The sequence below is a fragment of the Vibrio wakamikoensis genome, from assembly GCF_050337275.1.
Lineage (GTDB): Bacteria > Pseudomonadota > Gammaproteobacteria > Enterobacterales > Vibrionaceae > Vibrio > Vibrio chaetopteri.
Window position 1 is genome coordinate 57,672 of sequence record NZ_JAKJST010000026.1, and the last position, 57,671, is coordinate 115,342.

Here is a 57,671-nt window from a genome sequence, read left to right on the forward strand (position 1 = left end):
ACAAGATTGCGATTAAAAATCAAGCTCACGCTATGACGTGGCATGAGCTTTGTGAGCAAATTCAATCACTCGGCCAGTGCTTAGTTGAACAAGATTTAGCACCTGGTGATGTCGTATGTCTTGTTGGCAGAGCTGAGCAGAGCTTGGTACTTCGATATCTTGCCTGCCTCGCTCACGGCGTTATTCCTGCCTTGCTCAATGACCAACCCAAGTCTCAGCTTATCGCTAAATTTGATACCTTGTATCGCACTGATGAGCCGGCGAATGTCTGGGGTAACTGTCAATGGGATGAGTTAACGGCTCAGCGTGATGAGCATGAGCATGAGCTTTATCGCATCGAAAGATCCGATGATGACAGCTCTAAAGCGAACTCACAGCTAACAAATGCCATTGAGATGACCGAACCCGTTGTCTCGATTGTTTTTACCTCTGGCTCTACGGGGCTACCTAAAGCTGTCGCTCACAGTGCATCTAATCATCTCGCATCGGCAGCGGGCTTATTGCAGCGCTTTCGCTTTACCGCTGATGACTCTTGGCTGCTTAGTCTACCTATGTTTCATGTCTCTGGGCTTGCCATAGTTTGGCGCTGGCTAACTGTGGGGGCAACGCTCAACATTGCTTCTGGAAACTTTGCCGCAGATATTGCGAATGTCACTCATGCATCGCTCGTTGCCACTCAGCTCAAGCGAATCATCGATAATCAATGGCCAACCTCGCTAGAACGCGTGTTGCTTGGTGGCAGTCAGATTGCGCAGACATTAGTGGAAAGCGCAGAGGCTCGTGGGATTGAGTCTTGGATGGGCTATGGCATGACAGAAACCGCATCAACGGTGACAGCAAAGCGTGTCGATGCGATTGCTTCTTCAGGTACATTGTTGCCACACCGAGCATTAAAAGTGGAGAACGAGCGTATCTATGTTGCAGGTGACACTCTCGCTCGTGGCTATTTTGTGCAAGGAAAGATTAGCCCGCTTGCGCTGGAGTCTGGCTGGTTTGATACCAAAGATCTTGGCTGCTGGAATACACAACGAGAGCTGTGCGTCATCGGCCGCGCTGACAACCTGTTTATTTCCGGTGGTGAAAATGTTCACTGTGAAGAGGTCGAAGCAGCGCTGAATAGTTTGAGCTTTATCAGTCAAGCAATAGTAGTGCCTGTTGAGGATGAAGAGTTTGGTGCGCGGTGTGTGGCTTTGGTGCAGGCAAAGAGTCAACCTGAGCTTAGCAAAATGCGTGATTTACTCACCCCTCTGCTGGCTAAATTCAAACACCCAATTGGCTACTTCTTAATGCCAAATCAACTGACCTCGTCAGGGATCAAAGTCGCTCGTCGAGACGTCAAGCAGTGGCTCGCTGCTTCTCAGTCGGATTTTATTGTTATTTCATAGTCCAAATCGGCATTGTTCATTCCAAGCAAGGCTCACCATAATATCCACTATTGAATTGGCTAAGCGAGACGGAAGGGAATGAACAAGCTATTAATGATTGCGATAGGATTGCAGATAGGTCTTGCATTAACCTCTGAGGGATTGTCGCAAGCGCTTGCAGAGTTAACTGCTTTTTTGCTCACAGCGATCCTTTACTTAAACCACAAGAAATCAAAGTCTGCTTCGAACAAGAATGCTCTATCGCCTTCCACTGATATAAACAACATCAGTACCTAATTAACAGCCTGCTTAAGCGAACAAAAGCCAGCTAAGAGACGTTATCGAAATTAGTAGCCACATCGTGATCCCAAATAACATAGGCTTACTGCCCGCTTGTTTGAGCCTTTCGATGGATATGCTGGTTCCAATCAAGAATAGACACACCACCAACAACTTTTTCGATACATCGAAAATGCCGTTATACGCCCATTCAAATTGAGGTAAGTAGTCACTAACCAAAATGGCGCCGCAGTAAAAGAAGATAAAGTAAGGGATCGTTAGCTTGCTGTTTTTGTTGCGAAACAGCATCGCACTCACTAGCGCAACAGGAATTATCCATAACGCTCTGGCAAGTTTCAATGTCGTTGCTGTGGTAAGTGCTTGCTCACCATACGCAGATGCCGCGCCCACGACCGATGAGGTATCGTGGATGGCGATGGCAGCCCATGTACCAAAGGTATGCTGATCGATTGATAACGCATGGCCAATAACCGGAAAGACAAACAGCGCAAGCGAGTTCAATACAAATACGGTCGCGAGCGCAATGGCAATACTTTCGTCATCGGCATCAATAGCAGGGGCAACCGCGGCAATGGCACTGCCACCGCAAATCGCAGTACCTGACGAGATCAAATAGCCAGTGTGTTTATCCAATCCCATTTGCCTTGCTAGAGCCCAACCAATCACCAGCGTACCAATGATGGTGGCGATAATAAGGCCGATACCGTCACTGGTTGCTTGCAGAGCTTGGTCAAGGTGGATACCAAAACCCAAACCAACAATCGAGTAAGCAAGTAACTTTTTGGTGTATTTGGCGATAGGAATATCGTGCGGCACTAAGCTAAAAGTGGTGAGAAGAAAGCCAAAAATCAGCGCCATTGGTGAGCTTACCCAAGGGGTCAAACAAGCAATAATCCCGAGGAAGAACAGAGGGTAAGAGCGTAGTTGGGATATCATCAAAATCCTTACAAACAGCAAAAGCGCTAGCTAATAGCAGTTGAAATGCCAATCAATAGTTAGCGAAGTGTAGCGAGAGTTTAAGGTAAGTAAAACTAAATAAAATTTAACGGGCGTTCAGTAAAACTAAACGCCCGTTAAATAGGTTAATAGTATTGCTCCGGCTAGCGGTAGTCACCACGCAGTTCAGACACTTTCTCGAACATGGTTTGGCTTGATGCTTCTTCGGGAAGTACGGGCGTGCCCGCTTCTAGCTCCAGTTTCGCTCTAAATCGAGTTGGTAGTCCTTTACATGCACGTCCTTTGTGACGACTGAAGTAGCTTCCCCACAAACCCTTAAGCGCCATCGGGATGACAGGAACTGGCGAGCGCTTTAGCACAATATCAATACCGCGCATAAACTCATTCATCTCACCATCGGCAGTCAAACGGCCTTCAGGGAAGATACAAACAATTTCGCCAGCCGCGAGTGCTTGCTCAATCTCCACAAAGGCGCGGCGAATCGTGCCTTTGCGTTTGGCTGAAATTGGGATCACGCCTGCACGTTTTAGGAAGCGACGCACTGGTTTGAAGTTTGCGTAGTCCTCTTCCATAACAAAGCGGATTAAGCGCGGACTTGCCGCACTCATGACCAACGCATCCATGTAACTCACATGATTACAGACAATCAGCGCGCCGCCTTTCTCTGGAAGGTGATGCAGGTTTTTGTGGCTGATGCGATACATGATGTTCGTAAGAATCCAAATCAGAAAACGCACTACGAAGACTGGTGCTTGCAAAAACAGGTAAGTAGCCATCAAAAAGTTAAGTGCTGAAAGCAGGATAAACAGCTCAACAATAGAAAGTCCCAGCACTGAAAGGCCAACAATACCCAGTACTGCACTACCAACCATAAATAAAGAGTTGTAGATATTGAGAGCGGCAATGACACGGGCGCGCTCTGTCGGTTTCGCCTGCTGCTGCATTAACGCATACAAAGGAACGATAAACAGACCACCGGAGGCACCAAGAGCAAGCAGATAGCCGAACACGAGCCACAGTGCTGTGTGCGAAACAAACTCGCTAAACGATGCAAACTGCGGAAGCTCTTCGGGTACGGCAAACGCCATCAATGCACCAAAGATAGTGATACCAATGCTACCAATTGGCACAATGCCGACATCAATACGGTTTTTCGACATTTTGTCACAGAGCATAGAGCCAAGGGCAATACCGACAGAGAATAACGCCAATAGGAAAGAGACTGCGGCCTCATTGCCCATCAAATGGATCTTAGTGAAGTTCGGGAATTGCGTTAAGTAAGCCGCGCCCAAAAACCAAAACCAGCTAATCGCCATGATGCATTGGAACACCACTCGATCTTGGTGAGCGATCTTGAGCGTTTCTTTGGTTTGCTTAACTGGTTGCCAGCGGAATTTAAGATCTGGATCCGCCGCGGGTGCATTGGGGATTGAACGACTCGATATATAGCCAGCCAATGCGAACACAATCACACTGGCTGCCGCCACATATTTAGCGCTCTCAGAGGAGGCAATAATGCCCGCACCCAAAGTACCCAATAGAATCGCGAGAAAAGTCCCTGTTTCTACCAACGCGTTGCCCGATAGGAGTTCGTTTGGTTTGAGTTGCTGTGGCAGTAGCGCGTATTTTACCGGGCCAAAAAAAGCAGACTGGGTACCCATCAAAAATAGCAACAGTAGCAGAATGCCATAGCTTTCGGTGACAAAACCAATGGCGCCAAGGCACATGATACCAATCTCCGCTAGCTTAACTTTGCGGATGAACCACGACTTCTCGTATTTGTCAGCCAGGACACCTGCGGAAGCAGAGAACAAGAAGAAAGGCAGAATAAACAACCCTGCAGCAAGGTTGATGAACAAGTTGCTCGAAATAGGTAGTACTTGTGGGCCAGCGAACGCAACAAAAAGGAGTAGAACGTTTTTAAAAATGTTGTCGTTGAATGCGCCGAAAAACTGAGTAACAAAGTAGGGCATAAAGCGTCTTTCGGTAAGTAAAGACGCAGTTTTGGTGTTAGGCATTACCTTTCCTTTTAATTACCAGCTTTTGAGGTAATTTGAGATGAGATCTTTGATGAGCACACTGCCATCAATAGGTTCTGAGGTGAAAAATTTGTCATCGACACTGAGTAGCGTGATACCGTGCACGCCAGCCCAAAGTACACGACTAGCCTTCATGACGTCAGTCGGTAAACGTTCTGGGCGAAGCTCAGACAATAAATGCTCCAACATACCAGTCATACCGTCGATGCGCTGCGACTGCCACTCTGGAAGTTGGTCACCATTCATGTTGTGCTCAAATATTAATTGCCAACGATACGGGTACTTCTTTGCAAAATCATGATAGCAAATAGCCAGCGCATACAAGGCTTGCTCAGCGTTGTCCGTTCTTTCGATGACTAGTTTCGATTCTTGGGACAACTCGTCTACGGTGCGAGCAACGGCATGAAGTAACAGTAAATTGTAACTGCCGAAAATATTCACCAAGGTGCTAGGAACATACCCTATAAGCGTGGCTATCTTGCGAAGACTCAGCGAGTGATAGGAGTTCTCGTTGAGGTAATCCCTGACAGTAGTCAGCGTCAGGTCGATAAGTTCTTCCCGGGTATGATCGTTTCTGCGGGCCATTGTGATGGATTCTTAATTGAACACGGTTCGTTATTTTAGTGTTGAGACAGGTTAGCGTCAACAAATGAAGCCAGTGATTGCAAGGTTGCAACGCACTTTTGAGATAGTTGTCGGTATCACAGTGTGTTCTTGAAACAATGTCATTGTTGGTGTGTATACCGTAACAAACGTGCAATATTCTGAAACAAGTCCGAGCATCTAAAGCGTTTCTTTAATGCTAAGCTCAGTATATGATGCGTAGTAAGTCGTAATAGGACTTACGATGTAATGTGACAATAACGAAAGGTTGAGAATGAAACGTTTATTTTCTTTCGTCGCACTGCTAGTACTGGCAGTGGCGGTGAATCCGGTAGCCGAAGCAAAGAAATTCGGTGGCGGTAAATCATTTGGTAAGAGCTTTAAAACGGCTCCGGCTCCAAAGCAGCAACAACAAAATACCAATAACATCAGTCGCCAAGATCAGAATAAAGCTGGAAGCAGCAAGAAAGGTCTGATGGGCGGTATTTTAGGTGGTTTGCTTGCTGGTGGCCTTTTAGCTGCCTTCTTTGGTGGTGCTTTCGAAGGCATCAACTTCATGGATATCTTGATTTTTGGTTTGATTGCTTTTGTGATCTTCAAACTGATGCGCGGTATGCTGGGGGCAAAGCAGGGTAGTATGAATCAGCAGAGGCAGCAGCCGGCGTTTGGCGGTCACTCTCGTCAACAGTTCGAGCAGCCTTCAAACTTCCAGAACTTTGAACAGCCAGCATCAACGGCTTCAACAGGTGGCTTTGGTGCAGCTGGACACAGCGAAGTGCCTCATAACTACCCACCGGGCTTTGATCAAGCTGCATTCCTAAATGGTGCTCGCGAGCACTACCGTATTCTTCAAGGTGCGTGGAATCATAACGAACTACACACGATCGAAGAGTATGTATCAGCAAGCTTGCTGCAAGATCTTATCAGCGAACGCGCTAAGCTTGAAGGCGAGCAGCACACTGACGTGATGTATGTTGACGCTGAGGTTGTTCGTGCCGATTACGACGCCAACAAAGCACAGTTGAGTCTTCAATTCTCTGGTCGTTACCGCGATACAGTTGAAAACATCGAAGAAGACATCGAAGATATCTGGCACCTTGAGCGTGATTTGACCCAGCCAAATGCGCCATGGCTAATCGTTGGTATTCAAGGTTAAGGCTTTGCTGTTATGGCGGCAGGTTATAATGGGCCGCATATTTGGTATGTGCCAACAGAAAAGTTTCGTCATCCCTGCGAAGGCAGGGATCTACTCATAGCGCACACCAAGCCTTAACCTAGATTCCTGCCTGCGTAGGCGCACGGCCAGTGGAATGACGAATGATACAAAAGGCGAGTTACGATTAAAAAACTGCAGAGTAAAATCTGCAGTTTTTTTACATTTGAATCGCCGCAATCTGGCGTTTTTCCTCTATAATCCTGCCTTTGCTATCAACCCCATTATTCCCAATCATGCGAACCTTATTTGCTCAAACTACATTGTTGCTGACATGCAGTGCAGCTACCTCTCTTTCGTTGGCTGACGATCATATTGTGCCCCTTGTTGAGCACACTCCAAACCCAACCACAGAGAAGCTTGATCGCTTTTTAGGTGTGTTTGGTGCGGAGTCGGAATACGATGCAGATAAAGGTCTCAACTCAAGTTATATTCCTGCGGTGTTTTACAAGCCAGAGCAAGGCTTGGGGCTTGGACTCTTGTATGTGGGGTTATATGGTGACCCGAGTGATGGTGCTGGTCAGCCTTCTTCTATGGTGATCAACCCGTATGCGTCATCGAATGGCTCTATGGGTATTACGTTCAGTAATAAGCACTTTTACAATGGCGGTGATAACCGCGTTTACACCGATATTAAAGTGTTTGATGACGCAGCGGTTTATTATGGTCAGGGCTACGAAAACGGGCAGCAAGACGGCAATAAGGTTGATTTCAAAGAGCAAGTGATCGATGTAAAACCAACGTGGCTGACTCGAGTTTCTGGTGACTACTTCTTGGGCTTGGGTGCCAATGTGAAATCGGTGCGCCCTCACGATAAGACGTTTGAAAATCAAAACCTTGATACCATTGCTAATGAGCTCACCGATAACACCAGCTATGGTGTGTTTGTCTCTAACGTGTTTGATACCCGAGATAACGTAACCAACGCGACTAAAGGTACCTTATTGCAAGCCGATTTGGGTTTGTATCACGATGCCACTAACTCAGAGAACTTTGGTAAGTATTCGCTTAAGGCTTCTCAATATCACTCGTTGGCGCCGGTGCCGGGATTATTTGCATGGCAAGTGCAAGCTAACTTAACCTCAGGCAACGTCCCTTGGAATCAACTGCCAGATCTTGGCGGTGCAGATGCGATGCGAGGCTATATCCTTGGTCGCTATCGTGATAACCAAATGATGATGGGACAGGTAGAATACCGTTTACCAGTGTACTGGCGAGTCGGTGTCGTTTTCTGGGGCGCGGCGGGTACGGTATCAGAAAATGTATCCGGGCTGTGGGATAAAACGTTAGCGAGTGCTGGTACTGGCTTTCGATTCAAAATCAAAGACAAGGTCAATGTGCGCGCGGATATCGGTTACGGTGAGCATGGTGGCACCTTCTACTTCCACGTCAATGAAGTGTTCTAGTTTGCTCTCATCAAACCTCAAATACTAAAAAGCCTCCATTCGGAGGCTTTTTTCATTCAGCTAGAACAAAATTACTCTTGCTCTTGACCCGATTGAATCGCAGTAAGTGCAACTGTGTAAACGATGTCGTCTACTAGCGCGCCACGAGATAGGTCGTTAACTGGCTTGCGCATACCTTGCAGCATTGGACCGATAGACACTAGATCTGCCGAGCGCTGTACCGCTTTGTATGTTGTGTTACCCGTGTTTAGATCTGGGAATACAAATACTGTCGCTTTACCAGCGACTGGAGAGTTAGGTGCTTTAGAAGCTGCTACGTTCTCCATGATTGCCGCATCGTACTGTAGAGGACCGTCGATGATGAGATCAGGACGCTTCTCTTGAGCCAGTTTCGTTGCTTCACGTACTTTATCTACGTCAGCACCTTTACCAGACTCACCAGTCGAGTAAGAGATCATTGCAACGCGAGGTTCGATACCGAATGCTGCAGCAGAATCTGCAGATTGGATAGCGATTTCAGCAAGTTGCTCAGCTGTTGGATCTGGGTTGATCGCACAGTCACCGTATACCAATACTTGATCAGGCAGAAGCATGAAGAAGATTGACGATACGATAGACGTACCAGGAGCAGTCTTGATGATTTGGAACGGAGGAACGATAGTGTTCGCTGTTGTGTGAACAGCGCCAGATACTAGGCCGTCAACTTCGTTCGCTTCAAGCATCATAGTGCCTAGGTATACAGAATCTTGTAGCTTCTCACGAGCCACAACTTCAGTCATACCTTTCGCGCCACGCAGTTCAACCAAGCGAGCAACGTAGTCTTCACGTACAGCATCAGAATCGATGATAGTTACGCCAGCACCTAGCTCAACGCCTTGCTGTGCTGCAACACGTTTGATCTCTTCTGGGTTACCAAGAAGTACACATTCCGCGATACCGCGCTCAGCACAGATAGCCGCAGCTTTAACTGTACGTGGCTCGTCACCTTCAGGAAGAACAATACGCTTGCCAGCACGGCGAGCAAGTTCAGTTAGCTGGTAACGGAATGCTGGTGGACTTAGCTTACGAGTACCAACAGTACCCTCTAGTAGAGAGTCGATCCAAGGGCCGTCAATATGACCAGCCACGTGCTCGTTTACGAACTCGATACGCTCTTTATCATCTGCAGGAACTTCTAAGCTGAAGCTCTGTAGGTTCAGAGAAGTCTGCCAAGTGTTACCTTGTGCTTTAAAGATTGGAAGACCAGTCTCAAGCGCAGGCTTGATAAGGTCAGCAATCTCAGCAGGAACGTCGTAGCCGCCTGTTAGTAGGATAGCGCCGATTTCCACACCGTTCATTGCTGCTAGCGCCGCTGCAACGATTACGTCTGGTCGGTCAGCAGAAGTCACAAGTAGAGAGCCTGGTTTGAAGTGCTCAATCATGTTTGGCAGTGAACGTGCACAGAACGTAATGCTCTTGACACGACGTTTTGCGATGTCACCTTCGTTGATGATTTCAGCGTTTAGGTGCTCAGCCATGTCGACTGCACGTGTTGCGATCAAGTCGATCTTCCAAGGCACACAACCTAGAACACGAATTGGGCTAGTGTTGAAGATTTGCATCACTTCAAGGTTAGCTTGCTGCGCTGTGTCTGCATCGTCGAAGATTTCAGAAAGATCTGGACGTGTACGACCTGCTTCATCAACCGGTGCATTTAGCTTGTTGATGATAACACCAGAGATCTTCTTGTTCTTGGTGCCGCCATAGTTAGAACATGCAACTTCGATACGCTCTTTAAGCTGGCTCGGGTTGTCTGTACCTGGAGTCGCAACGAATACGATTTCAGCGCCAAGTGTCTTCGCGATTTCTTCGTTGATTGCGTTTGCAAACGGGTGCTTACGAGTTGGTACAAGACCTTCGATAAGTGTTACGTCCGCATCTTTGTTGATTTGGTTGTAGCGCTCAACGATTGTTTCTAGAAGCACGTCTAGCTTCTCGTTACCAATCAGGGCTTCTGCTTCTGACATAGGAAGTGGTTGACCCACTTTCATGTCGCTGCTGTTACCTACGATAGAAGAAGTTAGATCTGGCTGATCGCCACCGTGGCGAGGTTGAGCAACAGGTTTGTAGAACGATACGTTTACACCCTTACGCTCCATTGCACGCAGGACACCCATGCTAACACTGGTAAGACCGACACCAGCGCTAGTAGGTACAAGCATAATAGTACGGGACATTCTTTGAGTACCTCAAACTATATATATGGGGGAAGAAACTCAGTGATTCGATGAGTTGCAAACAAGCGCAAGCAAGTGTTTCACTGAGCCCTATAAGAAAACTGGCTAACCTAGGTTAGCCAGTTTGAACATTAAAGACCTGCTAGGCGTGCAGTGTCTTCAGCGATGACTAGCTCTTCGTTAGTAGAGATAACCATTGCCGGGATACGGCTGCTTGCTGCAGTGATAGTACCTTCGCCGCCGAAACGAGCTTTAAGGTTAGCTTCACCGTCAACTTCGATGCCGAATACGCCTAGACGGTTTAGAACCATTTCACGGATTGGTGCAGAGTTTTCACCGATACCACCAGTGAACACGATAGCATCTAGACGACCGTCAAGAGACGCAGTGTAGCCAGCTACGTATTTCGCTAGGCGGTGGCAGAACACGTCCATTGCACGTGTTGCTTCTTCTTTCTCACCGTAGTTGTCTTCAACGAAACGGCAGTCAGAAGTCACTTCAGTTAGACCCAGAAGGCCAGACTCTTTAGTTAGCATGTTGTTGATTTGCTCAACAGAGTAACCTAGTGCGTCGTGCAGGTGGAAGATGATCGCAGGATCGATGTCACCACAACGAGTACCCATTACAAGACCTTCAAGAGGAGTTAGACCCATTGAAGTATCTACAGATTCACCGTTTTTGATAGCACAAACAGAAGCACCGTTGCCTAGGTGGCAGTTGATGATGTTCAGTTCGTTAGCTGGCTTACCAAGTAGCTCAGCTGCTTCACGTGCGATGAATAGGTGAGAAGTACCGTGCATGCCGTAGCGACGGATGCCGTGCTCTTTGTACAGGTTGTACGGTAGAGCGTATAGGTAAGACTCTTGAGGCATAGTTTGGTGGAACGCAGTGTCAAATACCGCTACGTTCTTAAGCTCTGGGAAGTTGTGCTTCGCCGCTTCGATGCCGATGATGTGAGCAGGGTTGTGAAGAGGTGCAAATGTTGCAGAGTCTTCGATACCTTTAAGTACATCGTCTGTGATTAGCGCAGAAGATGTGAATTGCTCGCCACCGTGAACGATACGGTGACCGATAGCGCCTAGGTTTGCTTTTAGCTCAGGCTTAGAAGCAAGGATAGTCTCTACCATGAACGCTAATGCTTCTTCGTGAGCAGCGCCGTTACCTAGTTGAGCTTCGTGTTTACCATCAAGTTTCCACTTGATACGAGCTTCTGGAAGGTGAAGACATTCTGCAAGACCTGTTAGGTGCTCATCACCGTTTTCTGCATCAACGATGGCGAACTTAAGAGAAGAACTGCCGCAGTTTAAAACTAAAACCAGCTTAGACATTAGAGGTTACCTGTATTTTATCTGATCGGGGATCAAGGATGTAAACGTATCTCAAGACTGAGAGGCAGCAAAAAATGCCTATCACTCTTGGTCATAAAATCATCAATTGCCGTATAATAATATGCGATTTTTCCAAGAAAACCACATTAGCGTCCTTGCGACGGTCATCTCGACGGTTGCCTATTTTGTAAATAAAGACAACAATGAGATTGAGGATTCGCAAAGAATAACGATAATGGCAGAAGATAACAAAATAAATTTGAAAGAATCTTAACTTCCGTCAATATTTTGCTGATTTAGTTGAATAGTTCAACTTTTTTTTAGTGAGGTTAGCTATGAGCGAGAGAGCAAGTCTGACTCAGAGTTTAAAAAATGGTCAAAAGTACATGGAACTTTGGCCGATGCGTAAGGAGCTAACGCCCCTGTTTCCAGAGCAGCGCATCATTAAAGCGACGCGATTTGGCATTAAAGTGATGCCTGCGGTTGCAGCCATTAGTGTGTTAACGCAAATGGCCTTTAACAACGCTCATGCGTTGCCACAGTCGATTGTGATTGCGTTGTTTGCGATTAGTATGCCTCTACAGGGGATGTGGTGGTTGGGAAATCGCTACAACACACAGTTGCCTCCAGCTTTGGCGTCTTGGTACCGTGAGCTGCACCAAAAGATTATTGAATCGGGCGGTGCGATGGAACCAGCAAAAGCGAAACCTAAATACAAAGAGCTTGCCATTACGTTGAACCGTGCTTTTAGGCAGCTTGACAGAAGCGACTTCGATCGCTGGTTTTAGTAACAATTGATTAATATGTAAACACAAGCCCCGCTCGCAAACGAGTGGGGCTTGTTCGTTTTAGCAACGATGGTCGTGCAGTTGTAACACCTTTGTATAGAGTGTTGGCTTAATGTTGTCACTACTATCGCGGTCATTTAGCCGTTATTGGACTGTCGTTATTGGAACTGGCGACTAATCCTATAAATCGCGCCACTATCAGTGCTAAACCATACGTGACCGGCCGAATCGGTGGTGATATCTCGTACTCTCTCTCCAAGCTCTTCGTAGTAGCGTCTTTCTTCTAATACTTGGCCTGCTTCGTTGATATCTAGGATGTTGATGTGCGTGAGTTTCAGCGCTCCTATTAGCAAGATGCCATTGAGCCTTGGAAACTCCTCGCCCTCATACAAATGCAGCGACCCTGGTGCAATGGAAGGAATGTAAACTTTGCTTGGTGGTTCAATGCCTTCTTTTTCTTGCGCCTCTCCAGCATTGATGGGCCCCCAATACTCTTTACCGTGTGAAGTAATTGGCCAGCCATAGTTAAGACCCGCTTTAACTAAGTTGAGCTCATCACCGCCTCTTGGGCCGTGCTCTATCGTCCACAATTGAGCTCGTTTGCTATCAAACACCAACCCTTGTGGATTGCGGTGGCCGTAAGAGTATATCTCTGGAGCAAAATCTTGGTTGTCGACAAACGGATTGTCTTTTGGAATTGATCCATCTTGATTGAGGCGAACGATGCTACCGGCGTGGTTATCGGTCTGCTGAGCATTATCCCTGTCACCTGCATCACCTATGGTCATATAGACCAAACCTTCCTCATCAAAAGCGATTCGGCTGCCAAAGTGGCGACCAGAGGTGACCGGCACATTACTGGTGAATAGATCTTGCCAGTTTGTGAGTTTGTTGCCATTGAGAGTCGCTTTCGCAAGAGTGGGGGCTCCCCCTTTATCGACAGGTTTCGCGTAGGTGAAATAATAAACGTTGGCTTCGGATGGGCTTGGGTGAATGTCCATCAGGCCACCTTGGCCAGAGGCATAAATCGCAGGTAGCCCACTTATCGATGTTTGCTTGCTACTTTTTGTATCGACAAGCAGCATTTGACCTTCCCTTAACGTCACCAATAGTTCCGAGTCACCTACAGTCAGAATTGACCAAGGAACCCCATTCACTGTGGTCACTTTTTCTAACTGACTGCCTTCAAACTCTCGGGCTATCGAGGGCATTGCCAATAGAAAAATCAGAGGTAAAAGAAGTAATGGACGCATGCTAAAAGTTCCCTCGCGACTGGGTGTGAACAACTCGTTGACGATTACGCTATCTGTATGAATATAGACATCTTTCACAGAATTGCATTCACAAAGCTTCACTTTTGTCAAAAATGGATTACGCTGATTTTTGAGTAAATATTAGTCGCATGTATCGCTGTATGTACGCATTTGTTTAAATGTTGGTTGCGAAAGCACATGGATAGCACGTTTATCTAATGTGAATGTTAATAATACCTTTCAATTTGGTTGTCTTGCTGGTAGAAGTAGCAGGGAGTCAAAAAATAATTCACGAAGTGTAAATTAAATAATACACACTCATTCCCCATTAGTGAGTAGAGTGCCTCTGCTCATTCTGGGTTGCTTAATCAAGGAGTTAAGATGAAAGCAAGCAAGATCATTGTCACTGCAGCATTAACAGGTGTGGCGTTGCTGTCTTCAGCCAGCATCATGGCAAAAACAGCAAAAGTCGCGGTATCGCAAATTGTTGAACACCCTGCGCTCGATGCGACACGCCAAGGTTTGGTCGACGGTCTTAAAGAAAAAGGCTACGAGCAAGGTAAAAACCTCGAGTTTGATTATAAAACTGCGCAAGGTAACCCAGCGATTGCAGTGCAAATTGCTCGCCAATACGTGGGTGAGCGCCCAGACGTGTTAGTGGGTATCGCGACACCAACAGCTCAAGCATTGGTTTCTGCGACACGTGATATTCCAGTAGTGTTTACCGCCGTTACTGATCCTGTGGGTGCGAAACTGGTGAAAAAGCTTGAACAGCCAGGTAAGAACGTGACAGGTCTATCGGATCTATCACCCGTCGATCAGCACGTTGAGCTTATCCAAGAGATCATGCCAAATGTGAAGAGCATTGGTGTGGTTTACAACCCAGGCGAAGCGAACGCAGTGAGCTTAATGAAGCTATTGAAAGAGAGCACAGACAAACGTGGTATTGAGCTAGTGGAAGCTACAGCGCTTAAAAGTGCCGATGTCCAAACCGCGACTCAAGCTATTTCAGCGAAATCAGACATCATCTACGCGCTTATCGATAACACGGTAGCGAGTGCTATCGAAGGCATGATTGTATCGGCTAACCAAGCGAAGACGCCGGTTTTTGGTGCGGCAACGTCGTATGTTGAGCGTGGCGCTGTGGCGAGTCTTGGTTTTGATTACTACCAAATCGGCGTGCAGACAGCAGACTACGTAGCGCAAATTCTTGAAGGTACTGAGCCAGGTAAAATCGATGTCAAAGTGGCAAAAGGTTCGGATTTGGTGATCAACGCAACGGCTGCGAAAAAATTGGGTCTTTCTATCCCTCAAACGGTGATGGATCGAGCAACAAGCGTTAAGTAAGTCTTGCATTGAGATGAAGCTGGATCTTCGGATCCAGCTTTTTTGTTAAGTCTTCTTTTTTAAACAGCAGTTGTTAAACAGCAGTGGAGTAGTTATGTCTGCTTTTGCATTTTTTGGAGCTCTTGAAATTGGTCTTATTTACGGACTGGTTGCACTGGGTGTCTATCTTACTTTTCGCGTTCTCGACTTTCCTGATCTGAGTGTTGATGGCAGCTTTCCTATGGGAGCCGCTGTGGCAGCTACCGCGATTGTTGCCGGTATTAACCCTTGGGTAGCAACAGGGATGGCGATTATTGCCGGAGCTGCAACGGGCTGGGTGACCGCCTTTCTTGCAGTGCGCTGCGGTATCCTTCACTTGCTTGCGTCTATCCTCACGATGATTGCGGCATTCTCGATCAATATTCGTATCATGGGTCGACCAAACATGGCCTTGCTTGGCGAAGACACCATTTTGACTCCGTTCGAAATGATGGGTGATGCCATATATGTTCGCCCGCTGGTGGTTGGCGTGTTAGTGCTGATTTCAGCTTGGTTTGTGGTACGACTGCTGAACAGCGACTTTGGTTTGGGTCTTCGTGCCACAGGCGTAAATGCACGCATGGTTAAGGCTCAAGGGGCAAGTACCTCATTTTACACCTATTTCTGCTTAGCACTATCAAACGGCTTTGTCGGCTTTGCTGGTGCACTTTTCGCACAAACCAACAGTTTCGCTGATGTCACATCCGGCGTGGGTACTATTGTTGTGGGTCTGGCTGCGGTCATTTTAGGTCAAACGCTTATTCCTGGTCGTAAGATTTGGGTTGCTGTAACTGCAGTCATTGTTGGCTCTGTTCTGTATCGTTTGGCCGTCGCCTTTGCCTTGAGTTCGGGCATGTTTGGCCTGCAAGCATCCGACCTAAACTTGGTCACCGCCGTGCTGGTGGCAGCTGCGCTGATTGCGCCAAAGATAAAAGGAAACCTAAAAGCAAAAAAGGTCGTAAAGCCTGCTAAGAGTAAAGCGGTCTCTCAACCAGGCAACACGGGGAATGCAGCATGATTCGACTAGAAGATATTCAAGTTACCTTTAATCCAGGGACGGTTTTGGAAAATCGTGCACTGAAAGGGGTGAACCTAGAGGTGCCAGAGCACCAGTTTTTGACGGTCATTGGCTCTAACGGTGCTGGTAAATCAACCTTGCTAGGTGCGGTTACGGGTGAAACGCCGATGGTCGGTGGGCGTGTTCTCATTGATGATATGGATGTGACTCGCCAAACCGTCGATCAACGTGCTAATCAATGTGCACGAGTGTTTCAAGATCCTTTAGCCGGTACTTGTGGTGATCTCTCTATCGAAGAGAACATGGCACTGGCCTACATGCGTGGCAAAAAGCGTGGCTGGAGCTTGTCGCTGTCGAGTAAACGTCGCAAGCTGTTCCAAGAGCGCATCAGCATTCTAGGACTTGGACTTGAAGACAGGCTCGGGGACAACATTGGATTGCTATCTGGTGGTCAGCGTCAGGCGGTAAGCCTAGTTATGGCAACATTGTCAGACAGTAAGTTGCTGCTATTGGATGAACACACTGCGGCACTCGATCCACGCATGGCGGCGTTCGTTATTGATCTCACCAAAAAGGTTATTCAAGAGTTTAACCTCACGGTAATGATGGTGACGCACTCAATGAAAGATGCACTCGCTTGTGGCGATCGAACCGTGATGCTGCACCAAGGCGAAATTGTCCTCGATGTAGAAGGCGATCAGCGTGCCAATATGCAAGTGCCAGACTTATTGGAAATGTTCTCCAAAGTACGTGGTGAAGAGCTCGCTGACGACAGTTTGTTGCTCAGCTAATCATCATTGTTTAAAGGTCTCAGCCTCCCGAGCTAAGCCTACAATCTGTGATCCCTCTTCAATTTGAAGGGGGATTTTTTCTTCAGCCGATTCTTCTACAATTATCCTACCTCGTTCCCTATAACAGAAGAATCATAATGAATCAGCCATTTTTATATCATCCGCAAACCCAAGATGGGTTAGTGCGAGAAGGTGATAAACTCACTATTCGTCTATTTGCTGAGCAAGATAAATTTGAGTCAATAAAGCTTCGTCATGAGCCGGACAATGAAGAATATCTAGTCGAGCTTAGTAAAGTTGGTACCAAAGGTCAGCTAGACATCTGGCAAGCAGCATTGCCTCTGAGTGCCGATAAAGATGTGACTTACTATGTGTTTAAGGCACTGACTGCGACGGGCCAATATTGGCTCGATGCGCGCGGCACTCACAGCCGTATGCCGGGGCGAGAGTATCATTTCAAATATAACCGCGCAGATCAGCCACCAAGTTGGGTTGCAGAGCAGGTGTTCTACCAGATCTTCCCAGATCGCTTCTGTAATGGCGACCCGAGTATTGGCGTTGAGACTGGCGAGTACCAATACCCAAATCGCAATCGTGAGTCAGTGAAGAAACAGTGGGGAGAGCCAGTAGGCAATCATGGCAGTTCGGGCGCGGTTGAGTTTTATGGTGGCGACCTAGCTGGTATCGAATCTAAGTTGGACTATCTGCAAGATCTCGGGATAACCACCTTGTACCTCAATCCGATTTTCACCTCATACAGTAACCATAAGTACGACACGGTGGACTACTATTCGATCGATCCTAAGTTTGGTACTAATCAACAATTTGCCGAACTTGCAGACAATTTGCATCAAAGAGGCATGAAAGTGGTGCTCGATGCAGTTCTCAATCACACCTCGGTCGCTCACCCATGGTTTGACGTGTTAGAGGCGAGTAACGGTGCTTACACCTCTGCAGACAGTCCCTACCGAGACTACTACTTCTTTAATGGTGACTCTAAACAGTATGTGGGTTGGAAAGGAATCGATACGCTACCGGTTCTAAACTTCCACAATGAAGAAGTACGCGATCATATCTATCGTAGTAAAGACTCTGTGATCAAACATTGGTTGAAACCACCGTACAATATAGACGGCTGGCGTTTTGATGTGATTCATATGCTGGGTGAGGGCGAGGGCGCAGCAAACAACGCCCATTATGTGAGGGCGTTTCGTGAATCGATGAAGTCGGTGAATCCTGACTCCTACATGCTGGGTGAGCATTTCTTTGAAGCAACTCAGTGGCTACAGGGCGATCAAGAAGATGGCGCCATGAACTACTATGGTTTTGCCCATCCACTGCGCGCGCTTCTCGCTGGCAAAGATATTGCGTTTGATCCTATCAACATCGACTGCCACGAGTTTTTAAGCTGGCTTCAAGAGGCAAGTGCTAAAGTGCCATGGAGCAACCAGCTATCTCAGTTAAACCAACTCGATAGTCATGATACGGAACGTTTTATTACTACCTTGGCTGGCAATGACAATCGTCTTGCCATCGCCTTACAGCTTCTGATGACCTACGTAGGCACTCCGTGCTTATACTACGGTGTGGAAGTCGGGCTTGAGGGGACGCATGATCCCGATAATCGTCGCTGCTTCCCATGGGAGCGAGTGGAGACAAGTTCGTGGCTACCGTATTGCAAGCAATTGATTTCGCTTCGTAAAGCATCAAAAGCACTGCAGCGAGGTAGTTTTGTCCCGCTTTATGTTGATGAGTTTAGCTTGGTGTTCGCCCGTCAACTGGACGATGAAGTGGTGATTAGTGGCTTTAATCTAGGGACAGACGCTGTGCAGTTTTCGCTGCCGGTTTGGAAGCTAGGGCTTGAGAGTGCCCGTTTTGAATGTGCATCGACGGGCAGCAAATCTGAATCAATTGATGGTGTGTTAGACGTCACTATCGCAGCAGAGGGCTCTCTGCTGCTGACACACTAACTAGATTGACTGCGGCAAGGTGATTACTGCGATAAGGCCGCAAGCATCTTGTCGCGGTATTGCTGGATGTGCTCGACAATCGGTGCCGCTTTGTTAAAGGTGCGGATCTCACGAAATAGCTCAGCGGCTTCTGGGTATTGCTGACGAAGATACGAGAACCACTGCTTAACGCGGTTTGGATAGTAAAGCCCTTTATCGCCTTTGATTTCATAGGTTGAATAGACCAAAAGCAGCTCAACCACTTCATGCCAAGGCATCACTGTATGGTTGTGTTTGACCACGTTACCGAGGTTCGGCACATTGAACGCGCCGCGGCAGACCATCAAAGAATCCACGCCTGTAGTTTCAATGCATCGCTGTCCATCGGCGTAGTTCCAAATCTCACCATTCGCGATAAGAGGCAAGTTGGTTTTGCTGCGAATCGCGTTGATGTATTCCCATTTGATCTCGCTAGCTTTATATCCGCCAGTTTTGGTGCGTGCATGTACGGTAAGTTCATTGGCGCCTGCTTGTTCAATCGCATCAACAATCTCAAAGCAGTCATCTGGATTTTCCCAGCCTAAGCGAATCTTAGCAGTAACGGGAATAGAGGGGTCTACCGCATCTCGGCATGCTTTAACTACGCTATGGATAAGCTCTGGGTGCTGCAGTAACGCCGCGCCGCCTTTGCTCTTGTTGACCAGTTTTGCAGGGCAGCCAAAGTTGAGATCAATCCCTTTCGCGCCAAGTGACGCTGCTTTAACGGCGTTTTCCGCCATCCAACGGGGATCTTGGCCGAGAAGCTGAATATGAACAGGTGTACCGGATTTGGTCATGGAACCTTGAGCCAGTTCAGGACACAGGCGATAGAACACGTGATCAGGCAAAGCTTGGTCAACAACGCGAACAAATTCAGTCACACAAAGATCGTAGTCGTTGATCTCGGTAAGAATTTCTCGCATTAAATGATCTAACACACCCTCCATCGGGCCCAAAACAACACGCATACCAGTTCTCATCATATTCAGGGAGCGGGGATTCTACCCGTTATAGAACAAAGAATCGACCATTGTGTTTCTAGGGCGAGGTAAATATACTTGCCGAAAATTTTGATTGGTGTAGTGAACAAATGAAATTCATCGAGCTTCCTGTCGACTGGACAGGCGAATCTAGCGCGTTTATTGAAGGCGCAATCCTAGCCGCTAACTTTGCTGCTGAGCCGCTAAAACCAGAGGCTTGGTTATCTTCAGTCATCGGCGATTTTACATCAGAGCAAGAGACTTGGGTCGTTGAACACCTGCATGCTCAATATGCGCTTCTAAAAACCAATCAATACGCATTGCTGGCTTTGCTTGATGACAACCAAGAGCAAGCGGCAGACTTTGCTGAGGGCTTCATGACGGTTTGGCCGGTTGTTGAGACGCAATGGCAAGGTAAAACGCTATCTGATGGCACAGAGCGCATGCTTCAAGCTCTGTTGACGACTTTGATGTTAGCAATGGACGAAGAGCAAACGCATGCTCAAATGCGTGAAGCGGGCTTTGAGCAACTGCCAACCTATGCAGACTTGGCGCCGCAACTGGATGCGATGGTGAATGAAGTCGCAATGGCGGCGGATGAGATGATGGTTGGGCATCAGTCTCAAACGGTGAACCCGTTTAAAGGGGTTGGGCGCAATGATGCTTGTCCTTGTGGTAGTGGCAACAAGTTTAAGAAGTGTTGCGGTAAGTAATTAAGCGATGCGCAGCGAGCCAGTAGTTCCTCCCTTTAATAAGGGGAGGCTAGGAGGGGTAAATGCGTAGGATTCGAAGCGTTCAGAGGGTCAGCTTGGGTAAAGAGCACAGGTGACAAATCTGAATTGTTACTTGTCGCGACTCCGCCGCAGAGACCCCCTCTAGCTCCCCCTATCTTAGGGGGAGAACCGCAGGCTAGCTCCTATCGTCGCACCGCCTTTTGATTAAGCGACGCGCAAGCGAGCCTTGGTTCCTCCCTTTTATAAGGGGAGGCTAGGAGGGGTAAATGCGTAGGATTCGAAGCGTTCAGAGGGTCAGCTTGGGTAAAGAGCTCAGGTGACAAATCTGAATTGTTACTTGTCGCGACTCCGCCGCAGAGACCCCCTCTAGCTCCCCCTATATTAGGGGGAGAACCATGGGCTAGCTCCTATCGTCGCACCGCCTTTTGATTAAGCGACGCGCAAGCGAGCCTTGGTTCCTCCCTTTTATAAGGGGAGGCTAGGAGGGGTAAATACGCAGGCCTAGAAGCGTTCAGAGGATCAGATTGGGTAAAAAACTCAGGTGACAACTTTGAATTTTTACTTGTCGTAACTTCACCGCAGATACCCCCTCTAGCTCCCCCCTATATTAGGGGGAGAACCATAGGCTAGCTCCTATCGTCGCATCGCCGTTTTATTGAAACCCACGATGTCTAGCCGATGGCACTTTCGCACCCTGCGAAATTACAACAATCGCCAACGCAACCAAGTTACCCGCAAAGATAACAACCAGCCACTGAGGCATAGAGAGCGACAAGAACTGCCACACCACTTTTGAACAATCGCCATAAGCTTCAAACAACCATGGTGCCCATTCGTTTAATGGTGCCCAATCTGGGAACGTCACAAACAAATCACAGGTCTTAAATGGGGAAGGGTTGAACTGATAGTCCACGTGCTCAAGTGATAGTGTTAGACCTTTGATAGAAGATGCTCCCCACGCGCCTAACCCAAGCCATCTCAGCAAGGTATTATTGGGGTTAATCAGGCCAATTAACGCAGCACCGCCGATGCCAAACATCGCAACGCGTTCGTAGATACACATGACACAAGGGGCGAGTTGCATTACATGCTGGAAGAAAAGAGCGCAGATTTCGAAAAAGATAATCGCTAGAAGCAGCAATCCCCAAGACCATCGCGTCTTTGAAAATGCCTTAATGTTCGCTAGAAGTGTCACTGTCACGTCCTTGATAAATAAAAAAAGCTCTGAATACTCAGAGCTTTTTAACGTGGAATAGTTTCACAATCAACTAAAAATTAGTGTCCAGATGAGATAGCGCTCTCAACTACTGCACCAGTGTGCTCAACAATCCAACCTGCTTCATAGAACCATGCAGTCATTGGCTCAACCAGGTAGATGATGCCAAGAAGACCCACAATCGATAGGACGATGGTGTATGGCAGTGCCATGATAACCATACGACCGTAAGAAAGGCGGATAAGCGGTGCTAACGCTGAAGTAAGCAGGAATAGGAACGCTGCTTGACCGTTTGGCGTTGCAACAGATGGTAGGTTCGTACCTGTGTTGATTGCAACACCCAGTAGGTCGAACTGGTCACGAGTGATCACGCCATCAATCAGCGCTGTTTTCACTTCGTTGATGTAAACAGTACCGACGAATACGTTATCGGATACCATCGACAATAAACCGTTAGCAACATAGAACAGTGCAAGCTGAGTGCCTTTGTCTTCGATGTGAAGAACGGCGTCAATGATTGGTTTAAATAGACCTTGGTCAACAATCACAGCAACGATGGAGAAGAATACAGCAAGTAGTGCAGTAAACGGCAGCGCCTCTTCAAAGGCTTTACCCATTGAGTGCTCTTCAATCACGCCGGTAAACGCCGTTGCTAGAACGATAACTGATAGACCGATAAGACCAACTGCTGCTAGGTGCATTGCCAGAGCGACAATCAGCCATACTGCAATTGCGCCTTGGATCCAAAGTTTCGCCACATCTTGCTTGGTACGCGATTTACGTTCTTCACGATCGAATTCAACTAAGATGTTACGCACGTTATCAGGCAATTCTGCGCCGTAACCAAACACACCGATTTTCTCTACAATGAAACAGGTAGCAAGGCCACAGATAAGTACAGGCCCCGTAACAGGTAGCATGCGAATAATGAACTCACCAAACTCCCAGCCTGCTTGACCGGCAATGATAAGGTTTTGAGGCTCACCAACCATAGTCATAACGCCACCTAGTGCTGTACCCACACCGGCATGCATCAATAGTGAACGTAGGAATGCACGGTAATCTTCTAGATCGTCACGAGTCAGATCGGTGATTTCACCGTCATGAGTGTGGTCGTGAGACGAGCCGTAGTTCTTACCTGAAGCCACTTTATGGTAGATGGAGTAGAAACCAACTGACACGCTGATAACAACCGCAATGACCGTTAGTGCATCTAGGAATGCAGATAGGAAAGCCGCAGCAAAACAGAAGGCCAAAGACAACACAGCCTTCGAGCGAATGCCAAGCAATATCTTAGTAAAGATGAACAGCAGGAGCTGTTTCATAAAGTAGATACCAGCAACCATGAAGACCAGAAGCAATAATACTTCTATGTTGTTGATCAGTTCATGCATAACCATGTCGGAGCTTGTCATGCCAATTGCGACAGCTTCTATGGCGAGTAAACCACCAGGTTGTAGCGGGTAGCACTTAAGTGCCATAGCAAGAGTGAAAATGAATTCCACAACAAGCAGCCAACCTGCAACGAACGGGTCAACGAGGAAGAAAACAATAGGGTTGATGATTAGGAAAGCGATGATCGCTAGTTTATACCAATCGGGTGCCTTACCAAGAAAGTTCTTGATAAATGCATTTCCAAGGGACATCGGCATGGGAATACTCTTATGTTGTTATTAATCGACAGTAGCAAAGGGTACGAAGAGTATTTGAGTGGGCTTCCAAATAAATCGGCAGAATTAAAAAACTTAGAAAACGAACAAAAATCACGCACTGCATAAACGGAGTGGGGAGTATGTTCACTTGCCAAGTCCCTCAGCTGCTAAGCACTCCTTGCTTCGCCCGAAAAGATACTCCTCGGTAAGATTTAGTCAACAAAAATTACCTTTAGACATAATGAAAAAGGCACTTTTTGCCAAAAACGCGATCTATACGAAATAAGCTAGGTATAGCTGCAGTCAATGGTTGATTTTTTTCTTTGTTGACCGTGTTCTGAATGAAACACTGCTCTAGGATGATATGACAATCACAGCTGTCAAAAAAGCATGTTTTTTAGGCGAATTCTTACCAATTCATCGGAAATATCTTATTGATTGATCAGGCGAATGAAGTTCACTAACATCATGCAATTCAGGAGTTTGTAATATTAATAAAAAGTAAATACTCATGTAATATTCATGCTTCGTACCCATAAATGGATATAGCTGTCTAAATGTCAAAATAGAGTTATTACTCCATTTTGTTATTGTTACATAGATAAGTAGTGTAGGTTTACCAAAATCTGGAAGTAGTGGTATGATGAGTTTCATGTAACGATAAATACAATAGATTGGAAACACCCCATAATGGTAATTAAGGCGAAGAGCCCAGCAGGGTTCGCTGAAAAGTATATTATTGAGAGTATCTGGAACGGCCGTTTCCCACCAGGCTCAATTCTCCCAGCTGAGCGAGAGCTGTCAGAACTAATTGGGGTCACACGAACTACGCTGCGTGAAGTGTTGCAGCGACTAGCCCGTGATGGCTGGCTAACTATCCAACATGGTAAGCCAACCAAAGTAAACCAATTCATGGAGACCTCGGGTCTGCATATTCTTGATACGCTCATGACGCTTGATGCGGATAATGCGACATCGATCGTTGAAGACCTGCTTGCGGCTCGCACTAACATCAGCCCAATTTTCATGCGCTATGCATTTAAAGCGAACAAAGAAAATGCTGAACGCACTATCGAAGGTATCATTGAGTCTTGCGAAAGCTTGCTGAATGCAGAGTCTTGGGACGCGTTCATTGCGTCGTCACCGTATGCCGATAAACTCAAGGCGCACGTAAAAGATGACGGCGATAAAGATGAAGCGGCACGCCAGGCATCGCTTATCGCTCAAACCTTTAATTTCTACGACTACTCGTTGTTCCAGCGTTTGGCGTTCCATTCTGGAAACCAAATCTATGGTTTGATCTTCAATGGTCTTAAGAAGCTGTATGACCGTGTTGGCTCGTACTACTTTTCAAACCCAGAAGCACGTACTTTGGCACTTAATTTCTATAAAGAGCTGTTAGAGGTATGCCGCACGGGAGATCGTGACAGACTGCCTAACGCTATTCGTCAATACGGTATGGAAAGTGGCCAAATCTGGACTCAGATGAAGACCACACTGCCGAGCAACTTTACAGAAGACGACAGTTAATAGACGTTGATTACGAATAGAAAAAACCGCCGATTGGCGGTTTTTTTATGCCACTGCAATTTTCGGCAGTGTTGAGTAAATCGACTGTGCCACCGTCGTGACCGAGCGGTCATAGCAGTGAAAAATAAGCTCCGACAATTGTGAAGTTATGCGGTATAGACGCTGCTTAAACTCATCAGCTGAGCTGTCTGCGTCGACATCGGCAATGCGCGCCAGTAAATCCTCATGCAGATGCTGCTGCAAGCTTAAATCTTGGCTGATGTGCAGCGCACTGAGCTGGTGGCTTAATTGCTTAATCAGACTACGGATTGCGTTCTGACTGTCTTTTTTTTCCAGCGTTTCAATGTGCAACCGTAATGTGGTGAGCGTGTCCATGTAGGGCACAATGGCCTGCCAGCTTTTGCGCTGAGTAGGCAGCAGGTGAGTTTGGCCATCTGCTTTTGCCCAAGTGGAGATGGTACTTTGAACCAAAATCAGCGCATCTCGAATCAATTGACTATGCACCAGTTGATTGTCTCGCACAGTTTGCTGTTGCCAGTGTTGAAGTTGCTGCGTGACACACGCCTTAATGTCGCTAAATCCATCTAGGTGATGCAGAGCACGGCTCTCTAGCAGTAGCTGAAGTTGGACACGTGCACTAGTTTGCTGCCTTTGGTTATTGTGTCCGAACAATAAGCTGTAATGGGTCGCTTCTCGGTGCATTCTCAGTAAGGCGATTAGCTTTCTCAGATCTGCTAAACGTCGATAGTAGCATTCGTGACTCACGCCACCTTCTGGCGTCAAGCTGAACATGCGGCGAACCGCGCTGGATGTTTTTCCTAGAGAATATGTCATTGTCGCCTCCATGCGAACGGGGTTAACCCAAGGTTGTGCTTTCATCGAGACCTATTGAAATGGTGCCTTGGGTTATATCCTTAATAGCTTACTTATTGATTATGAAAGGTAAGTGACAAACTCAGACCGTCATTATGTTCGGCACTGGTTGATAGAGATCACTCGCAATTTCACTGACCAGTCCGTCATAACTAGAGAAGATGAGCTCTGACAACTCGGCTGTAAGTTGGTACATAAACTCTTTGTCTAGTGGCGTATCCGGATTTTCAATTAAGGCTTCAATTTTACTGACCGTGGTGCTGTACATAGGTGATGGAACGCTCAATGGGCCAATTAGGCTAAGGTGATTCACTTTGCGGTGCATTTGTTTACAGTAGTGAAGAATGCGCTGTCTACCGAGCTCAGAGTCTGCACCATCAATGCAAATACGTAGCTGAGTTAGACTGTCCAACGAGTCGATGACGCCTTGCCAGACATTGCGATATTCCTGCTCAAGCTCCGCTCGCTCTGAATCCATCAACCAAGCGGTGAAAATTTCGTCAACCAAGAATAGGGTTTGACGGATCAGTTTGCCGTGGACAATTTGGTTCTTACTGACAGTGTGTTTCTTCCATGAGCGAGAAAGCAGTTTGACGTTACTGTGCAACACTCGATAGAGCGGTTTGTTGTCAAAGTGGGCAATGGTGATCAGTTTGAGACAGCATTCTTCCATCGCCATTTCAATTTTTTCCAGTTGTTTGACCTTCTTCTGATCAAACATTAATTGATAGTGAGTCGCGGTGCGATGCTGGCGGATTAGAGTAATGAGATCACGCAATTGCACGATCAATTGATATTTACGCTCTACCTTGGCCTCGGTGATTTTTGCATAGCGATAAATGACAGCCAAAATAGCCACGGATAAGACTAGAGATATCAATACAAACATAACGACCTCCTTTATGTCGTCTAATGTCTTCAAGAGATATAGAGCAAAGGGAGTGCCAAGATGGAATATTGATATAAAACAGTAACTTAATACTTTTGGGGTAGGGAGAGGTGCTGCGTTTTGGTGCAATTGCACATTATCTGTGAATTAAGTCACAAAAAAAGCCAGCAAGAATGCTGGCTTTAGTCTAGCGATATTAACGTGTTACATCACACGCATGCCTGGCTGAGCACCTTCGTGTGGCTCAAGGATCCATAAGTCGCTACCACCAGGGCCTGCGGCTAGGATCATGCCTTCAGACATACCAAACTTCATCTTGCGAGGCTTCAGGTTTGCTACCATAACAGTTAGCTTGCCTTCTAGTTCTTCTGGTTTGTATGCCGACTTAATACCAGAGAATACTTGGCGAGTTTCTCCGCCAATATCTAGCTGGAACTTAAGTAGCTTGTTCGCTTTTGGCACTTCTTCACAAGAAATGATGCGAGCAATACGCATGTCCACTTTGGCAAAGTCGTCAAACTCGATCTCATCAGCGATAGGATCTTTATCAAGCTCAGTTTGGCTTGCTTTGTTCTTCTCTGCTTCCGCTTTTTCTTTCGCCGCAACTTCTGCTGCCGCGTCTTCTTTAGAAGCTTCAATCATCGCTTCCACTTTCTTAGGATCGATGCGGTTAAACAGGGCTTTGAACTTAGTGATTTCGTGACCAGTAAGCGGCGCGGCAATACCTTCCCACGTTAGCGTTTCGTTTAGGAATGCTTCTGTACGCGCTGCCAAATCTGGCATAACTGGCTTCAGGTACGTCATCAGAACACGGAATAGGTTAATACCCACTGAACAGATGTCTTGAAGCTCTTGGTCTTTGCCTTCTTCTTTAGCAACAACCCAAGGTGCTTTCTCGTCAACGTACTGGTTCGCTTTGTCAGCCAGTGCCGTGACTTCACGGATTGCACGACCAAACTCACGAGACTCGTAAAGCTCTGCGATGCGGTCAGCGGCTGCAACGAATTCGTTGTATAGCTCAGGCTCAGCAAAGTTGTCAGAAAGCTTGCCTTCGAAACGTTTGCTGATGAAGCCAGCGTTACGAGAAGCTAGGTTAACAATCTTGTTGACGACGTCAGCGTTAACACGTTGCGTGAAGTCTTCCAGGTTAAGGTCTAGATCGTCGATACGGCTGTTTAGCTTAGCAGCGTAGTAGTAACGTAGACACTCAGGATCCAAGTGGTTTAGGTACGTTGCCGCCTTGATGAAGGTGCCTTTCGACTTAGACATCTTAGCGCCGTTTACCGTCACGTAGCCGTGAACGAAAACGTTATTTGGCTTACGGAAGCCACTGCCTTCTAGCATTGCAGGCCAGAATAGGCTGTGGAAGTAAACAATGTCTTTACCGATGAAGTGGTAAAGCTCAGTCGAGCTGTCTTTTTTCCAGTACTCATCGAAATCGAGATCGTCACGTTTGCCACAAAGGTTTTTGAATGACGCCATGTAGCCAACAGGGGCATCTAGCCAAACGTAGAAGAACTTGTTCTTTTCGCCTGGGATTTCGAAACCGAAGTAAGGTGCATCGCGAGAGATATCCCACTGCTGCAGACCTGACTCGAACCACTCTTGCATCTTGTTCGCTGTTTCAGATTGAAGCGAGCCAGAGCGAGTCCACTCTTTTAACATGCTTTCAAACTGAGGCAGGTCGAAGAAGAAGTGCTCAGAGTCTTTCATGACTGGTGTCGCGCCAGACACGGCTGATTTAGGATTAATCAGTTCAGTTGGGCTGTAGGTTTCGCCACAGTTATCACAGTTGTCGCCGTATTGATCTTCCGACTTACATTTCGGGCAAGTACCTTTAACGAAGCGATCCGGTAGGAACATCTCTTTTTCTGGGTCAAACAGCTGAGAAATAGTGCGGCTAGAAATGAAGCCATTCTTCTTCAGCTCAAGGTAAATATGAGATGCCAACTCGCGGTTCTCGTCTGAGTGCGTGCTGTGGTAGTTGTCAAAACTGATATCAAAGCCAGCGAAGTCTTTTTGGTGCTCTTCACTAACTGCTGCGATCATTTCTTCCGGCGTGATCCCCATCTGCTGAGCTTTCAGCATGATTGGTGTGCCGTGAGCGTCATCAGCACAAATGAAGTTTACTACGTTGCCACGTAGACGTTGGTAGCGCACCCAAATATCCGCTTGGATATGCTCAAGCATATGACCTAGGTGGATAGAGCCGTTAGCGTACGGAAGTGCACAAGTGACCAACAGTTTTCTTGGATCGGTTGCCATACTTAGTTTCGCTTTCTTTATTCAGAGTAAAAATATTGGCTAATACTACATGATGCGTGGCATGACTCCAAGGTATCCGACATCAATCTCCCCAACTTTTTTAGGGTTCTGGTTCGGCTAAGTGAGTGCTAATCTTAGGAAGATTAGCTAAAGACTAACAATAATAAGGAATGCATGATGCGCACGTTCGAATCGAAACAAGATTTTTGCCAATGGCTAGGGGAGTTCAGCCACTCAAACCTCAAGCTGGGATGGAGTGAAGTCCCTGATGTAGTTAAGGTTGCAGCCTCGGGTGAGTTTCAAATTGCTCTGCCGTTTGCCAACCTCTCTGCGCGAGAGGCGTTAGCTCGCTGGATTGAGGGCAAACAAGCCTCTGGCAAAGTTGCTAAGTTTCCTTTCTCCGTATCCGTCAGTACCAAAGCACTTGAAACTACAGTCGCGACGGAAATCAAAGGCGTGAAAAACGTCATTGCGGTGACTTCGGCAAAAGGTGGTGTGGGTAAATCGACGACGGCGGTCAATCTAGCATTGGCAATCAGTCAGTTGGGAGCAAAAGTCGGTATTTTGGATGCCGATGTATACGGCCCTTCTATCCCTATCATGCTTGGTCAAATCGATGCGCATCCAGAGGTGCGTGATGGCAAATGGATGCAACCAGTGCCGGCACATGGTATTTACACGCAATCTATTGGGTACCTGATGAGCACTGATGATGCAGCAATTTGGCGTGGCCCTATGGCGTCTAAAGCATTAGCTCAGCTTCTTAATGAAACGGAGTGGCCAGATTTGGATTACTTGGTTATCGACATGCCTCCGGGCACAGGAGATATTCAGCTGACCTTATCTCAGCAAATACCGGTAACGGGTGCACTTATCGTTACTACGCCGCAAGATCTTGCTTTGGCGGACGCGATTAAAGGCGCAGCTATGTTCGAGAAGGTTTCGGTACCTGTGGTCGGTATTGTTGAGAACATGAGCTATCACATCTGTAGCCGATGTGGCTCTAAAGAGCACATTTTTGGGGCTGGCGGTGCAGAGTGGATGGCGGCTAAATTCGGTCTGAATCTTCTTGGTCAGGTACCACTTCATATCGATATTCGCGAGTCGATTGATAATGGTGCGCCAACGGTAGTTTCACAGCCAGAAAGTGAGCATGCAACCATCTATCGAGAGCTTGCTGAAAGAGTCTGCTCGGATCTATTTTGGAGTGGCAAACCGAAACCAGACTCAATCTTGTTTAAGATGGTCGAATAACTCGATATGAATTTGATTGGTTATTAAGCAAACAGTGCGTTGGTGGGTAATCGATTGCATTTTTTCATTCTTCGATCTGAGACAAAATTGAACGTCAAATAAGTGAGATATCGACTAGTATCTATTGAATGATGTCCATATAATTACGCGGTTTTGTCCTCACCACCATATATGTACTAGGTGCAAAGAATGTCTGATAATAATCAATGTGTCATCGTCGGTATCGCTGGCGCTTCTGCTTCTGGAAAAAGCCTCATCGCGAGCACTATCTATAATGAACTTCGCGAGAAGGTTGGCGATCATCAAATCGGTGTCATCACGGAAGATTGTTACTACAACGATCAAAGTCACTTGAGCATGGAAGAGCGTGTTAAAACCAACTACGACCACCCAAATGCTCTTGACCACGATCTACTTTGTGATCACCTAGAGCAGTTGATCAATGGTGAAGCGGTTGAAGTACCAGAGTACAGCTACACTGAGCACACACGCACTGAAAATAGCACCTCTATGACACCAAAGAAAGTGATCATCCTTGAAGGTATTCTACTGCTGACAGATCCTCGTCTACGTAAGCTCATGCACGCGACAGTGTTCATGGATACACCACTTGATATCTGTCTACTGCGCCGCGTTAAACGTGACGTTGAAGAACGTGGTCGTACAATGGAATCTGTTTTGAAACAGTACCAATCGACAGTTCGTCCTATGTTTATGCAGTTTATTGAACCGTCAAAGCAACACGCGGACATTATTGTGCCACGTGGCGGTAAAAACCGTATTGCAATCGACGTGTTAAAAGCGCACATCGCTAAACTACTTCGTGCATAATCCTGACTCACTTCGGATTGAAAACGCACAATGAACGCGGTGAGAATGTCCTATAATAAATGGGTGCTTGAACGGCGTTTAAATTGCTTTATTTTTTAACTAATTAGTGGCACTTTATGTGCCACTTTTTGTTTTTAGGTTTTCAGCCTTGCAAGGAAGTTGCTAATGAAAAAACTCCTCCTCATTCTCGCCATCCCAGTGCTGGTGATCGTGTTGGGTGTCGCCGCACTGGTGATGTTCGTCAACCCTAATCAGTTCAAACCTATGCTCGCTGAGCAAGTGAAAAACCAAACCGGTCTAGAGCTTGAAATCAGCGGTGACATCAGCTGGCAGTTCTTTCCGTCGGTAGGCCTAGAGCTCGGCCAAACTAGCCTTAAAAACCCACAAGGTTTTCAAAACCCAAATCTATTTAGTGTAAGCCAAGTCGGCGTCAGTGTGGCTGTGATGCCGCTACTCGATAAAACGTTGGAGATTGGCTCGATAACGTTAGATGGCGCGCAGGTTTATTTAGAAACCCTTAAAGATGGCAGCTCAAATCTTGATGCCTTGACGGCAGCGCCGCAAACAGAGACGGTTGCAGATTCTGCTGCGACCAGCGATGCGCCAGCGGAAGCGTCCACATCAGCCGCCGATGGATGGCAGATTTCTCTATCTGGTGTCACAGTGTCAAATGCGCTGCTTGAGGTATCAAACGCGCAAACAGGGACTTTCACTAAGCTTTATGATGTGGGCTTGAATGTGACCGAGTTCGCAGTCGACCAATGGACGACGGCGAACTTTGAGCTTAAAGGCCAAAATAACGATCAGCAGTTCACAGCAAAAGGTATCGCTGACTTTAAATTGGCGCAGGGCTTTGCTGAGTATGCACTTAAGAATATTGAGTTTGATGCAACCTACAAGGATGCGGCAAACCAGATTCAGCAAGCGCAGTTAAAACTGGCGACGTTTGAATTTGATAAGCCAAATGCCATCGATTTCTCAATGAAAGGCAATGCTGCTGATCTCACCTTTGATGCGAAAGGCGGTACTACGTTTACCGTTGATAAAGCCATCTCACTGGTTAAGCTGAGCGGTTTATCATTGGATTCGACCTTAAACGGTGCTGCGTTGCCGCAGTCGCCTATGAAAATCACCATGGCTTCGGATCTCAGCTTTGACTTGAATAAAAGCTTCCTTGATTTTGTATTGCAGAAATTGACCGTCAATAAGATTGAGCTGGATGGTAAAGCAACGGTGCAGTTGGCGGACATCCCTAAAGTGCGCTTCTCACTGCATAGCCCAAATATCGATTTAGATGAGTTTTTGGGCTTGAACCAAACAGCTGCTAGCACTGACTCTAAAGGTGGTGAATCTGGAACGGGTGATTCGGGAACGAGTGCGCCTGCACAAGAGGTTGAACCTGATTTAACGGCGCTTAGCGGTTTGGATGTTCAAGGTAAGATCACTATCGATAAATTCAAAGCGGGCAATGCTCATATGCAGCAAGTGAAGACCGATTTTGCTGTGAATCGCGGCGTGGCTACGCTGAACTCTTTCAGCTCGCAGCTTTACGGTGGTTCCATTACGGCAACTGGCAAGCTGGATGCGCGCAAGTCACCAGCATCATACAGCGCAGTGAAACGTATCAAAGGCGTCAAAGTGCAGCCATTGCTGGTTGATGTGGCAAACAACGATATGTTGGAAGGCACGGGCAATATTGATGTTAATGTCAAAGGTAAAGGTCTTGCACCCACTGCGATGAAGAAGAACTTGTCGGGTACGGTGAAAATCAACTTTGCCGATGGCGCAGTTAATGGTATCAATGTGGCGCAGCTTATTCGTGAAAACTACGCTCGCTTTAAAGGCCAGTCTTTGGATGGAGAAAAAGGCCCTAAGAAAACCGACTTTAGTGCGATGAAAGCAACACTCAAGCTCGCCAATGGTGTGGTGTCGACTAATGATATGACGGCGGAATCGCCGCTACTGCGTGTGAAAGGTGATGGCTCTGCTAATTATATTAATGAGACGGCTGACTTTGTCGTGAGCACTTCGGTTGTTGGTACCCTTGAAGGGCAGGGCGGCCAGAATATCGATGAGCTGAGAGATGTCACGATTCCAATTCGAATCACCGGTGCGTGGACGGATCCGAAATTTGCGTTGGTGTTTGACGATGTGCTCAAAGAGAAAGCTAAAAAAGAAGTCGAGCGTGCCACTGAGCGATTAGGCATTAAAGATGAAAAGACGAAAAAAGCAGTAGATAGCCTGCTAAAAGGTCTCTTTAACTAACCTATCTTTTTAAACAAAAAATGCCAGCCTTTCGAGGCTGGCATTTTTCTTATCGGTATGTGGTTACCAGTGTAGGTCGAGATCTTGTTCTGTCTCGACGATGGTTTCCCATTGGGTAATCAACTCAGCAACTGTTGCCATGTCGACCATTTTGCTATCGATCGCACCATCGGGTCTGCGAATGGTTAGCGATATGCTTGATGGCTCTGTGCTGGGTTCAACGTCGTCCCAACACTCTGTGGAGTCCTGCATGCTTTGTATTGGTCCCCATCCTAGGACAAACTGATGCTCGCTCGTATGCATCCAAAGGGTCAGAGTACAACTTTCCATAAAACTCTCCGTGTTAATGTTATGTTGCATTTGTGTTTAATTTAAACGAAATGCAAACCATTGTCATGCACGAATTATCCTATTTTGTACCCCATATGAGTTACCAATCAACACCTTTAAGTGCTTTCACACCAGATTCAAAGGCGTGTTTAACGTTTTTCACTTCGGAAACGGTGTCCGCCATTTCAATCAGTGTTCGATGCGCGGCGCGTCCGGTGATAATGACTGACTGCATAGCAGGGCGCTTATTAAGTGCCTCGACGACTTCATCAAGCTCAATATAACCATAACTCACCATGTAGGTCAGTTCGTCAAATAGGACGACATCAATAGACTCATCTTGCAGCATACGCTTGCACTCTTGCCAGACGCCTTGAGCCGCTTCAGTATCCGCAGCTTTGTTTTGGGTTTCCCAAGTAAAGCCCGTCGCCATCACCTGAAATTCAACACCAAGCTTTTCGAGTAGGTTACGCTCACCGTTGTCCCATGTCCCTTTGATAAACTGTGCCACTGCACACTTTTTGCCGTGTCCAACGGCGCGTGCGACTGTGCCAAACCCTGATGTCGATTTTCCTTTACCGTTTCCGGTGATGATCAGTAGCAGGCCTTTCTCAATTTGAGCATTGGCGATTTTCTGATCGACATTCTCTTTGACTTTCTGTTGGCGCTCTTTATGACGCTGCTGCTTAGACTCTTCCGACATTGACATAGGGGTTCCTCAAATTTGTTGTGTCTAAGCTCCATCATAAAGCAAACCCAAAAGAAAAAAACGGGATAAATCCTAAGGGATTATCCCGTTTTATGTACTGGTTTGATTTTGCGTTTTGCCTTTTATCCTTTGTCTTTTCCCCTTTGCTTCTTAGTAAAGGTGCTATGCACCTAATCGCGCTCGCACGACTTGCTCACAGCGATCGACATCTTTGACATGTTTTGGCACCACTAAAATGGTGTCGTTGCCTCCGATAGTTGCGAGGATGTCGGCGTGTGGGTCGATATCGATGAGTCTCGCTATCAATTGTGCACTACCAGGGTGGGTCTTGATCACCACCAACGATTGATTGTTAGTGATGAGTTCGATTTGAGAAGAGATAGAAGATTCAACGCGAACCGAGCTGCTTTCTGAGGTTAAGCAGTACGCTTTTTTGCCACAAGCATTTTGCATTTTGACAACGCCAAGCTGGGCAAGAAGGCGTGAGACTGTAGATTGGCTGATCCCATGGTAGCCAAGAGCGACAAGGGCTTGCCTAAGTTTGTTCTGGGTTGTGAAGCTTTGTTGTTGCAGCAGATTTTTGCACACTTCGGTGAGTTTTTTCTCATCGACAGTAGGGTTGTCTAAATCAGGAGTGTCGTACATGTTTCACCTACTAAATAGTAAAACTCATCCTTGAGGTGGTTTTATGTGTTGTTATTTATTATTAATAGCAACTCATACACTATCAAATTGTGAAAAAGTAAAATATATGCCCATTTCTCATTTTGACTGCAGGTTATTGTTTAATCACTCAAAAGCGAGAGAAACCCCTCGCTTTTGTTCGTGCTATAGAATAAGTGGATTATTGACCTAATGTCGCCACCATAACGGCTTTGATGGTGTGCATTCGATTCTCTGCTTCATCAAACACGATAGAGTATGGAGACTCAACCACTTCATCGGTCACTTCACACCCTTGTGATAGCTCTGGGTAGTCAGCGGCTAGGCCTTTACCCACGATGGTATCTTCACCATGGAAGGCTGGTAGACAGTGCATAAACTTCACGTTTGGATTGCCCGTCGCCTTAATCACATCCATATTGACTTGGTAAGGCAGCATTAGCTTGATGCGCTCTGCCCAAGCCTCTTTGGCTTCACCCATGGACACCCATACGTCGGTGTACAGGAAGTCACAGCCTTGCACGCCTTCTTGCACGTCTTCGGTTAGGACAATCTTCGCCCCTGTGTCTGCTGCGATGGTTTGGCATTGCTCAATCAGAGACGCTTCAGGCCAGAATGCTTTTGGCGCTACAAGGCGGATTTCCATACCCATTTTTGCCGCACCTACCATGAGTGAGTTACCCATGTTATTGCGCGCATCACCAAGGTACGCGAAGGTAATCGCACTTAGTGGTTTGTTCGGAGAATGCTCCATCATAGTCATAAAGTCAGCCAGAATTTGAGTTGGGTGGAACTCATCGGTTAGGCCATTCCAAACAGGCACGCCAGCGTACTGACCTAATTCTTCAACGATTGATTGACCATACCCGCGATACTCGATGCCGTCGTACATTCTGCCCAATACACGAGCGGTATCTTTCATCGATTCTTTGTGGCCAATCTGAGAACCGGTAGGACCAAGATAGGAGACTTGCGCGCCTTGATCGAATGCTGCAACTTCAAACGCGCAGCGGGTGCGAGTCGACGTTTTTTCGAAGATAAGCGCGATGTTTTTACCTTTAAGGCGTGGCTGCTCATATCCGTTGTACTTGGCTTTTTTTAGCTCAATGGACAGCTCTAACAAATGACCGATTTCGCGAGGCGTGAAATCAAGGAGTTTTAGGAAGTTACGATTACGAAGATTGAAAGCCATAATAGTGTCCTTTTCTGTCTTAGCGGTGGCTCATACCGCTTAAATTGAGCCAGCGCGTCATATCATTGTGATGGAATGTGAATTAACGTTTGGTAATAACTGTGCCTGCATTGCCTTCTAGGATGCGAAGGCCGTCTTCTAATGAGCCAATGCCAACCATTTTTCCGCCTTGCTGAATGAACTCACAAGAGGCGTCAATTTTTGGCCCCATTGAGCCAGCATCAAACTGATACTGGGAAAGCTCTGCTGGTGTCGTGGCGTGCAGTGGACGCTGCGTTGGTTGACCCCAATCGAGGTACACCGCATCGGCGTCAGTCAAAATCAACAGACGATCTGCGTTGAGCTGCTTCGCTAGGAAGGCAGCTGACATGTCCTTGTCTATCACCGCTTCTACGCCAACCAACTTGCCCTCTTTGCGCGTAACCGGAATACCGCCGCCGCCAGTACAGATTACTAAGTGACCTTGTTCTATCAACGAAGTAATCGCTTCATGTTCAATAATGCCTGTTGGCTGAGGGCTTGGTACCACACGTCGGAAATGCTGTCCGTCTGGTTTAATCGTCCAGTGATATTTCTCAGCGAGTTCGCAAGCTTCTTGCTTCTCATAGATCGGACCAATCGGCTTAGTCGGATTTTGAAACGCGGGGTCTTTCGGATCGACCGTCATTTGAGTCAGCATGCAGGTGACGTTTCTATCCGGCATTTGGTTTTTGAACTCTTGCATCAACATGTAGCCGATCATGCCTTGCGTTTCGCTGCCAAGTACGTCGAGTGGGTACGGGTTGACCTTTTTGTACTCCAGTCCTTGCAGCGCCAGTAAACCAACTTGAGGGCCATTTCCATGCACCAATACGACATTATATTGCTCAGCAATTTTAGCGATGGTGTTAACCGCGACTTCAATATTGTGTCTTTGTACTTCCGCTTCGAGTGGCTCGCCTCTTTTTAGCAGTGCGTTACCGCCAAGAGCGACGACAATGGTTTGTTTTTTCATAGTCTTTATCCAGAGCATTTGAGTCTTTGGGAATGGTTAAATACCATCACGTTCAATAGGACAGCTCATGCAGCGAGCGCCGCCACGGCCACGGCCAAGTTCATCACCTGGGATGGGCAGTACAGTGATACCGGCTTTGTCGTATTTCTCATTGGTGTAGGTATTGCGCTCGTAGCCAATGACCACACCTGGCTTCACGGTAAGTACATTGTTGGCATCGTTCCACTGCTCCCGTTCGGCTTCAAAGTTATCGCCACCGGTAGTAATAAGATTGAGCTTGTCGACTTGCAGCGCTTTTTCGATAGTTGAGATGTACGAGCTTTGCTGAGCGGCTTTGACGCGACCAGATTCATCACCGGTTAAACTCCAGCACTTCACATCATCTGGAATCACATTCGGATAGACCGAGAAAGTATCTTCACGCATGTGTGTCATCACGGTATCGAGATGCATGCAAGAGCGATCTTTTGGAAGCTCTAATGCGATCACTTGTTTTGCCTCGCCATGTTTAAACAGACTAGACGCTAAGTGCTCAACGCCCTGCGGAGTGGTGCGTTCAGACATACCAATCAGAACGGCGCCTTTACCAATGACCAGCACATCACCTCCTTCGATAGTCGAGTGGTCATACGCCAAAGGTTCATCACCGAAGTACTTAATAAAATCTTGACAAGCGAACGTTGGATGCCAGCGGTAAATTGCACGAAGATGGTTGGTTTCGCGTTGACGGGCGACTTTCGCCATCGGGTTAATTGACACGCCGCCATATACCCAGCATGAGGTATCGCGGGTAAACAGATGGTTCGGTAGTGGGTCGATAATGAAGTCGTTCTTTTTGTACAGTGATTGCAGCATTGAAGATGATTCAAGTGACATTTCACCGAAAGACAGACCGCCAGTAAGCACTTTCGCGAGCTCAAGGTTTGGCAGGTCGCCTAAGTAGCATCTCACATCATTCGCGAAGGTTGCGCCATAGCGAAAATCGGATACTTGGGTGTTTAGCAGCCAATCTTTCGCCTCTGGAATCGCTAGTGTTTCTGCGAGCAAGTGAGTCAGTAGTAAGACCTCAACGCCCTGGGATTCTAGCGTTTTTGCAAACACGTCATGTTCTTCGCCGGCTTTCTCGACAGCAAGCACATCATCGAAAAGGAGCTGGTGGCAGTTTGATGGAGTTAAGTGTGTGAGAGCACGGCGTGGACGGTGAATTAACACGCGACGTAGCTGACCAACTTCAGAACCAACATAGAGTTTATTCATAATCAAGTCTCTCTAATATTTATTAAAACTCATCGAGTTTTATGTAGGGTATTTATTATTAGCTTCGCTGTGGTGGTTATAATATGAAGCAAAATATTCAAGCCGTATTAGATCACGATCACACATATTATCGCTGCAAACTATTGTTATTTGAGGGTGCTGTTAACAATATCTATTCGGAATAAGTTGAATAGACAATGGGTTAAAATAGGACTTTTATGGGAATAATATGCAGGCTTTCTTGCCAAGATAGTGAATTGTTCAAGGATGGAAGAAATTAAATTCGCATTAGTTTATTTAATGGTGGTGGCTAATGCGACAAAATATGCATCGCCCTCTACTAGTTAGTGGTTTTTCTCACGTCAAAACGCCATTTGTTAACAGGATTTCAATCAAATATGTGATTCATATCACTGTTTAGTCTCAACCCAAGACCCAAGACCCAAGACCCAAGACCCAAGAGTCCAGAGCCTAGAACCTTGAGCCGGGTTTAATACAATAAAGCCCGCTGACAGGCAGCGGGCAACACATTGGGGTAATTGAGTTTAGTTAGCCGAGTAGGGTACCTAGGCTTAACATGACGACGCAGAACACGGTTAGAATTGCCATAAGCGGTGCGACCCACTTGAGCCATCGCGCATAAGGAACTCGCGCTATCGCGAGGCCTCCCATGACCACTGCCGAGGTTGGGGTGATGAGATTGACCAGCCCAGACGCCGATTGATAGGCAGTAATAACCAGATCTCGTCCAACACCTGCAAAGTCACCCAGTGGCGCCATAATTGGCATGGTGAGTACCGCAAGCCCTGACGTTGACGGCACCAAGAAGGACAATAGAATTTCTAAGAAGAACATGACGTTAATAAACACCACGGATGAGAGCCCGGTAACGATATGTTCGGCGGAGTTCAGTATGGTATCGGTGATCATGCCTCTATCCATCACCACTACAATACCTCGCGCAATACCGATAATCAGTGCCACGCCCAACAAATCGCGTGCTCCTTCAATGAAGTTATCGATAAAGGATTCTTCACTCATCTTAGCGACGAGACCAACCAAAATTGATGCGGCCAGGAACATGGCTGAAATTTCGGCCATCCACCATCCAGCAACCGATACGCCATAAATCATCACAGCAAATGAGCCACCGAAAATGGTGAGAATGACTTTACGGGTAGCGGTGAACTCTAGCGATTCATCGCCTTTATTGCCAAGGAAGTGTGCTTTATTTTCTTCGTACTTATCGTAAACAATGGATTTGGTTGGATCGGCTTTGACCATCTTGGCATAGCGCATCACATAAGCAACGCAAATTACCCAGCCAACAACCAACATCGCCAGACGCAACATAATGCCCTCAGTAAAAGGTATGCCGGAGGCGTTAGCTGCGATGACCGTTGCGAATGGATTAATGGTTGAGCCCAGAACGCCGATACCAGCGCCAAGCAAAATAGTCGCTGCGGCTACTAAGGGGTCAAATCGCGCAGCCATCATGACCGGCACCAGCAAGGTATAAAATGGCAGCGACTCTTCCGCCATGCCATACACAGTACCGCCAGCGGCAAACAGCGCCATGAGGATGGGGATCATTAACTCTTCTCGCCCTTCAAGGCGGCGAGTAACGCGTTCGATACCGGCATCAATCGCGCCGGTTGCGGTGACAAGACCTAAGAAACCACCAATGACGAGCACAAATAGCGATACATCGATAGCACCAGCTTCATAGCTGTTGTGGTCGTAAAAGCCGTCAATCGGTGCAAGTAGCACATCAATAGGGGTTTGTGGATTGCTTTCTACACTGGCGTAGGTGCCAGCAACTGGGACTTCTCGACCTAGGTCTTCATTCATTTCCCGCTCATATTGGCCGGCAGGAATGATCCAGGTCATCAGTGCCACGATGGCGATCAGCGCAAATAATATGGTGTAGGCAGAAGGGAACTTGAAACGAGTAAAAAAGCCGCCAGACTTTTTCGGTTCTTGGACGACGTGGGCGGTCATAGCATTCTCCTTAGCAGGAAGTGCTTTCTTCCCGCTTAGCTGTACGTTTAACGTTCAATTACCACATTGAAGCTATAAGAATTACTAATCTAAGTAGTGGCTAAAAAGTACTATGGATAGGCGGAAATAACTTTAGACTTGCTCACAAAAAACCATCGGTAAAAATAACGACAGTTTTTTGTGGGGATATTAAATTCGAAGGGATGAAAAAATATGGGGTGACGTAGTTGATAGACTATTACGTCACCCATTAATACGGATATTTATGCAAGAAATCGATATTTATGCAAATTGTTAATTTGTTGATGTTGGTCAATAAATAACTCGGTTTAGAATATTCACTATATCGACCATTAATGCGTTTAAGCGCTTGATTTGTCGTATTGAGCTTCAAGCTCTGCGGCTTTTTGCGCGGCAGGACGCTGTTGAAGCGTCGCGAGATAAGCGGCCAATGCAGGATAGTCGCCAAGAAGCTCTAGCTGAGCAGCCACCTCGACAATCCAAGACAACAGAATATCAGCTGCGGTAAATTGCCTGCCAACCAACCAAGTATTGGCTGTTAGGTGATCGTTGAGGTACCTCAAGATCAGCGCCAACTCTTGTTTACTGTAGCCATCGAGAAAGCGTGTTTCAGTGCCGTCAATCTTTAGGAAGTAGTGGAGTAAAAGCGGCAACGCAGCTGAGCTTTCTGCGAAGTGCAGCCACTGTAAGTAAAGCGGATACTCCGCTGAATCTTGCGCTGGTGCAAGAGAGGCGGAAGAAAAACGCTGCGCCAAATACTCGGTAATGGCACCGGATTCCGCCAACACTTGGCCATTTTCTTCGATAACCGGTGACTTACCCAGCGGATGAATCGCTTTGAGCTCTGCTGGTGCTAAATTGGTCACCGCGTCACGTTGGTACGCTTTTACTTGGTAAGGAACATTAAGTTCTTCAAGTAGCCAGATAATACGTTTAGAGCGTGATTTGTTGAGGTGATGGAGAGTAATCATGAGTCGCTAACCTCTTGCGTTATGAGTTTGTGTATCCGTTTGTTTACGTAGCACACTAGCAATCTGGAAGTTAAATTGTGAACAATTATTGCTGCTGAGTGCTTGCATGACTTTATGGTGATGAGCTCTTTCGCATCATTGATTTCTGATTTATCGATAAAAAAAATGTTGCAGTTGTGACTGCTAAGCGCAAGTTATGTATTGCAGATGCAAATCGTTTTCAATTACCTTCTCATTAAGGTTAACTTGATCCAGATTAAAAAATTAGACTAAGCGTGCTGTAAAATTTGTATGTAAGTAGACACATCGTGTCGCCAATACTTTGCATCTTAGAACGCCGAGAATACCGTCATTTCAAATCTCTTGGATGCGACAAGATAGCCCTGTTACAACATTAGGACTTAAGGTTTCGTTTATGCCATTAAAAAAATTTATCACCGTTAGCGCGGTCGTCATATCCGCCATTCTCCCGATTCAAAGTACGCATGCTCAGGAAAGCACTCTGACGCTGGCAAACTATCGAGATATTCGTGACCTTAACCCACATCTGTACGGTGGTGAGATTTTCGCGCAAAACCTGATTTTTGAGGGTTTGGTTCACCTCGGTGAAAATGGTGTCTTAGAGCCATGGTTGGCGACAAGCTGGAGTACGTCCGAAGACGGCAAAATCTATACCTTTAAACTACGAGACGACGTGACGTTTTCTGACGGTACTAAGTTTGATGCTAGTGTTGTTAAAGCAAACTTTGATGCTTTGCTGGATAACGCAAACCGTCACACTTGGTTGGAATCTATCCGCCTGATGGTAGAAGTTGAAAAGTCTGGTAAAGAGAGTGTTCGCATCGTTGACAGCAACACGGTTGAAGTTGAGTTTGCTGAGTCCTACTACCCATTTCTCGTTGAACTCGGTGTGACACGTCCGTTCCGTTTTCTTTCTCCGAAATGCTTCAAAGATGGCGCGACGAAAAACGGAACTAGCTGTTATGTGGGAACAGGTAGCTACGTCCTAACAGATAACGTGGTCGATCAGCGTGCGACGTTTGAACGCAACGCAAATTACTGGGGTCAGATACCTCAAGTTGACAAGATCATCGCGAAAGTGATTCCTGACAACCAATCACGCTTGCTGTCACTGCGCAGTGGGGAAGTGGATATGGTTTACGGCCTGCAATTAATCAGCGCGCAATCATTCAAGCAATTTGAGAAAGATCCGCGCTTTGGCACGACGCTTTCAGAGCCTGTTTCGACCCGAATGCTGATTCTGAATTCGACCAGAGAAAATCTAAGTGATACCCGAGTACGTCAAGCGCTTACTCATCTAACCAACAAAGCGATCATTGCCGAACGTATCATGCTAGGTTTGGAAAAGCCGGCCGACACGCTATTGGCAAACAACGTTCCTTACGCAGATATCGACTTGACACCGTATCAGTATGACGTTGCACAAGCCGAGAAGCTGTTGGATGAAGCTGGTTGGAAGAAAGATGGCAAAGTACGCAAGCTAAACGGCAAGCCTTTCGAGATTACACTTTCCTACGACAGTGACAAAGTTGTGGAACGCACGATTGCACAGTATTTGCAAAGTGAATGGTCTAAAGTGGGCTTGAAAATGAAACTCGTTGGTGAGGAAGAGCAGGCTCACCGTGATCGTTTGAAACATGGTGACTTTGATCTTTCGTTCAATATCTCTTGGGGTACCCCTTATGATCCGCAGTCTTTTCTTGGCGGTATGCGTAAACCCGTTTACGGTGACTATGAAGCGCAACAAGGTATCCCTGAGAAACAAGAGATCGATAGTCGCATCCTTGAAGCACTAGAGTCAATTGACGAGACAGAACGTCAATCCCATTACAGCTACGTACTAAAAACGCTGCATGAGCAAGCAATCTACATTCCAATCAGTTATGAACAAAACCGCACCATTTTCAACAAACGTGTAGAAGGCGTCAGCTTTAATCCGTCTCAGTTTGAGATTCCGTTACAACGCATGTCTGTTAAGTAACCTTATTGCTAAAGCGACTTAACCCGTTACACCTGTGACGACTGACACTCAGATTTGAGTGTCAGTCTTTTTGTTTTCTGATTAACCAAAGTCGAGAAAGTATCTGCATGGCAAAATACATATTAAAGCGGCTACTAAGTGCAATTGTGACACTTTTCTTTGTCTCGTTTATCGCGTTTGCTTTAGTCAATATCATCCCCGCAGACCCTGCGGAAGTCGCATTGCGAGTGAATGATACGACACCAAGTCCTGAAGCGATTGAAGAAATTCGCTTAGAGCTTGGCTTGGATAAACCCTTTCTAGTTCGTTATGTAAATTGGTTAGGGGCATCATTACAAGGCGATTTTGGCGCATCCTACACCAATACTAACCGTTTAGTTTCTGACGAACTCGCTCGTAGCTTTCCACACACGTTAAAGCTAGCTGGACTGTCATTGATCTTGTTGGTGTGTGTGAGTATTCCAATGGGTGTGCTAAGTGCTGTTTACAAAGACCATTGGTTTGATCGTATTGTACGTGTGTTCATTTTTGCCAGCACAGCAATGCCAAACTTTTGGCTTGCATTCATTTTGATTTGGTTGTTCTCGATTTACATGTACTGGCTACCCAGTAGCGGTGCGTCGACATTTAGTCATTTTATTTTACCTTCGATTACCTTGTGTATGGCGTATGTGGCGACGTATATCCGCCTAATCCGAAATTCAATGTTGGATTCAATGAATCACAACTATGTGGTCTACGCACGAGCCCGAGGGATTGCTGAGTATCGTGTAGTTTGGAAGCATCTTCTCAAAAATTCTTTGCAAACCTCTATGACGGCACTGGGTATCGGAGTCGTACGACTTATCGCCGGGACAGTGGTGATAGAGAGTATTTTTGCGATTCCCGGTTTGGGCAGGCTTGCGTTAGCCGCCATTTTTAATCGTGATTATCCAATTATTCAGGCGTACATATTAGCGATGGGTAGCTTATTTGTTGTCTCTAATTTGCTCATCGATATATTACATACCGTCGTAGACCCTCGTTTGAAGTCAGGAGGTAAACACCAATGATGCAACGTCTCTTGGGCAACAAGACGGTGATCGTTTGTTTGCTTATTCTCTCCGTCATTTGTTTGATGGGGGCATTTGCGCCGTTTATTGCACCGCATGACCCAAACTTAGCGGATGTCATTAATACACTCATGCCTATGTCGGCAGAGTATCCGCTTGGTACCGACCATCTAGGTCGCTGTGTTTACTCACGTCTACTGTTTGGTGTGCGTACGACCCTTTATTACTCCTTATTAACCATGATTATCACGGCATTTGTCGGTGGTTTCATTGGCGTTGTTTCGGGGTATGTTCGAGGAAAGGTCGATGCAGTCATCATGCGCGGCTGTGAAGTTATGCTGTCGTTTCCGTATGAAATTATCGTATTGAGCATTGTTGGTATTATGGGACCCGGCATTACCAACATCATTGTAGCGAACTTCATTGCCAAAATTGCATGGTATGTGCGCATCGTTCGCAGCTCAGTCATCTCATTCAACCATCAAAATTACATTCTGTATTCGAGAACGGTAAAAACACCGCAAAGCTTTGTTTTCCGTAAGCACTTAGCACCTAACGTTGCTGCTGAAGTCATCATTCTTGCAACCTTGGATCTAGGGTGGATCATTTTAAGTATTTCAACCCTGTCTTTCTTGGGGCTTGGTATTCAGCCACCAACACCAGAATGGGGAGCGATGCTTAGTGATGCAAAAGAGGTTTTGTTCTCAAACCCCGAGCAAATGCTGATTCCCGGCGCAGCGATTATGGTGGTGGTTGCGTGTTGTAACTTGCTGGGGGACTCGCTTAGAGACGTGTTAGACCCAAAAACGGAGCAGCGTTGATGTTAGAACTAAACAATCTTACCGTCGCAATTGAGAGACCAGTACATCGAGAGTTGGTTTCCAATGTGAGTTTTACCCTCAAAGAAGATCAGTGCTTAGGTATTTTAGGTGAATCAGGTAGTGGCAAGAGTCTAACCTGCAACGCGATTAACGGCTTGTTGGGTGAGCAGTTCTCTATTGCTGGTGAAGCAAAATTTGATGACCAAGATCTATTCACCATGACACCAAAACAGCGTCGTCAAATGCGTGGAGAGACAATTTCGATGATCATGCAAAGTCCAATGACGGCCTTCAATCCACTATTCACCATCGGCAATCAGGCGATTGAGACGATTCAGCAGCATTCGGCTATGAGTCGTAAAGAAGCTACGGAGTTGTTCTGCGATGTGTTAACTCGAGTGAACCTAAAGTCTGTTCAATCTTTGCTGAAAAAGTATCCCCATGAGCTCAGTGGCGGAATGTTGCAACGTATCATGGTAGCGCTTGCCTTAGTGTTAAAACCTAAGTTGATCATTGCCGATGAACCGACAACGGCCATTGACTACATTTCTCAACGTGAAGTGATCAAAGAGTTGCAATTTGTTCGTGAACAATTTGGTACCAGCCTCATTTTTGTCAGTCATGATTTGAGTTTAGTGTCGCACATCGCTGATAACGTTATGGTGATGAATCAAGGAAGAGTGGTGGAGTATGGTGATACTAAGCAAGTATTTACTCACCCACAAAGTGAGCATACTCATTACTTAGTTGATACGCGCATGGCATTAATTAATCGCTTTAAGTCAGTAATGGAGAGTCAGCCATGTTGATTGATGTTCAAAATGTCACCAAGGCTTTTAAAAGCGATGATAGTTGGTTGTTCTCGAGTTATCAGCAGGTGCTTAACGGCGTCTCGATCACGGTGAATGAAGGGGAATGTGTTGGTATAGTCGGTGAGTCGGGCAGTGGGAAAAGTACGCTAGGTAAAGTCCTTCTGGGCTTGGAAATAGCGGACAGTGGTGAGGTAGTGTTGGGGCAAGCCATTGAAGGCTTGCCAACCCACAAAGCCATCAGTGTGGTTTTTCAAGATTACAATACGTCAGTGAATCCGCGCTTGACGGTTCGGGAAATCATTAATGAACCCCTAATAACAGAGAGCATAAGCAAAGCACAGCGCGAAGCTATGCTCGTGGAACTCCTCGAAGAAGTCGGGCTTAAGCCTGAAATGCTAGACCGTTATCCTCATCAGCTTAGTGGCGGGCAACTGCAACGAGTGTGTATTGCTCGCGCTATTGCACCCAATCCAAAGTTTATCTTACTCGATGAGGCGGTAAGTTCGCTTGACGTTTCCGTCCAGGTTCAAATACTCGATCTTCTACAGAAGCTAAAGAAACAACGCAATATTTCCTATTTGTTTATTACCCACGATATTGCTGTCGCGAGCTTTCTATGTGATCGCCTGATGTTTTTTAAAGGTGGACGAATTGTTGAGCATGTTGAGGACATGCGTGACTTAAAACACGTTCGAGACCCCTACACCAAAGAATTACTGGAAGCGGCAGGATATCTAGAGATCCCTTTTGAAGCTGAGATGAATCAACAATGAATTTGACACATAAAGACTATTTTAAGATTGCATTCCCATTTATTGTGTCGACGGTCACCCAGCCTCTATTGGGAGCGGTTGATACAGCGGTCATTGGTAAGTTAGGTGTTGCAGAGCTTATTGGTGGCGTAGCCATCGGAACGGTCATCATGAACACGTTATATTGGTTGTTTGGTTTTTTCCGAGTGAGTACGACAGGTCAAAGCGCTATTGCTCTGGGCAAAAACAATCAAACAGAGCAAGCTAGCAGTTTATTACGTCCCTTGGTGCTCGCATTATTTGTGGGTTTGAGCTTTGTTTTTATGCAGTCTTTGATTTGGCTCGGGGCTGAGTGGGTCATTTCCCCAGAGCCGGTCGTTGGAGAGAATGCCAAGATCTATTTTGACATTATGATCTACGGCGCTCCTTTCGTTCTGCTTAACTACACCATCATCGGATGGTTAATGGGTCAGGCGAAAGCGAAGGAGACCTTGTTCACCCAAGTATTTGGCAACGTGCTAAACATTATTTTAGATCTGGTGTTTGTACTCTACTTTGATATGGGGATAGCGGGAGTCGCTATTGCCACTCTTATTGCTCAAATCACCACCTTTGTTATTGGTGCTGTCCTCGTTCTCAAAACGTGCCAGTTCTCGCTGCTTGACTACGTTCGCACCACAAAAATGTCGCGTAAGGATCTGAGTGTCATTGTTTTCTCAAACCTTGATTTGTTGCTCCGCACGGTCTGCATACTGGTGTTTTTTAACATGATGGCTCGTGTTGGTTCACAGTTGGGAGCCGATGTACTGGCAGCGAATGCAATATTGATGCAAGTCACCTTCATTGCCAGCTACTTGTTTGACGGCGTGGCGAATGCATCCAGTGTTTTTGCCGGCAAGTCTGTGGGACAAAAAAATCCCCAACTGCTTAGCCGTGTTATCAAACTGAATGTCCAGTGGACTACTGGCTTTGTCATTGTATTATCGCTACTTTTGGTCGTGTTTAAACAGCAGTTGGTGATGCTCTTCACCACTCTACCAGAACTAGTTGAGATCTATTCAACAATGAGCCCGTGGCTCATTGTGTTCCCGCTGGTGGCAGGCTACGGACTGACTTTTTATGGCATTTTCACTGGAACAGGGACGACTAGACCGGTGCGCAATTCAACTTTCGCGACACTGTTGGTCTTTTTAATTGTTCAGTTTGTTGGTGTTCGGTACTGGGGCAATCACGGACTATGGCTGGCTTTTACACTGTTTTATTTGGGACGCTTCATTTTTCTCTATCCATATATGAATCAAGTAAAACAAAAGTGCCAATAATCTGTTGAGACGTTCAAATATGCCCCTTGGGCATATTTGAACGTGTTCCCTTAAAGTAAAAATTTATACTGTGACTGTTCTTTTAGTAGACGTTGAATTCTAAATCAGACTCTTATCAAAATTAACTGCACACATTTCATGGTAGATGCAAAGAATTATCGCTCTCTGTGTCGAGATTCTATTACCTTTAAGCCAGCCAGCATGGATACCGTTACAGAAACGACCACTAATGCCATCGCCATTGCTAAGCTGGTGTTGCCCTGGTCAAACTCACTAAAAATAAAGGTTGCGCTGGTTTCAAAGCCGGGCGGTTTCACCATGAGAGAGCCAACCAATTCACGTTGACCGATGATAAAACTCATTGCCCAGCCTGCTATTACCCCGGGTAGAATTAGTGGCAGTGTAACTCGACTAAATCGATAGAATTCAGAAGCACCTGATACCTTAGCAGCATCGTCAAGACTGCTGCTGATTTGCTCTGCAGCCGACTTTACATACTGCACTGTATAGGGAAGGAACAGAACAACATACGTGATGATCAGCATCCCTTTGGTGTTGTAAAGAGGAAAGGGGTTACTTGGTGAGTTCCAGAATAGAATCAAACCAAAGACAACAACGATCCCCGGCACCGTATTGGACAATAAGCTCGCAAAGTCGATGACTTTCGTTAGGTGGGATTGTCCACACACCACCGTCAATCCATACCAAATCCCGAGTGCAGTACAGATGGTCGCGGCATATAGACTAAGCTGAATACTATTTAGCAACGCGGAAAACGCCTCGCTGTCGAAGCTAAAGACTTGCGCGAAGTGTCTAAAGGTTAAGTTATCCCAGCTAAGTCCAAATCCCGCTAAATCGATGAGTGCGGTGGCGGTTATTGAGAAATAGGGAATACCAATTGATAACGCAAGTATAAAAGCGATGACCAACCAACAAGCGCTGCGTTGCCAAGGCGATAACGCAATAATTCTTAGTTTGTTCCCCTTGCCCGAAATGAGCTGGTATTGGTAATTGTTCGAGATATAGAGCTGTCCCATCCACATCAACATACTTGTTGTTAGCAAGACCAAAGAGAGCACCGATGCTTTTACGAAATCTATCGGCCAAGTCGAGGTAAAGCGGTGGATTTCCGTTGTCAGCACGTAATAGCCTATCTGCTTACCCAAAGTTGCTGGCGTGCCGAATTCTGAAATTGTTTTGACGAATACCAGTAATGCCCCCATTAGGTAGCCTGAAATCAACAGCGGCAAGAAAACTTTGACAAGGATTCTTAGCTTGGATGCACCATATATGATTGCCGCTTCTTCAACACTAGCATTGATTCTCAACAAGCTATTTTTGATAACTAAGTACATGAATGGGAAAAGCGACAGGCTCATTATTAACACCATGCCAGCCAATGAGAAGAAGCCAGTCTGTAATCCCGCCAAGCCAGGTAATAACTGCTCTAGATAACCCCTCGGGCGCATAAAAATCATCCACCCCATAGAGTCGATAAACGGTGGAGTCATGAATGGGATCAAGATGACGATATCTAGCCATTTATGGTGACCGATCTCTGTTTTAGCTGTAATCCATGCCAAAGGGGCTGCAAACAATGTTGCAACGATGGTGACTAAAAAAGCGAGTTGAATAGAGTTCCAAAGCACACCGAGTGTGTAGCTATCAACAAGTTGTCGAAATAAAGATGTCAGGTGCCAATGCCCATCTTGGTAGGCGCTATTGATAAGAATCGTACCCATTGGCATTAGCACTAAGATAATGAGGCTTAGCAACGCCAATAACGTGGGTTTATTGAATGTATCTTGGGATTGGAGTGTGTTCATAGAGATCTGATATAAAGCGAGGCGGCGGTAAAAGAGGAGAGGTTAACCCTCTCCTTGAGGTGGGTTAGCGAAACATCGCGCTAAACTTCTTAGTGACGTTTGCTTGATTTTCAAACATCCAATTCCAGTCATAATCCAGTTGCTTAATCTCAGCGTAGTCTGGGCGAGATGGATCCGCTTTTACATCACTACGACCAGGTAGCAGCAAGTTCTTAGCAACAATGTTCTGTGCACGTTCAGTCAGCAGGTAGTTAACAAATACCTCTGCTTGTGGTTTATTTTCGCTAGATTCAAGCACCATGACTGGTCTTGGTGCGATTACAGTGCCCTCAGCCGGGTAGATAACCTGGATTGGATTTCCTTTGGCCTTTTCGCCGTATCCCATGTAATCGACGCCAGCCAGTACGACACTTTTCGAGCCATTAACCACTTGGTTCAGTGCCGGACGGTTTGCACCATTAACATCGATATCGTTTTCTTGCCATGCATTGAATAGTGTCCATGCTTTGTCCGCATCATTAGCTATGACACCAGAGATAAAATCCAAAGCAGAGCCTGATTCAGTTGGGTCAGGAATAACGACTTGTCCTGCCCAGTTGTCTTCAGTGTAAGTTGTGAGTGATGCTGGGGCATCTTTCACCAGACGGGTATTGTAGGTAATCCCTAAAGCCGAGCCTGAATACGCGAACAGCTGATTGTTACCATTCCATCCATCATGCAGTTTATCTGCGTTTTCTGGAGTAAAGGTATGTAAAAGCCCTTCGCTCTGAAGACCCATTGCCGCTGGCCAAGAGGCTAAAATAACCACATCTGCGACCGGGCGAGCTTCTTCCGCTTTTAATCGGCCCAAGATTCGTCCAGTCGTTGCTTGGTAGACTTGAACTTTGTTGCCCGAGACTTTTTCAAAGTCTTTTATTAGCTGGTTTGCTAGTCCTTTAGGGCCTGCGGTATAGAGCGTGAGATCTGCAGCGGCAACCGCGCCCGACACAAGTCCAAGGGCGAGAGCTAGTACGGATAGGTTTTTCATCATCATTTCCTTATAAGTGAATTCTTTGAATATCTTCAGGGGCGCAATAAAGAGATATTACTTCTCCAGGGGTCGGTCGCTGTGATGCGAAGAAGTGCCACTTCTCTCCTGCAACATTGGCCTCAACGAGATAGTGCTGCCCTTGGAATCGAGCGTTGATAATCGAACCTTCAAACTGCAAATCATTGTCATTGGCAGCAGCATGAGGTTTCAGCTTTTCCATGCGGATAAAGGCATGGCCTTGAGGGCTAGGAAGACGATTGCTCTTCCCTATAAACTGAGCGACAAATTCTGACTTAGGATGGTGATAAATCGCCTCCGGTGAGTCGAACTGTTCAACTTGACCAGCATTCATGATGACCACTTTATCTGCCATAGACATAGCCTCTGCCTGGTCGTGTGTGACATAGACAGCGGTCAATTGGTTATCTTTGAGGATTTGTAGCAATAGGTGCTGAATCTGATCTTTAAGAACTGCATCAAGCGCTGAAAGTGGTTCATCAAGCAGAATCAGTTGTGGTTTGGTAACTATGGCTCTCGCGATAGAAACGCGCTGTTGCTGACCGCCAGAGAGCTGGCTTGGAAATCGTTTAGCGAACGAGGCTAACTGAACTTGTGCCAGTGCATCGTTTACTCGCTTATCCAGATCTTTGGTGTCTTTTCGTGCACGTAGGCCAAATGCAATATTCTCATAGACAGTAAGGTGTGGCCAAAGCGCGAAGTCTTGAAACACCATTCCAAGCTTTCGATCTTGAATAGCGATAGATTCATTCAACTCACCGTCGAAAACACTACGCTCATTGATTTTAATTTGTCCTGAAGAAGGGTGCTCTAATCCTGCTATGGATCGGAGTAATGTCGTTTTTCCGCATCCAGACGGCCCAACGAGTGCGGCCAATTCACCTTGATTTAAAGATAGATTGATGTCGCGAAGCGCACTAACGTCACCGAAGCTTTTATTGAGGTTTTTAATCGAAAGGCTCATGCCATGTCACCATAATTCCGTTTGATGACAATCATTCATGAGTTTTATTAATTAATGACTCAAATTACGTGAAGCTTTTGTTTCGTTTCAGTCCCTATCTCAATGAACTTGCGTACTAGAGCGTGAGTTATGGGGTTGATGTGCCTAATTTTTAAGAGAAAAGTCATATTCCTTTAATCATTGTTGGCACACCATATTCTATCCGTCAGTATTGGGGGGCTGGCTTGTTCAAGGTATGCTCCCTCTCTGGTCTTGCGTGTAGATCCGAATCTTGTGAGTAAAAATCGAGCACTCATGCTCACACCCAGTTGTATTTACTGTATTGTAAGTCAATATATTGGATACTATACCGAAGTGACTCAACATAACCCTGCATCTTGAAGTCACTTTGGTGTATGACAATAGTGCATTATTGAAGGAAGTATGTAATGAGTAAAAAGATGACAATGGCTGCGATTTCAAGACAGCTTGGAATTTCAACAATGACTGTGTCACGTTACTTTAATGGCGGTTATGTTTCGGCTGAGAACCGCCTTAAAATTGAAGCTATCGTCAAAGATAGTCATTACACACCTAATATATTTGCTCGCTCTATTCGTAGCCAATCCAATATTATTGGTTTCGTCGCGCCTCGTATCGAGTCATATACGACGAGTTTAGTGATTAAAGGGGCGCTGGCTGCTGCCAACGAATCACAAGTACGAATGCTGTTTCATTCCACAGGGTTTAATCATGAGTCAGAATGCCAAGCTGTGAGAGAGTTTAACGGCTTAAATGCACTTGGCACGATTATTATCGCTTCAAAACACAGTGTTGAAGAGACTTTTTATCGAACCTTAGATAATGTGTTATTTATTGGCAAAAACTCTCCCCATCATTGTTGTTTATATTACCCCGATCACGCTGCTATTAAAGCACTCGTCTCCCAAACCATTACTCAACTAAAACAGCAGCAAGCACCGCTGGTAGCCGTAAATTATATTTACGATGAGCGTATGCTTTCTAGCCGAACTAAGTTGATGCAAACCACCATTACCGATACCGTACCCGAGTTAAATTTTTCACTGCAAGCCTTAGCCAACTCTGAGGAAAAAACCGACTACCAGGCAGTTCAATTACAGCCCAATCATGTCTACTTTTGCGCCACCGATAATATTGCCATTCGTTTATATCGTCGCGCCAAAGAACAGCAACTCAAGATTGGTCATAACGTATGGATTGTAGGCATGGGCGACTATGATTACAGCGATCTGTTAGTCCCGAGTCTGACTACTGTGGCTTTTAACTACTATCAAGTGGGCTATCAAGCTGTCAAAAAATTGATAAAGCGCGATTTCAGTTCCGTCGAAGGCACATTTGACCTAAAAATGAGAGAAAGCTCACAGTTCTCTTGAGGTTATGAGGGCTACCTCACAGTTTGTCTGAAATTATATTGAGTCTAAACGCAATCCATTTAACCTCATGTGTTATCGATAACACATAGCATAACACAAAGCATAACATTGATGATTTGCGCCAATAACAGACATTCAAGCCCACTCGAGTGGTGGAAAAAAGCGACCGCCTACCAAATTTATCCCCGTAGCTTTTATGATACGAACCAAGACGGTATTGGTGATATCAATGGAATCATTACTAAGCTGGATTACCTAGCTGATTTGGGCATTGATTTAATATGGATTTGCCCATTCTATGCATCACCGAATGATGATAACGGTTACGATATTAGCGACTACCAAGCGATTCATCCTGACTTTGGAACCCTGGAGGATGTGGATACACTGATCGCTGCTGCTCATACGCGTGGCATTCGCATCATTATGGATTTGGTGATCAACCATACTAGTGATGAACATCCATGGTTCATCGAATCTCGAGATAACAAAAATAGCCCTAAGCGTGATTGGTATATTTGGCGTGATGGTTGTGAGCCTACCGATGAAAAACTGACTTGCGATCCAAACAACTGGGAAAGTATCTTTCATGGCAGTGTATGGGAATATGATAAAAAAACGGCGCAGTACTACTTGCACCTATTTTCCAAAAAACAACCGGATCTGAATTGGGAAAACCCTGAAGTTAAGCAAGCACTATTTAAAATGATTCATTGGTGGTTGGAGCGCGGTATTGATGGTTTCCGTGTTGATGCAATTAGCCATATTCAGAAACAACCAGATTTACCGTCTTTACCCAATCCAAAGGGTGAAAAGTATGTCTCCTCGTTTGATTATCATATGAATGTGGCAGGTATTGAAAAGCATCTGCATGAGTTAAAACTGCAGGCGTTTGATCCCTTTGGCATTGTGACAGTTGGTGAGGCCAATGGGGTTACTGCCGATAACGCATTACCGTGGGTTGCCGAAGCGACCGAGCAGGATCAAGGTGGCGTTTTCAACATGATTTTTCAGTTTGAACACATGAAGCTATGGTCGGAAGAACAAAGCAACGAGCGTTTAGATTTGGTGGAGTTCAAACGCATTTTATCGCGTTGGCAAGATGCATTAGAAGGTAAAGGTTGGAATGCGCTTTATTTAGAAAACCATGATCAAGCACGTAGTATTGATACTTTTGCCGACCCTAATTCTAGGTATGCCAGTGCTACCGCATTAGCGAGTTGTTATTTCTTGATGAAAGGGACTCCGTTTATTTATCAGGGCCAAGAGATTGGTATGGTAAATCATCAGTTTACGTCTCTTGACGAATTTAATGATGTGTCTGCTAGAAATTTAATTCAAAAACTATCTCAACAAGGTCAAAGTGACGCAGACATCTTAGCTTTGTTAAATCAGGTATCTCGCGACCACAGTCGCTTGCCAATGCAATGGAATGACCAGAATTTTGGCGGTTTTTCTGAGGTGCAACCTTGGTTCTGGGTCAATCAACAGCACGCAGATATCAATGTTGAGCAACAACAGAAAGATCCAAATTCGATTTTGAGTTTCTATAAGAAACTGATCGCTCTGCGTAAGTCAAATGTAAGTTTAGTGGTTGGCCGCTATCAATTGCTGCTAGCTAGCGATCCCAATATCTATGCTTATCAACGTGTTGGTCAAGATATGACATGGACCATTATTACCAATTTAAGTCCACAAGAGAGCATCGTTGATATCGACTGCACGCAATTAGGCGAATTAGTGCTTGATAATCAGAATATCAAAAACGAACACGTTCGCTCTGATTTTATAGCGACGCAAATTGTCCCGGCTTATGCAGCGTATATATTTGCAAGAAAACACTAATTTATATTTATCGCAGGGCATTTATAAAGCTACCCTGTATTTAAAACAAGGAATCATTTATGAGTAAGTTACTGTCGTTTGATTTTTGGCAACGATTTGGGAAATCCCTTATCGTTGTTATCGCGGTGATGCCAGCCGCGGGTATCATGATATCACTCGGTAAAGTTGTCGCAATGTATGCCGGTGGTATTGGCGCTATTGAAACACTAGGCGCTATTATGGAAAACATAGGTTGGGGGGTTATAGTTAACCTTCACCTATTATTTGCTGTCGCTATCGGTGGTTCATGGGCTAAAGAAAGAGCAGGAGGCGCATTTGCTGCTCTGATTGCCTTCATCTTAATCAACCGCATCACCGGGGTTATATTGGGCGTGGACAACGCTATGCTCAGTGATCCAGAGGCGGTTGTGATGAGCCTATTTGGTTCTGAGTTACCTGTCTCTCAATTCTTCACTAATATTTTGGGTGCTCCTGCTCTAAATATGGGTGTGTTTATCGGTATTATGTCTGGTTATTTAGGTGCCAACTTATTTAACCGCTATCATGACTTCTCTCGCTTACCTCAAGCATTAGCATTTTTCAACGGTAAGCGTTTTGTACCTTTTGTAGTTATTTTCTATTCGATGATTATTGCGTTTGCTTTATCAATCGTATGGCCTTTAATTCAAGGTGCACTTAATGATTTTGGTCAATGGATTGCAACCTCTAAAGACACAGCACCGATCACTGCTCCTTTCCTATATGGTACGTTAGAGCGTTTATTACTGCCATTTGGCTTACACCACACTTTAACTATTCCGATGAATTACACTGAGTTGGGTGGTACTTATGAGCTTTTGACTGGTACGAATGCGGGCTCTAGTGTTTATGGTCAAGATCCATTATGGCTTGCTTGGGTTAGCGATCTAAATAATCTTAAATTAAGCGATCCGACAGCTTACCAACATCTACTAGATACAGTACATCCTGCACGTTTTAAGGCAGGTCAAGTTATTATCGCAGCGTCTTCATTGATTGGTATTGGGCTTGCCATGTATCACTGTGTTGATGGTGACAAGCGCGCACAATACAAGCCAATGTTTTTATCTGCGTGTCTTGCAGTGTTATTAACAGGTGTAACAGAGCCTATTGAATTCATGTTTATGTTTATTGCTCCTGTTTTGTATGTTGCGCATGCGGTGTTAACAGGGGTTGCATTTGCGTTGGTCGATGTTATGGACCTACGTGTACATGCCTTTGGCTTGATAGAATTAGTCACTCGTATACCTATGATGGCTTCAGCGGGCATCGGTGGTGATTTGGTTCGCTTCGCATTAGTCTCTATTGTTTTCTTTGGTGTTAACTATGGATTATTCCGTGTGCTTATTGTCAAATTTAAATTGCCAACACCGGGACGCATGGGTAACTACCTCGATGACAGTTCGGAATCCATGTCAGAAGATGAGAAGATGGAAACTATTATTAAGAATTTAGGTGGCCGTACCAATATTGCTGAAATTGATGCTTGTATGACACGCTTGCGCGTTACAGTTAATGATCCGCAGTTGGTTGCCGAATATGAGTTATGGAAGCCAACAGGAGCACTTGGCGCTGTGATTAAAGAGCAAGGAGTACAAGTTATTTATGGTCCTGGAGTGGATGTCATTAAATCTAGATTAGTTGCGAAGTTTTCAGCACAACCAGCGTAATTATTTCTCTATTTAGATAGAGTAACATCGAAAAACGCAGCCTTGCGCTGCGTTTAACTCACGACAATCAATAAGTGAATAATAAATGAAGTTAATGACGTTAAATACCCATAGTTGGCAAGAAGAGAAACAGCTAGAAAAGTTGGATGTGGTAGCGCAAGCCATAATCGAGCAAGGGTGCGATGTCGTTGCATTACAGGAAGTGAATCAACATCAAGACAGCCCGGCTGTTGATGCCAATATATTAACGAATCACACTGTGTTCGCTGATAACTATGGTTATTTGTTACAGAAAAAGCTCATGGAATACGGTTGTCACTACCAACTTACATGGGATTTCGTTCATCAAAGTTATGACGTATATCAAGAGGGACTGGCATTCTTGACGCGACTGCCGATTATCGAACATGAGGTCATTGACCTAAGTGATAATTATGATGTGAACTACTGGAAACATAGGCGAGCAGTGCGTATTAAGGTTACTTCTCAACAAGGCGATTTCAATCTTTATAATTGTCATTGCGGCTGGTGGAATGACTCAGAGAACTCATTTGAGGATCAGTTCAACCAAATAAGTGCGACATTATCAACGGAATTGAACTTTCTATTAGGCGATTTCAACAACCCAAGCCATATGCGTAATGAAGGTTATGATTATGTTTTACAGCGCGGTTTGATAGATTGTTATGAAATAGCAGAAATAAAAGATACTGGAACCACTGTAATTAAAAATATTGATGGTTGGGAACAAAATATCCAAGCGCTTCGGATTGATCTGGTTTTTAGTAATCAACCAGTGGTGGTAAGGCAGCATCAGGTGATTTTTAATAATGACTTTTATCCGGTTGTATCGGATCACTTTGGGGTTCTGGTGGAAGTAGACATTACT

At 45.9% G+C, this 57,671-nt stretch carries 47 protein-coding genes (2 of these 47 cut by a window edge); 24 read left to right on the forward strand and 23 right to left on the reverse strand.

All coding sequences use genetic code 11. From position 1 onward, the window contains the following. On the forward strand, positions 1-1,385 hold the 3' portion of the coding sequence (gene menE / locus L4C42_RS15870; RefSeq protein WP_429761209.1) for an o-succinylbenzoate--CoA ligase. Its footprint begins 58 nt before the window's first position; the window shows 1,385 of its 1,443 coding nt (coding positions 59-1,443); the start codon falls outside the window, past its left edge; it ends in the stop codon at positions 1,383-1,385. Between the two features lie 78 nt (positions 1,386-1,463). Beyond that, positions 1,464-1,661: a hypothetical protein gene (locus L4C42_RS15875; RefSeq protein ID WP_353498140.1), complete on the forward strand. Its 198-nt coding sequence runs from the start codon at positions 1,464-1,466 to the stop codon at positions 1,659-1,661. A gap of 12 nt (positions 1,662-1,673) precedes the next feature. On the opposite strand, the gene L4C42_RS15880 is transcribed toward L4C42_RS15875, so the two are convergent. From L4C42_RS15880 to L4C42_RS15890, 3 genes are all read right to left on the reverse strand, one after another. Further along, the gene (locus L4C42_RS15880) at positions 1,674-2,600 is read right to left on the reverse strand and encodes a YeiH family protein (RefSeq protein WP_429761211.1); all 927 of its coding nucleotides are present in this window, start codon (positions 2,598-2,600) and stop codon (positions 1,674-1,676) included. 164 nt (positions 2,601-2,764) lie between these two features. Then, entirely contained in the window at positions 2,765-4,639 is a 1,875-nt protein-coding gene (locus L4C42_RS15885; protein ID WP_429761213.1) for an MFS transporter, read from the reverse strand. 15 nt (positions 4,640-4,654) lie between these two features. Then, the gene (locus L4C42_RS15890) at positions 4,655-5,245 is read right to left on the reverse strand and encodes a TetR/AcrR family transcriptional regulator (RefSeq protein WP_429761215.1); all 591 of its coding nucleotides are present in this window, start codon (positions 5,243-5,245) and stop codon (positions 4,655-4,657) included. 292 nt (positions 5,246-5,537) lie between these two features. On the opposite strand from L4C42_RS15890, the gene L4C42_RS15895 reads away from it, so the two are divergent. Both L4C42_RS15895 and L4C42_RS15900 read left to right on the forward strand, forming a co-directional pair. Further along, complete coding sequence (locus tag L4C42_RS15895; protein ID WP_418641655.1) at positions 5,538-6,419, forward strand: Tim44 domain-containing protein; 882 nt, start codon at positions 5,538-5,540, stop codon at positions 6,417-6,419. A gap of 293 nt (positions 6,420-6,712) precedes the next feature. After that, entirely contained in the window at positions 6,713-7,882 is a 1,170-nt protein-coding gene (locus tag L4C42_RS15900; protein ID WP_353498144.1) for a BamA/TamA family outer membrane protein, read from the forward strand. Between the two features lie 71 nt (positions 7,883-7,953). Here the strand turns inward: L4C42_RS15900 and pta are convergent, their stop codons facing one another. Continuing rightward, positions 7,954-10,098 carry a phosphate acetyltransferase gene (gene pta / locus L4C42_RS15905; RefSeq protein ID WP_353498145.1) on the reverse strand — a complete coding sequence of 715 codons (2,145 nt, stop codon included), beginning with the start codon at positions 10,096-10,098 and terminating at the stop codon, positions 7,954-7,956. Positions 10,099-10,229: 131 nt separating this feature from the next. Continuing rightward, complete coding sequence (locus L4C42_RS15910) at positions 10,230-11,426, reverse strand: acetate kinase (RefSeq protein ID WP_112462262.1); 1,197 nt, start codon at positions 11,424-11,426, stop codon at positions 10,230-10,232. A 335-nt stretch (positions 11,427-11,761) separates the two neighbouring features. Between L4C42_RS15910 and yfbV the strand changes: the two genes are divergently transcribed. Further along, the gene (gene yfbV / locus L4C42_RS15915; protein ID WP_429761218.1) at positions 11,762-12,214 is read left to right on the forward strand and encodes a terminus macrodomain insulation protein YfbV; all 453 of its coding nucleotides are present in this window, start codon (positions 11,762-11,764) and stop codon (positions 12,212-12,214) included. Positions 12,215-12,372: 158 nt separating this feature from the next. Here the strand turns inward: yfbV and L4C42_RS15920 are convergent, their stop codons facing one another. Next, positions 12,373-13,467: a PQQ-dependent sugar dehydrogenase gene (locus tag L4C42_RS15920; RefSeq protein ID WP_418641654.1), complete on the reverse strand. Its 1,095-nt coding sequence runs from the start codon at positions 13,465-13,467 to the stop codon at positions 12,373-12,375. A gap of 381 nt (positions 13,468-13,848) precedes the next feature. On the opposite strand from L4C42_RS15920, the gene L4C42_RS15925 reads away from it, so the two are divergent. The 4 genes from L4C42_RS15925 (at position 13,849) to malZ (ending at position 18,611) form a co-directional block, all read left to right on the forward strand. Then, complete coding sequence (locus L4C42_RS15925) at positions 13,849-14,814, forward strand: ABC transporter substrate-binding protein (RefSeq protein ID WP_353498148.1); 966 nt, start codon at positions 13,849-13,851, stop codon at positions 14,812-14,814. A 94-nt stretch (positions 14,815-14,908) separates the two neighbouring features. After that, complete coding sequence (locus L4C42_RS15930) at positions 14,909-15,850, forward strand: ABC transporter permease (RefSeq protein ID WP_353498149.1); 942 nt, start codon at positions 14,909-14,911, stop codon at positions 15,848-15,850. Beyond that, positions 15,847-16,641 (forward strand): ABC transporter ATP-binding protein, encoded by a 795-nt coding sequence (locus L4C42_RS15935; protein ID WP_353498150.1) that lies wholly within the window; start codon positions 15,847-15,849, stop codon positions 16,639-16,641. Before L4C42_RS15930 ends, L4C42_RS15935 begins: the two co-directional genes overlap by 4 nt. Positions 16,642-16,778: 137 nt before the next feature. After that, a complete protein-coding gene (malZ, locus tag L4C42_RS15940) occupies positions 16,779-18,611 on the forward strand; it encodes a maltodextrin glucosidase (RefSeq protein WP_353498151.1) in 1,833 nt (610 codons plus the stop codon). A 23-nt stretch (positions 18,612-18,634) separates the two neighbouring features. Here the strand turns inward: malZ and dusC are convergent, their stop codons facing one another. Continuing rightward, the gene (gene dusC / locus L4C42_RS15945; RefSeq protein WP_353498152.1) at positions 18,635-19,597 is read right to left on the reverse strand and encodes a tRNA dihydrouridine(16) synthase DusC; all 963 of its coding nucleotides are present in this window, start codon (positions 19,595-19,597) and stop codon (positions 18,635-18,637) included. 122 nt (positions 19,598-19,719) lie between these two features. Here dusC and L4C42_RS15950 point away from each other — a divergent pair, with 122 nt between their 5' ends. Continuing rightward, positions 19,720-20,322, forward strand: a complete 603-nt coding sequence (locus L4C42_RS15950) for a YecA/YgfB family protein (protein ID WP_353498153.1) — start codon at positions 19,720-19,722, stop codon at positions 20,320-20,322. A gap of 673 nt (positions 20,323-20,995) precedes the next feature. Here the strand turns inward: L4C42_RS15950 and dsbB are convergent. Continuing rightward, positions 20,996-21,538, reverse strand: coding sequence for a disulfide bond formation protein DsbB (dsbB, locus tag L4C42_RS15955; RefSeq protein ID WP_353498154.1), 543 nt, complete (start codon positions 21,536-21,538; stop codon positions 20,996-20,998). A gap of 80 nt (positions 21,539-21,618) precedes the next feature. Continuing rightward, entirely contained in the window at positions 21,619-23,211 is a 1,593-nt protein-coding gene (gene nhaB / locus L4C42_RS15960) for a Na(+)/H(+) antiporter NhaB (protein ID WP_353498155.1), read from the reverse strand. A 690-nt stretch (positions 23,212-23,901) separates the two neighbouring features. On the opposite strand from nhaB, the gene fadR reads away from it, so the two are divergent. Continuing rightward, on the forward strand, positions 23,902-24,741 hold the full coding sequence (fadR, locus tag L4C42_RS15965; RefSeq protein WP_353498156.1) for a fatty acid metabolism transcriptional regulator FadR: 840 nt from the start codon (positions 23,902-23,904) through the stop codon (positions 24,739-24,741). A 45-nt stretch (positions 24,742-24,786) separates the two neighbouring features. Here the strand turns inward: fadR and L4C42_RS15970 are convergent, their stop codons facing one another. The 3 genes from L4C42_RS15970 to metG form a co-directional block, all read right to left on the reverse strand. Then, entirely contained in the window at positions 24,787-25,575 is a 789-nt protein-coding gene (locus L4C42_RS15970) for a hypothetical protein (RefSeq protein ID WP_418641650.1), read from the reverse strand. Between the two features lie 121 nt (positions 25,576-25,696). Beyond that, positions 25,697-26,503 carry a hypothetical protein gene (locus L4C42_RS15975; protein WP_418641649.1) on the reverse strand — a complete coding sequence of 269 codons (807 nt, stop codon included), beginning with the start codon at positions 26,501-26,503 and terminating at the stop codon, positions 25,697-25,699. Positions 26,504-26,707: 204 nt separating this feature from the next. Continuing rightward, positions 26,708-28,768: a methionine--tRNA ligase gene (gene metG, locus L4C42_RS15980; RefSeq protein WP_418641648.1), complete on the reverse strand. Its 2,061-nt coding sequence runs from the start codon at positions 28,766-28,768 to the stop codon at positions 26,708-26,710. Positions 28,769-28,945: 177 nt separating this feature from the next. Here metG and apbC point away from each other — a divergent pair, with 177 nt between their 5' ends. The 3 genes from apbC to L4C42_RS15995 all read left to right on the forward strand — a co-directional run bounded on the left by apbC (position 28,946) and on the right by L4C42_RS15995 (position 33,118). After that, positions 28,946-30,022, forward strand: coding sequence for an iron-sulfur cluster carrier protein ApbC (apbC, locus tag L4C42_RS15985; protein WP_429761223.1), 1,077 nt, complete (start codon positions 28,946-28,948; stop codon positions 30,020-30,022). A 189-nt stretch (positions 30,023-30,211) separates the two neighbouring features. Continuing rightward, entirely contained in the window at positions 30,212-30,853 is a 642-nt protein-coding gene (gene udk, locus L4C42_RS15990; RefSeq protein ID WP_353498160.1) for a uridine kinase, read from the forward strand. 165 nt (positions 30,854-31,018) lie between these two features. Then, entirely contained in the window at positions 31,019-33,118 is a 2,100-nt protein-coding gene (locus tag L4C42_RS15995) for an AsmA family protein (RefSeq protein ID WP_418641646.1), read from the forward strand. Positions 33,119-33,181: 63 nt separating this feature from the next. On the opposite strand, the gene L4C42_RS16000 is transcribed toward L4C42_RS15995, so the two are convergent. The 8 genes from L4C42_RS16000 to L4C42_RS16035 form a co-directional block, all read right to left on the reverse strand. Then, a complete protein-coding gene (locus tag L4C42_RS16000) occupies positions 33,182-33,448 on the reverse strand; it encodes a hypothetical protein (protein ID WP_353498162.1) in 267 nt (88 codons plus the stop codon). 100 nt (positions 33,449-33,548) lie between these two features. Next, a complete protein-coding gene (gene cobO, locus L4C42_RS16005; RefSeq protein WP_353498163.1) occupies positions 33,549-34,157 on the reverse strand; it encodes a cob(I)yrinic acid a,c-diamide adenosyltransferase in 609 nt (202 codons plus the stop codon). A gap of 162 nt (positions 34,158-34,319) precedes the next feature. Next, positions 34,320-34,802 carry an arginine repressor gene (locus L4C42_RS16010; RefSeq protein ID WP_429761226.1) on the reverse strand — a complete coding sequence of 161 codons (483 nt, stop codon included), beginning with the start codon at positions 34,800-34,802 and terminating at the stop codon, positions 34,320-34,322. A gap of 199 nt (positions 34,803-35,001) precedes the next feature. Beyond that, positions 35,002-36,012: an ornithine carbamoyltransferase gene (locus L4C42_RS16015; RefSeq protein WP_353498165.1), complete on the reverse strand. Its 1,011-nt coding sequence runs from the start codon at positions 36,010-36,012 to the stop codon at positions 35,002-35,004. An 82-nt stretch (positions 36,013-36,094) separates the two neighbouring features. After that, positions 36,095-37,006 (reverse strand): carbamate kinase, encoded by a 912-nt coding sequence (gene arcC / locus L4C42_RS16020; protein ID WP_353498166.1) that lies wholly within the window; start codon positions 37,004-37,006, stop codon positions 36,095-36,097. A gap of 36 nt (positions 37,007-37,042) precedes the next feature. Next, positions 37,043-38,263: an arginine deiminase gene (arcA, locus tag L4C42_RS16025; RefSeq protein ID WP_418641644.1), complete on the reverse strand. Its 1,221-nt coding sequence runs from the start codon at positions 38,261-38,263 to the stop codon at positions 37,043-37,045. 549 nt (positions 38,264-38,812) lie between these two features. Then, positions 38,813-40,264, reverse strand: a complete 1,452-nt coding sequence (locus L4C42_RS16030; protein WP_353498168.1) for a YfcC family protein — start codon at positions 40,262-40,264, stop codon at positions 38,813-38,815. Between the two features lie 362 nt (positions 40,265-40,626). Then, a complete protein-coding gene (locus L4C42_RS16035; protein WP_353498169.1) occupies positions 40,627-41,256 on the reverse strand; it encodes a glutathione S-transferase family protein in 630 nt (209 codons plus the stop codon). 415 nt (positions 41,257-41,671) lie between these two features. Between L4C42_RS16035 and nikA the strand changes: the two genes are divergently transcribed. From nikA to L4C42_RS16065, 6 genes are all read left to right on the forward strand, one after another. Beyond that, positions 41,672-43,258, forward strand: a complete 1,587-nt coding sequence (nikA, locus tag L4C42_RS16040; protein WP_353498170.1) for a nickel ABC transporter substrate-binding protein — start codon at positions 41,672-41,674, stop codon at positions 43,256-43,258. A gap of 107 nt (positions 43,259-43,365) precedes the next feature. Next, entirely contained in the window at positions 43,366-44,310 is a 945-nt protein-coding gene (gene opp1B / locus L4C42_RS16045; protein ID WP_353498171.1) for a nickel/cobalt ABC transporter permease, read from the forward strand. Further along, positions 44,307-45,131 carry a nickel/cobalt ABC transporter permease gene (gene opp1C, locus L4C42_RS16050; RefSeq protein WP_353498172.1) on the forward strand — a complete coding sequence of 275 codons (825 nt, stop codon included), beginning with the start codon at positions 44,307-44,309 and terminating at the stop codon, positions 45,129-45,131. The genes opp1B and opp1C overlap by 4 nt, the downstream gene beginning before the upstream one ends. Then, on the forward strand, positions 45,131-45,940 hold the full coding sequence (locus tag L4C42_RS16055) for an ABC transporter ATP-binding protein (protein WP_429761230.1): 810 nt from the start codon (positions 45,131-45,133) through the stop codon (positions 45,938-45,940). The genes opp1C and L4C42_RS16055 overlap by 1 nt, the downstream gene beginning before the upstream one ends. Continuing rightward, a complete protein-coding gene (locus L4C42_RS16060) occupies positions 45,934-46,716 on the forward strand; it encodes an ABC transporter ATP-binding protein (RefSeq protein WP_353498174.1) in 783 nt (260 codons plus the stop codon). The genes L4C42_RS16055 and L4C42_RS16060 overlap by 7 nt, the downstream gene beginning before the upstream one ends. Further along, a complete protein-coding gene (locus L4C42_RS16065; RefSeq protein ID WP_353498175.1) occupies positions 46,713-48,017 on the forward strand; it encodes an MATE family efflux transporter in 1,305 nt (434 codons plus the stop codon). The genes L4C42_RS16060 and L4C42_RS16065 overlap by 4 nt, the downstream gene beginning before the upstream one ends. Before the next feature lie 155 nt (positions 48,018-48,172). On the opposite strand, the gene L4C42_RS16070 is transcribed toward L4C42_RS16065, so the two are convergent. The 3 genes from L4C42_RS16070 to L4C42_RS16080 all read right to left on the reverse strand — a co-directional run bounded on the left by L4C42_RS16070 (position 48,173) and on the right by L4C42_RS16080 (position 51,855). Further along, the gene (locus L4C42_RS16070; RefSeq protein ID WP_353498176.1) at positions 48,173-49,843 is read right to left on the reverse strand and encodes an ABC transporter permease; all 1,671 of its coding nucleotides are present in this window, start codon (positions 49,841-49,843) and stop codon (positions 48,173-48,175) included. 64 nt (positions 49,844-49,907) lie between these two features. Beyond that, positions 49,908-50,870 carry an extracellular solute-binding protein gene (locus L4C42_RS16075; protein ID WP_353498177.1) on the reverse strand — a complete coding sequence of 321 codons (963 nt, stop codon included), beginning with the start codon at positions 50,868-50,870 and terminating at the stop codon, positions 49,908-49,910. A gap of 10 nt (positions 50,871-50,880) precedes the next feature. After that, entirely contained in the window at positions 50,881-51,855 is a 975-nt protein-coding gene (locus L4C42_RS16080; RefSeq protein WP_353498178.1) for an ABC transporter ATP-binding protein, read from the reverse strand. Between the two features lie 428 nt (positions 51,856-52,283). Between L4C42_RS16080 and L4C42_RS16085 the strand changes: the two genes are divergently transcribed. From L4C42_RS16085 to L4C42_RS16100, 4 genes are all read left to right on the forward strand, one after another. After that, the gene (locus L4C42_RS16085; RefSeq protein WP_353498179.1) at positions 52,284-53,249 is read left to right on the forward strand and encodes a LacI family DNA-binding transcriptional regulator; all 966 of its coding nucleotides are present in this window, start codon (positions 52,284-52,286) and stop codon (positions 53,247-53,249) included. 111 nt (positions 53,250-53,360) lie between these two features. Further along, positions 53,361-55,094: a glycoside hydrolase family 13 protein gene (locus tag L4C42_RS16090; protein WP_353498180.1), complete on the forward strand. Its 1,734-nt coding sequence runs from the start codon at positions 53,361-53,363 to the stop codon at positions 55,092-55,094. 59 nt (positions 55,095-55,153) lie between these two features. Next, positions 55,154-56,782 (forward strand): PTS transporter subunit IIBC, encoded by a 1,629-nt coding sequence (locus tag L4C42_RS16095; protein WP_353498181.1) that lies wholly within the window; start codon positions 55,154-55,156, stop codon positions 56,780-56,782. Between the two features lie 85 nt (positions 56,783-56,867). After that, positions 56,868-57,671, forward strand: partial view of an endonuclease/exonuclease/phosphatase family protein gene (locus L4C42_RS16100; RefSeq protein ID WP_353498182.1) — the 5' portion only. Its footprint extends 3 nt past the window's final position; the window shows 804 of its 807 coding nt (coding positions 1-804); it begins with the start codon at positions 56,868-56,870; the stop codon falls past the right edge of the window.

What these genes read in the sequence shown, in the direction of transcription:
- L4C42_RS15875 (WP_353498140.1), top strand. Translation starts at nt 1,464, where the DNA reads ATGAACAAGCTATTAATGATTGCGATAGGATTGCAGATAGGTCTTGCA.
- L4C42_RS15880 (WP_429761211.1), bottom strand. Translation starts at nt 2,600, where the DNA reads ATGATATCCCAACTACGCTCTTACCCTCTGTTCTTCCTCGGGATTATT.
- L4C42_RS15885 (WP_429761213.1), bottom strand. Translation starts at nt 4,639, where the DNA reads ATGCCTAACACCAAAACTGCGTCTTTACTTACCGAAAGACGCTTTATG.
- L4C42_RS15890 (WP_429761215.1), bottom strand. Translation starts at nt 5,245, where the DNA reads ATGGCCCGCAGAAACGATCATACCCGGGAAGAACTTATCGACCTGACG.
- L4C42_RS15895 (WP_418641655.1), top strand. Translation starts at nt 5,538, where the DNA reads ATGAAACGTTTATTTTCTTTCGTCGCACTGCTAGTACTGGCAGTGGCG.
- L4C42_RS15900 (WP_353498144.1), top strand. Translation starts at nt 6,713, where the DNA reads ATGCGAACCTTATTTGCTCAAACTACATTGTTGCTGACATGCAGTGCA.
- pta (WP_353498145.1), bottom strand. Translation starts at nt 10,098, where the DNA reads ATGTCCCGTACTATTATGCTTGTACCTACTAGCGCTGGTGTCGGTCTT.
- L4C42_RS15910 (WP_112462262.1), bottom strand. Translation starts at nt 11,426, where the DNA reads ATGTCTAAGCTGGTTTTAGTTTTAAACTGCGGCAGTTCTTCTCTTAAG.
- yfbV (WP_429761218.1), top strand. Translation starts at nt 11,762, where the DNA reads ATGAGCGAGAGAGCAAGTCTGACTCAGAGTTTAAAAAATGGTCAAAAG.
- L4C42_RS15920 (WP_418641654.1), bottom strand. Translation starts at nt 13,467, where the DNA reads ATGCGTCCATTACTTCTTTTACCTCTGATTTTTCTATTGGCAATGCCC.
- L4C42_RS15925 (WP_353498148.1), top strand. Translation starts at nt 13,849, where the DNA reads ATGAAAGCAAGCAAGATCATTGTCACTGCAGCATTAACAGGTGTGGCG.
- L4C42_RS15930 (WP_353498149.1), top strand. Translation starts at nt 14,909, where the DNA reads ATGTCTGCTTTTGCATTTTTTGGAGCTCTTGAAATTGGTCTTATTTAC.
- L4C42_RS15935 (WP_353498150.1), top strand. Translation starts at nt 15,847, where the DNA reads ATGATTCGACTAGAAGATATTCAAGTTACCTTTAATCCAGGGACGGTT.
- malZ (WP_353498151.1), top strand. Translation starts at nt 16,779, where the DNA reads ATGAATCAGCCATTTTTATATCATCCGCAAACCCAAGATGGGTTAGTG.
- dusC (WP_353498152.1), bottom strand. Translation starts at nt 19,597, where the DNA reads ATGCGTGTTGTTTTGGGCCCGATGGAGGGTGTGTTAGATCATTTAATG.
- L4C42_RS15950 (WP_353498153.1), top strand. Translation starts at nt 19,720, where the DNA reads ATGAAATTCATCGAGCTTCCTGTCGACTGGACAGGCGAATCTAGCGCG.
- nhaB (WP_353498155.1), bottom strand. Translation starts at nt 23,211, where the DNA reads ATGCCGATGTCCCTTGGAAATGCATTTATCAAGAACTTTCTTGGTAAG.
- fadR (WP_353498156.1), top strand. Translation starts at nt 23,902, where the DNA reads ATGGTAATTAAGGCGAAGAGCCCAGCAGGGTTCGCTGAAAAGTATATT.
- L4C42_RS15970 (WP_418641650.1), bottom strand. Translation starts at nt 25,575, where the DNA reads ATGACATATTCTCTAGGAAAAACATCCAGCGCGGTTCGCCGCATGTTC.
- L4C42_RS15975 (WP_418641649.1), bottom strand. Translation starts at nt 26,503, where the DNA reads ATGTTTGTATTGATATCTCTAGTCTTATCCGTGGCTATTTTGGCTGTC.
- metG (WP_418641648.1), bottom strand. Translation starts at nt 28,768, where the DNA reads ATGGCAACCGATCCAAGAAAACTGTTGGTCACTTGTGCACTTCCGTAC.
- apbC (WP_429761223.1), top strand. Translation starts at nt 28,946, where the DNA reads ATGCGCACGTTCGAATCGAAACAAGATTTTTGCCAATGGCTAGGGGAG.
- udk (WP_353498160.1), top strand. Translation starts at nt 30,212, where the DNA reads ATGTCTGATAATAATCAATGTGTCATCGTCGGTATCGCTGGCGCTTCT.
- L4C42_RS15995 (WP_418641646.1), top strand. Translation starts at nt 31,019, where the DNA reads ATGAAAAAACTCCTCCTCATTCTCGCCATCCCAGTGCTGGTGATCGTG.
- L4C42_RS16000 (WP_353498162.1), bottom strand. Translation starts at nt 33,448, where the DNA reads ATGGAAAGTTGTACTCTGACCCTTTGGATGCATACGAGCGAGCATCAG.
- cobO (WP_353498163.1), bottom strand. Translation starts at nt 34,157, where the DNA reads ATGTCAATGTCGGAAGAGTCTAAGCAGCAGCGTCATAAAGAGCGCCAA.
- L4C42_RS16010 (WP_429761226.1), bottom strand. Translation starts at nt 34,802, where the DNA reads ATGTACGACACTCCTGATTTAGACAACCCTACTGTCGATGAGAAAAAA.
- L4C42_RS16015 (WP_353498165.1), bottom strand. Translation starts at nt 36,012, where the DNA reads ATGGCTTTCAATCTTCGTAATCGTAACTTCCTAAAACTCCTTGATTTC.
- arcC (WP_353498166.1), bottom strand. Translation starts at nt 37,006, where the DNA reads ATGAAAAAACAAACCATTGTCGTCGCTCTTGGCGGTAACGCACTGCTA.
- arcA (WP_418641644.1), bottom strand. Translation starts at nt 38,263, where the DNA reads ATGAATAAACTCTATGTTGGTTCTGAAGTTGGTCAGCTACGTCGCGTG.
- L4C42_RS16030 (WP_353498168.1), bottom strand. Translation starts at nt 40,264, where the DNA reads ATGACCGCCCACGTCGTCCAAGAACCGAAAAAGTCTGGCGGCTTTTTT.
- L4C42_RS16035 (WP_353498169.1), bottom strand. Translation starts at nt 41,256, where the DNA reads ATGATTACTCTCCATCACCTCAACAAATCACGCTCTAAACGTATTATC.
- nikA (WP_353498170.1), top strand. Translation starts at nt 41,672, where the DNA reads ATGCCATTAAAAAAATTTATCACCGTTAGCGCGGTCGTCATATCCGCC.
- opp1B (WP_353498171.1), top strand. Translation starts at nt 43,366, where the DNA reads ATGGCAAAATACATATTAAAGCGGCTACTAAGTGCAATTGTGACACTT.
- opp1C (WP_353498172.1), top strand. Translation starts at nt 44,307, where the DNA reads ATGATGCAACGTCTCTTGGGCAACAAGACGGTGATCGTTTGTTTGCTT.
- L4C42_RS16055 (WP_429761230.1), top strand. Translation starts at nt 45,131, where the DNA reads ATGTTAGAACTAAACAATCTTACCGTCGCAATTGAGAGACCAGTACAT.
- L4C42_RS16060 (WP_353498174.1), top strand. Translation starts at nt 45,934, where the DNA reads ATGTTGATTGATGTTCAAAATGTCACCAAGGCTTTTAAAAGCGATGAT.
- L4C42_RS16065 (WP_353498175.1), top strand. Translation starts at nt 46,713, where the DNA reads ATGAATTTGACACATAAAGACTATTTTAAGATTGCATTCCCATTTATT.
- L4C42_RS16070 (WP_353498176.1), bottom strand. Translation starts at nt 49,843, where the DNA reads ATGAACACACTCCAATCCCAAGATACATTCAATAAACCCACGTTATTG.
- L4C42_RS16075 (WP_353498177.1), bottom strand. Translation starts at nt 50,870, where the DNA reads ATGAAAAACCTATCCGTACTAGCTCTCGCCCTTGGACTTGTGTCGGGC.
- L4C42_RS16080 (WP_353498178.1), bottom strand. Translation starts at nt 51,855, where the DNA reads ATGAGCCTTTCGATTAAAAACCTCAATAAAAGCTTCGGTGACGTTAGT.
- L4C42_RS16085 (WP_353498179.1), top strand. Translation starts at nt 52,284, where the DNA reads ATGAGTAAAAAGATGACAATGGCTGCGATTTCAAGACAGCTTGGAATT.
- L4C42_RS16090 (WP_353498180.1), top strand. Translation starts at nt 53,361, where the DNA reads ATGATTTGCGCCAATAACAGACATTCAAGCCCACTCGAGTGGTGGAAA.
- L4C42_RS16095 (WP_353498181.1), top strand. Translation starts at nt 55,154, where the DNA reads ATGAGTAAGTTACTGTCGTTTGATTTTTGGCAACGATTTGGGAAATCC.